The sequence below is a fragment of the Pseudomonadota bacterium genome (genome assembly GCA_023229365.1).
Classification (GTDB): domain Bacteria; phylum Myxococcota_A; class Polyangia; order JAAYKL01; family JAAYKL01; genus JALNZK01.
The window spans coordinates 1-40,968 of the sequence record JALNZK010000045.1; the positions used below are offsets into that span (position 1 = coordinate 1).

The window sequence follows — 40,968 nt, forward strand, 5'->3', positions numbered from 1 at the left end:
TGTCGGTGTCGGTGTCCGTGTCCGTGTCGGTACCACCGTCCGCATCCGTGTCAGTATCCGTGTCGGTGTCGGTGTCCGTGTCGGAATCCGTGTCCGTGTCTGAATCCGTGTCGGTGTCGGAATCGGTGTCCGTGTCGGTGTCGGAATCCGTGTCCGTGTCTGAATCGCTATCGGAGTCGCTGTCGGAGTCCGAATCCGACCCGCCGCCGCCTCCCGAATCGCTGCAGGCGGTCCCGAGCGCGAGAGAGAGCGCGACGAGCATCCAAACCATCAAGTTCCTGTTCATGTCTTCCTCCTGTGTTTTCCACGATCAGCTCAGCGGAAATTGAAAATGGCGAGTTGCCCATATATTATTTCGTCCAACGATTTCAAGTTGTCACGGGCGGTGTCTATCTTTTTTCTAATTGAACGGGATTCCCACCACTTTCTTGCGATCCAAACCCACTTTATATTACAATTACCTACATGGAGGTAATTGTCATGAGAAATGTCTTCCTCGCCATCGTCGTCGGCGCCGTCTTGGCGCTCCCGTCCGTCGGGGCGGCGCGCACCGATCGAGAGCTGACGTACCGGGAGAACGCGATCTGGCACAGCGCGCTCCGGTTCCTCCGCGTCGATTCGGGGTTCAAGATCCTCGAAAAAGACAAGGACGCGGGCTACGTGCTCTTCGAATACAAGGACGGCGAGACCAAGGCCACCGCGTCGCTGGAGATGGTGCTCACGGCGCGCGGCAACAAGCTCTTCGTGCGCGCCCGCCTCCAGATCGAGAACCAGCCGCGCTACGTGGAAGCGGTGCTCATCGACAGGTTTGTCCGGAAGCTGAAGGACGAGTACGGCGAGCCGCCGCCGGCCACGCCCGCGGTCGCCCCCTCCCCCGCGCCCGCCGCGCCGCCGGCCGCCAAGAAGGGCGGGAAGTCCGCGAGCGACGGCGAGGAGGATCCGGAGTCGAAAGAGGAGTCGGAGCTCGAGCCCGAGGACCAGGAGTCCGCCGGCGACCGCGAGGCGGAGTGAGCCATGCCCGAGCGTACCCTGTGCGTGATCAAGCCCAACGCGGTCGAGCGCCGGAAGATCGGCGCGATCGTCGCGCGCTTCGAGGACGCCGACATGCGGATCGCGGCGCTGCGGATGACGACTCTGCGCCGCGACGAGGCCGAGCGGTTCTACGCGGAGCACGCGGGCAAGCCGTTCTTCGCGCGGCTCGTGGCGTTCATGACCTCCGGACCGGTCGTCGCCATGGCGATCGAGGGCGAAGGCGCGGTCGCGCGCTGCCGCGAGATCATGGGCGCCACGGATCCTGCCGCCGCCGCGCCGGGCACGATCCGCGCCCTCTTCGGAGCGAACGTCACCGAGAACGCCGTGCACGGATCCGACTCCCCGGCCTCCGCCGCGCGCGAGATCGCCTTCTACTTCCCGGAAGCCAACTGACCGCACGCCGCGCCGATCCTGCGCCCCTTCGACTCCCGGACGCTCGCCGCGGCGCCCGCCTCGACGAGCCAGCGCGCGAACCGCCGGGCGGCCCTCCAATGAGGCCGCTCGAGGCCCAGGGAGGCGGCCCGCGGCGCCGGGTTGTAGGCGATGACGTTCACGAGCGCGCGGAACGGCGAGAGCCACTCGGCGAGCTCCTGTGCGTGTTCCTGCGCGTCATTGATCCCGCGCAGCAGCACGTACTCGGCGAGGAACACCCGGTTGCGCAGCGGGAACGCGAGGAGCGCCGCGCGCAGCTCGGCCATCGGCCAGCGCCGGTTGACGGGCATCAGGCGCGAGCGGATCGCGTCGTTGGGCGCGTTCACCGACACCGCGACCCCCATGCGGTACGCGCCGCGCCGCGCGAGCTGCTCGAGGCCTGCGACGTGGCCGCACGTGCTCACGGTCATCTGGTGCGTCGAGTAGGCGAGCGGCGGGCGATCCCCCACGCGGCGCGAGTCGATGAGCCGCCGCACGGCCTCGTGCCACGCCTCCAGGTTGTCGAGCGGCTCTCCCATGCCCATGAAAACGAGGTTGTCCGGCCTGCGGAACAGCCGCTCCGCGAGCGCCGCCTGCCCCGCGATCTCCAAAGGCGAGAGATCGCGCACGAAGCCCATCGCCCCGGTGGCGCAGTAGCGGCACCCCATCCGGCACCCGACCTGCGTCGAGACGCAGAGGGTGAGGCGGCTCGCGCCGTCGCGCGCCGAGCCGGGGATGAGCGCGCACTCGACGACCGCGCCGTCGCGCAGCCCGAGCGCGAGCTTGACGACCCCGTCGTCGCGCCGGATCTTCACCACCTCCGGGAGCTGCGCCGCCGTCGACATCGGCCCATTCCTATCAGGAGCGACGCCCACCCTCGACAAGATAAAATGAGATATGGTCTCGAAACTCCTCCGAAAGAGGTCGGAGGAGATCGCCGGGGTCGTCAACGATGCGCTGCTCGTCGTGCGGGAAGAGCGATATCGGCCGGGTGCGGAAGACCAACCAGGACGCCTTCCTGTGCGACGACGACATCGGGCTCTACGTCGTGGCGGACGGCATGGGCGGGCACGCGGCGGGCGAGATCGCCGCGCAGGAGTCGGTCCAGGCGATCCACGACATGATCGTGCGGGGCCGCGACGTCGTCCGCGACTTCCTGAGCGCGCCGGCGACGCGCGAGTCCACGCGGACCATCTGCCGCCTGCTCGAGAGCGCGGTCCAGTCGGCCACGTACATGGTGTTCGGCCTCGCCGAGCAGAAGCCGGGGTGCGAGGGCATGGGCACGACGGTCTCGGCGATCCTCCTGTCCGGCGCGTACGGGATCACCGCCCAGGTCGGCGACACGCGCATCTACTGCATCCGCGGCGACGACGTCATCCAGCTCACCGAGGACCACACCTTGGTCAACTGGCAGATCCGCGAGGGGATGCTCACACCGGAAGAGGGGGCGCGCTCACCGCACCGCAACGTCATCACGCGCGCGGTCGGGAACCACGACTACGTGCAGGTGGACACGCAGGTCGTCTCGGTGCGCCCGGGCGACAAGTTCCTCATCTGCTCGGACGGGCTGCACGGCTACGTCAAGCGCGGCGAGATCGGCGCGATCCTGGCGGGCGAGCTCCCGGCGGCGTGCGACACGCTCTTGAACCTCGCGAACCAGCGCGGCGGCCGCGACAACATCACCGCGGTCGCGATCGAGGTGCTGGGCTGACGGCGAGTCAGTCGAGCGCGGCGAGCGCGGCGATGATCTGCTCCATGGAGTCCGGCCTGCTCCGCGGCGACTTCTCGAGGCACCGCATGACGAGCCGCTCGAGATCGGGCGCGACCGCGACGCCGAGCTCGTGCAGCGGCGTCGGCCGGCTCTTGACGTGCTTGCGCAGGATCGCCTGGGGATCGTCGCCGTCGAACGGCAGCAGGCCGGCGATCATCTCGTACAGGATCACGCCGAGGGCGTAGACGTCGCTGCGGCTGTCGATGGGGCCGCCCATCGCCTGCTCCGGGGAGACGTACTGGGGCGTGCCGAGCACGTGCTGGGTCGTCGTGATCCTGGGCGCGTCCACGATGCGCGCGATGCCGAAGTCGACGAGCTTGACGACGCTCCCGACCTGCGAGCCCCGGGGCAGGAGGACGTTCTCCGGCTTCAGATCCCGGTGGATGACGCCCTTCTCGTGGGCCGCCGCGAGGCCCTCCGCGATGGCGGCGCCTATCAGCACGACGCGCAGCGTGGACATGCGGCCGGCCCGGATGAGCTTGCGGAGCGGCGGGCCGTTCACGTACTCCATGACGATGAACAGCTCGCCCTCGGCGGTCTCCCCCACCTCGTATGTCCGCGCGACCGCCGGGTGCACGATGCGGGAGGCCGCACGCGACTCGTACATGAATCGCTCCCGGACCTGGAGGTCGAGCAGCAGATCATCCCGGAGCACCTTCACCGCGACCGGGGAGCCGTCCTCGGTGCTCCGCGCGAGGTAGACCGTCCCCATGCCGCCGCGCGCGATGCGCTGCGTGATGCGGTAACGGCCCGAGAGGACGCGCCCGCGCATGGCGTCCGGCGCGTTCTTCGCGGCGCGCGCTCTCCCGCGACGCGCCGGCGTCACCTCGATCGGGGTCGGGTTGTCGATCGGCATGAGCCCACGCTATGCCCCGTGCGGCCGATGGGTCAACCGCTTCAGGTAGTCGATCCAGGCCGGCATCCCCTCCCCCGTCCGCGCGCTGAGCTCGAACAGGGCGACGTCCGGCCGGACGCCGCGCAAAGCCGCGCGGCAGCGCGCCATGTCGAACTCGAGGTGCGGCAGGAGATCGATCTTCGTGATCACGCACGCCGGCGCGTCGTGGAACAGCACGGGGTACTTGAGCGGCTTGTCCTCGCCCTCCGTCACGGACAGGAGCGCGATCTTGAGGTGCTCGCCGAGATCGAACGCCGCCGGACACACGAGGTTTCCGACGTTCTCGATGACGAGCAGGCGCACCCCGTCGGTCACGACGCGCTCGAGACTCGCGCCGATCTGCGCCGCGCTGAGGTGGCACGCCGCGCGCGTCTCGATCTGCACGACCGGAGCGCCCTTCCCGGCGAGCCGCCGGGCGTCGTTGTCGGTGCTCTGATCGCCGTTGATGACCGCGCACCCGATCACGCCGCGCAGCGCCTCCAGCGTGCGTTCGAGCAGGAGGGTCTTTCCCGTGCCGGGCGAGGAGATGAGGTTCACCGCGACGACGCCCCGCGCGTCCAGCCACTCGCGGTTCCGCCGGGCCTCCCGATCGTTCCCCGCCAAGACGCGCGACTCGATCTCGATGCGCCGGCGGGTCGCGCCGTCGGCAGCGGGGCGTGAATGACCGCGGTCGTGATCGTGCTCGTGATCGTGGACGTGCTCCGTTCCGTCCTCGTGGTGATGCGTGTGCACGTGCGCCGCCGGCTTGCCGAGCCCGGAGATCTCCACGTGGATGCGGATCGTCCCGTCCTTCGCGGCGTCGACCCGGGTCTCGACATCGGCCCGCTCGCCCTTCCCGTCGAAGAACGCCCGCGCGTTCCCGTCCTCGCACCCGCAATCGCGGCACATCACTCCACCTCCATGGCGACGACGAGCAGATCCCTGCCCGGCACGACCTCTATGGCGAGGGTCGCCCCCTCGGCCGCCGTCCGCTCCGCGGCGAACGGGAACACGAACTCGAGCGCTTCGCGATCGATGCCGCTCAGGTCGCCGACGACGAGCTCGATCCGAACGATGCGCGCGGCGCCTTCGCGCCTGGCGACCTCCTCGACCTGCTCTATCAACGCGGTCGCCATGCCGAGCTCGTGCATCAGCAGATCCTCGGCAGGAGCTCGCCCTGCGGCACGTCGACGAGCCGGCGGCCGCCGATCGATGTCTCGAGCACCACACGGCCGCGATCGCGCGTCACCGAGCCTATCACCCTCGCGCCGCTTCCTTCCGGCAACCGCCTCCAGCGCTCGAGCACCTCGGCGCTGGCCTCGGGCGCGCAGACTATCAACGCGCGGCCCTCGGACGCGACGTGGAGGAGATCCACGCCGAGCACCTCCGCCACGGCGCGCGCGCCGTCCGAGAACGGCATTTCGCGCTCGCGAAGCAGGATGCCGACGTCCGCTCGCCCGCCGAGCATCTCGTTGAGCGTCGACGCGGCCCCGCCGCGCGTCGGATCACGCATGAAGCGGATCATCGGCGCGAGATCCGCGACGGCGAGCACGAGCCCGTGCACCGGCCCGGTGTCGCTCACGAGCCGGCCGCCCACGTCCATGCCGGCGCGCGCCGCCATCACGGCCATCCCGTGATCGCCGAGATCGCCGCTCGCGATGACCGCGTCGCCCGCCGCGAGCCGGTCGGCCCCGAGCTCGAACCCGGGCAGCGCCTCGCCGATCCCCGCCGTGTTGACGTAGAGCCCGTCGCACTGCCCTCGCGCGACCACCTTCGTGTCACCGGTCGCGATCCCGACGCCGCAGCGAGCCGCCGCGCGGGCGACCGAGTCGAGCACCCCGTCGAGCTCCTCGAACGGCAGCCCCTCCTCGCAGATCAGCGCGAGCGAGAGCCAGAGGGGGCGGCCGCCGCCCACCGCGATGTCGTTCACCGTTCCGTAGACGGCGAGATCGCCGATGTCCCCGCCGGGAAACCGCTTCGGCGAGACGACGAAGCTGTCCGTGGTGAACACGAGCGAGGCGCCGCCGATCGCGAGCCGCGCCGCGTCCGGCAGGCCCCGGAGCGGCCCGTCGCCGAAGCGCGGGGCGATGTGCCCCTCGACGAGATCGCGGGACAGGCGCCCGCCGCCGCCGTGCCCGAGCTGAATTCTGCCTCCGTTCGCCACGATCACCTCGAGTACTTGTAATATGCGGCGCAGCTCCCCTCGCCGCTCACCATGCACGGCCCCACCGGGTGGTCGGGCGTGCACGCGCCGCCGAACATCGCGCAGCCGTCCGGGAGGATCTTCCCCTTGAGGACGTCGCCGCACTGGCATCCGGGATCGGGCCCTCGGCCCGCGGTCGTCACGCCGTACACGCGCGCCGCGTCGAACGCCGCGAGCTCCTCCCGGATCGCGAGGCCGCTCCCGGGGATCACGCCTATCCCGCGCCACACGGCGTCTGCCGGCTCGAGCGCCTCGGCGATGGCCCGCCGCGCCTTCGCGTTCCCCTCGTCCTTCACCACGCGCCGGTACTGGTTCACGACCCGCGCCTCGCCGTCCGCGAGCTGCTCGAGCAGGTCCTGGATCCCGAGGAGGATGTCGAGCGGCTCGAAGCCCGCGATGGTGCACGGGATCCCGTAGCGCTCCGCGAATGGGGCGTACGCCCGGGCGCCGATCACCGCGCTCACGTGCGCCGGGCACAGGAACGCGTCGACGGCGACCTCCGGGTCCTCGGCCAGCGCGACGAGCGCGGGGGGCACGGTCTTGAACGCCGTGAGCATCGAAAACCGCGACGCCCCTCCCGCGCGGGCCGTCCCGAGGAGCGCGGCGAGCGGCGCGACGGTCGTCTCGAAGCCGACCGCGAGGAACACGACCTCGGCCGCGCCGTCTCTCCGGGCGAGCGCCAACGCCTCGGCGGGGGAGTAGCACACCACGACGCGGGCGCCCTCGGCGCGGGCCTCGGAGAGGCTGCGCTCGGTGCCGGGGACCCGCAGCATGTCACCGAAGGAGGCGATCGTGACCCCGCGCCCCGCGAGCTCGATCGCCGCGTCGACGTACCCTGCGTCCGTCACGCAGACCGGGCAGCCCGGGCCGCTGCAGAGAACCACGTTCTCCGGCAGGACGTCGCGGATGCCGTGCCGGGCGATCGCCATCGTGTGGGTGCCGCAGATCTCCATCAGGCGCACCGTTCGCCCGACCCGCGCGAGCCTCTCCGCCGCATCCCGAATCCGCTTCGCGATGTAGCGCGCGGCGTCCGGATCGCGGTATCCGTCCAGGTACTTCATGCCAGGCCGCCCCCCGGCTCGTCGCGCTCGAACCGCGCCATCTCGGCGAACAGGGCGAGCCGCGCGTCCGCCTCCGCCTGATCCAGCTTCTCGATGGCGTAGCCGGCGTGAACGATGACGTAGTCGCCCTCGATCACTTCCTCGACGAGACCCAAATCGACCTGGTAGCGCGTCCCGTCGACCTCGGCGACGGCTGAGCCGCCGTCCGAAATCGAGACGATCCGCATCGGAACCGCTACGCACATCCGAAGCCCCCCCCGGCAACAACCGCCTGCCCGAGCGCGATCCCGCCGTCTCCCGGCGGCACCGCGCGGTGCAGGAGTGTCATATACCCCTCGCGGCGCAACCCCGCCACGATCCTGTCGACCACGATCCGGTTCAGCATCACCCCGCCCGAGAGCGCGACGGTCGAAACCCCGGTCTCCGCCGCGCCGCGCCTCGCGAGCGCGACCGCCGCCCCGGTGATCGCCCTGTGGAACCCCGCGGCGAGCTCGCCCGCACGCGCCCTCGGCAGCGCCAACTCGGCGACCTCCGCGAACAATGGCCCGAGGTCGATTATCGCCGTTTCAGGGTCGACGAGGAAGTCGAACGGGAGCTCGGGCGCGGCGCCGCCGCCGCTCTCGAAATCGCGCGCCGCGGCCTCGAGCCATACCGCGGCCTGTCCCTCGTAGGTGACGGCCGCCGGGGCGACTCCGACGAGCGCGGCGAACGCGTCGAAGGCGCGGCCGACGGCGTGGGTGGAAGGCGCGCCGGAGCCCGTCCGGCACTGGTACCGCAGGGCCTCGAGCTCCACTCCGGAGACGCCGAGCCGCTCGAGGAGCGATCCGTCGAGCCGCGCGCCGCAAGCGATGAGGCGGGCGATCGCCTGCCGCGCGGGCCGGCGCACCGCCGCATCGCCGCCCGGGAGCGGCACTCCCGCGAACGTCCCCTTGCGCGTGAACCCCGCCGGCGTGACGTGCAGCAGCTCCCCGCCCCAGATCGCGCCGTCGGTCCCGAGGCCGGTGCCGTCGAAGACGAGCGCCAGCGCCTCCTTCACGCCGTGCTCGGCCATGCACGCCGCCGCGTGCGCGTGGTGGTGCTGCACCGCGACGACCGGCGCGCCGAGCCGCGCGGCGAGCTCGATCCCGACGCGGGTCGCGCGCATGTCCGGGTGGAGATCGACCGCGACGACCTCGGGCTCGCGGGCGAAGTACGCCGGGAAGACGCGCACGACCTCGAGGAGCCCGTCGAGCGCCTCGGGCGTCTCGAGATCGCCGACGTGCGGCGAGAGGACGACCTCGTCCGCGAAGCCGAGCGCGATCGCGTTCTTCAGCTCGGCGCCCATGGCGAGGACGGTCCGCGCGAGCGGCGCCTCGAGCCGAATCGGCGTCGGCGCGTAGCCGCGCGCCCTGCGGAGCACCCTCGGCTCGCCCGAGATCTCGGCGCACAGGGAGTCGTCGTTGCGCAGCGCGATCTCCCGGTCGTGGCACAGGTAGAGATCCGCGATCCCCGAGAGGCGCTCGACCGCCTCGGCGTTCGTGACGCAGATCGGCTCGCCGCGCCGGTTGCCGCTCGTCATCACGAGCAGCTCGAACCGTGCGACGGGATCGCCCGGCAGCGGTTCGGCGAGCAGCAGGTGGAGCGGCGATGTCGGCAGCATCACGCCCAGCGTCGCCGTGCCGGGCGCGAGCAGGTCGAGCGGGAGCCCGGCCGAGGCGCACGCGCCGGGATCCGCGTCGAGGATCGCGATAGGCGCGATCGGGCTCTCGAGGAGGCGCGCCATGGCCTCCGGGACGCGGCAGTAGCGGGCCGCGGCGCGCAGATCCCGCGCCATCACGGCGAAAGGCTTGTGCGGCCGCCGCTTGAGGTCGCGCAGCCGCCCGAGCGCCGCCCGGTCGAAGGGGTTCACCGCGAGCAGGAAGCCGCCCAGCCCGCGCACCGCGACGATCCGCCCGTCCCGGATCGCCTCGCGCGCTACCCGCAGCGGATCGGGCGCGTCCAAGACAGCGCCGTCCGCGTCGAGGAGCCGGAGCCTCGGCCCGCAGATCGGGCACGCGATGCTCTCGGCGTGGTACCGCCGGTTCGCCGGATCCCCGTACTCGGCGCGGCAGGTCGGGCACAGGGGGAACGCCTTGAGCGCGGTCCGCTCGCGGTCGTACGGCATCCCCTCGACCACGGTGTAGCGCGGGCCGCAGCTCGTGCAGGTGGTGAACGGGTAGCCGAAGAAGCGGGTGCCGGGATCGAGCACCTCGCGCGCGCAGTCCTCGCACATCGCGAGATCCGCCGGGATGGAGATCCGCATCGCGCCCGACGCCGCGCTCTCGGCGATCTCGAAGCCGCGAAGCTCCTCCCCGGGCGGGACGACGGCGCGCGAGATCTCCACCAGCTCGTCGAGCCTCGCCTGTCTGGGCAGCCGCTCGGGCAGCCGAGCGACGAACCTTTCGATCTCGGCGCGCGCCCCCTCGACGACGAGGCGCACCGTCCCGGAGCGGTTCTGGACATACCCCGCGAGGCCGTCCGCGGCCGCGATCCGCGCGAGTGTCGGCCGGAAACCGACGCCCTGGACCACGCCGCGCAGATCCAGGGTGAGGCGGATGGTGACTCGAGACATGAGGAATATCAGTATGCTACGGAAGGCCGTCGGGACAAAGCGCTATGGTCAGGCAAGCATATTCGATAGTGAAAACGACCTATCGAAAATCATATTTTTTCGCGCACACACGAGATAGACAACCGCATTGGCCGAAGCGCCAAAACGAATTCCACCGAGGAGGCGATCTTGCGTATTACAATCGACGGGCGCGAGTTCGAGTGCGAAGGAAGTCAGACCGTTCTCGACGTGGCGCGCCAAAACGGCATCAACATCCCCGCCCTGTGCTACCACGCGAAGACCGGCAAGGCCGGCAGGTGCCGTGCGTGCCTCGTCGAGATCGAGGGCGTAAACGGCCTGAAGGAGTCGTGCGCGCTCCCCGTTCGCGACAAGATGGCCGTCCGCACCGCGACCCCGCGCGTCCTCGAGGCGAGGCGGATGGTCGTGGAGCTGCTCCTCGCCGACGGCCACCACAACTGCATCTCGTGCCAGGCGAACGGCGCCTGCGAGCTGCAGAAGATGGCGTACGACCTCGGCATCGAGCGGCCCGGGATCCGCATCGACAGCGCGCCGTCACCCCTCGACGAGTCGTCCCAGGGCATCGTGCGCGAGGCTGACAAGTGCATCGAGTGCGGCCGCTGCGTCAGCGCGTGCCAGAACGGCGTCGTCAACGAGGTGCTCGCCTTCGGCTACAGGGGCAAGCACACCAAGGTCGTGTGCGACGAGGACGTGCCGATGGGCGAGTCGACCTGCGTGCAGTGCGGCGAGTGCGTGCAGATCTGCCCGGTCGGCGCGCTCGTCCTGCGCCAGCCCAAGGACCGGAAGATCCGGCCGATCGAGACGCAGGCGACGAAGGTCACGTGCCCGTACTGCGGCGTCGGCTGCCAGATCGATTTTCACGTCAAGGACAACAAGTACGCGTTCGCCATGGCGCACGAGCAGCGCTGGAACGAGCAGCCGAACAAGGGGATGCTCTGCGTCAAGGGCCGCTTCGGGCTCGACTTCGTCGACGCCCCCGACCGGCTCCGCACTCCGCTCGTCCGCAAGAACGGCGAGCTGCAACCCACGACCTGGGACGAGGCGCTCGCGACCGTCGCGGAGCGGCTTGGGAAGGTCAAGGCCGCCCACGGCGCGGACGCGATCGGCTTCTTCACGTCCGCGAAGGTCACGAACGAGGAGAACTACGCGCTCATGCGCTTCGCGAGGGCGGTCGTCGGCACCAACAACATCGACCACTGCGCACGATTGTGACACAGCTCAACCGTGGCCGGTCTGGCCGCAACCCTCGGCTCGGGCGCCATGACGAACAGCCTCGAGGAGGTCCTCGACGCGAAGGTGATCTTCCTGATTGGATCCAACACGACCGACAACCACCCGGTGTTCGGCGCGCTCATCAAGCGCGCGGTGAAGCAGAACGGCGCGAAGCTGATCGTCTGCGACCCGAGGCGGATCGATCTCGTCAAGTTCTCCGACCTCTGGCTCCAGCAGCGCAACGGGACCGACGTCGCCTTGCTCCAGGGGCTCCAGCACATCATCCTCCGCGACGGGCTGGAGGCCAAGGAATACGTCGCCGAGCGCTGCGAGGGGTTCGACGAGTACAAGAAGTCGCTCGAGCCCTTCACGCCCGAGAAGGTCGAGGAGATCACGGGCGTCCCGCGGGACCTCCTCGAGAAGACCGCGCGGCTCTTCGCGACGGGAGGCCGCGGCGCGCTGTACTACTGCATGGGCATCACGCAGCACAGCCACGGCGTCGACAACGTCAAGGCGTGCGTCAACCTCCAGCTTCTCACGGGCAACATCGGGTTCCTGGGCGGCGGCGTGAACCCGCTGCGCGGCCAGAGCAACGTGCAGGGCGCCTGCGACATGGGCGGGCTGCCGAACGTCTTCACCGGCTACCAGCCGGTGACCGACGAGAACGCGCGCAAGAAGTTCTCCGAGCGATGGAAGGCGCCCGAGCTCTCCGCGAAGCCCGGCCTGACCCTGACGGACATGATCGGCGCCTGCGGCGACAAGATCCGCGCGCTCTACGTGCTCGGGGAGAACCCGCTCATGTCCGATCCCAACCTGCACCACGTGGAGGAGAGCCTCGCGAAGCTCGATCTGCTCGTCGTTCAGGACATCTTCCTCACGGAGACCGCCAAGCGCGCCGACGTGGTGCTCCCGGGCGTCACCTTCGCCGAGAAGACCGGCACCATCTCCAACACGGAGCGGCGCGTGCAGCTCTCGAACCAGGCGATCCGGCCCACGGGCGACGCGCGCCAGGACTACGAGATCGTCGCGGATCTCGCCGCGCGGTTCGGACACGAGTTCCCGCGCAGCCCCGAGGCGCTGTTCGAGGAGATCCGCGCGCTCACGCCGTCGTACGCGGGCATCACCTTCGACAGGATCCGCGAGGTCGGCATCCAGTGGCCGTGCCCGAACGAGGGGCACCCGGGCACCAAGTTCCTGCACCGCGACAAGTTCTCGCGCGGCAAGGGGGTGCTGACGCCGCTCGCGTACAAGCCGCCCGCGGAGGAGCCGGACGCGGAATGGAACATGACGCTCTCGACGGGGCGGCTCCTAGAGCACTTCCACACCGGGAGCATGACCCGGCGCTCCGCCATCCTCGACTTCATCGTGAAGACCGGGCACGTCGAGATCCACCCGTCCGACGCCGCGAAGCACGGCCTCGCGACGGGCGACGAGGTCCGCGTGTCGACCCGCCGCGGCGAGATCACGACCCGGGTGCTCGTCACCGACCGCGTCGCGCCGTCCTCGATCTTCGTGCCGTTCCACTTCGCCGAGGCGGCGGCCAACGTCCTCACGAACGACGCCCTCGACCCGGTGTCCAGGATCCCCGAGTACAAGGTTTGTGCGGCCCGCATCCGACCGGCCGCCAGAGCGTGATCGACGAACGGAGGCAAACGCGATGTTGACCACTGAACTCAAGCTCTCCATCGAGCAGATGGCCGCGAGATATCCGAGCCGCCGATCGGCCCTCATGCCCGCGCTGCACCTGGTCCAGCGCGCGTCGGGCGGGTGGGTCTCCAAGGAGCAGCTGGCGGAGATTGCCGACGCGATCCAGATCCCGCGCTCGGTCGCGTTCGGCGTGCAGAGCTACTACACGATGTACAACCGGCAGCCGGTCGGGCGCTACCACCTGCAGGTCGACGTCAACGTCCCGGCGATGCTCGCGGGCGCGGACGAGACCGTGGCGGCGCTCTCGAAGCTGCTCGGGATCGCCCCGGGCGAGACGACCGGGGACGGCCTCTTCACGCTGTCGCGCGTGCAGGATCTCGGCGCGTGCGGCAGCTGCCCGGTGATCCAGGTCAACGACCGCTACTACACGAAGGTGACGCCGGACCGCGTCGGCGCGCTCATCGACAGCCTGCGCAAGGGCGTGATGCCGGACTGGGACGACACGGCCGCGTTCGGGACCGAGTGCAACCTCCTCCTCAAGCACCGCGGCTCGACGAAGCACCGCGACATCGCCGCCTACCAGGCGGACGGCGGCTACAAGGCGCTCGCGAAGGCGCTGGAGATGGGGCGGGCCGCGGTCGCCCAGGAGGTGAAGGACGCGGCCGTCCGCGGGCGCGGCGGCGCCGGCTTCCCGATGGGCACGAAGTGGAGCTTCGTCCCGAAGGACACCGGCAAGCCGGTCTACCTGATCTGCAACGCGGACGAGGGCGAGCCCGGCACGTACAAGGATCGGCAGATCATGGAGTTCGATCCGCACCTCCTCATCGAGGGGATGGCGATCGCCGGCCTCGCGATCGGCTCGGCGCTCGGGTTCATCTACATCCGCGGCGAGTTCGACTGGATCGCCGACATCCTGGACGCCGCCATCGAGCAGGCCCGGCGCGGGAAGCTCCTCGGCGCGAGCGTCCTCGGCTCCGAGTTCGCGTTCGACATCGTCGTGCACCGTGGAGCGGGCGCCTACGTCTGCGGCGAGGAGACGGCGCTCATCGAGTCGCTCGAGGGCAAGCGCGGGCAGCCGCGCCTGAAGCCGCCCTTCCCCGCCGCCGTGGGCGTCTACGGCTGCCCGACCGTCGTCAACAACGTCGAGTCGCTCGCGCTCGTGCCGTACGTCATCGAGCACGGCGCCGCGGCCTTCAAGGAGATCGGGACGCCGAACAACTTCGGCCCGAGGATCTTCGGCATCTCCGGCCACGTGAAGAGGCCCGGGACCTACGAGTACCCGCTCGGCACGCCGCTCGAGACGCTGCTCGAGGCCGCGGGCGGCGTCGACGGCAAGCTCAAGGCGGTGATCGTCGGCGGCCTCTCGGTCCCGATCCTGACCGCGGAGGAGGCCAAGGGGCTCCGCATGGACTACGACTCGTGCCAGAAGGCCGGCACCATGCTGGGCTCGGGCGGGGTCATCGTGATGAACGACACGACGAGCATCCCGAAGGTCGCCCTGCGCGCCATCGAGTTCTACGCGCACGAGTCGTGCGGGCAGTGCACGCCTTGCCGCAACGGCTCGAACGCCGTCCGCGCGCTGCTGACCCGGCTCGCCGCCGGCCACGGCTCCAGAGAGGACATTGACACCGTCCTCCGCTTGTGCCAGACGATTCGCGGCACGACTCTGTGCCCCACCGGCGAGGCGTTCGCGATGCCGATCCAGGCGATGGTCAAGAAGTTCCGAGGCGAGTTCGAAGCCCTCGTCGGCTGACGGGCGAGCGCTCGATCTCTCAGAAGGACCTCCTCATAGAAGGACACAGGAAGGAGAACAAAAAGATGTCGAACAAGCCGTTTGAAATCGTCCAGACATGCTGCACCGCGGGTGCGTACAAGGCCAAGCTCGCGATCCCGAACCTCCTGGTGAGATCGTTCATGGCGGGCCTCTTCATCGCCGTCGGCGCGGCGCTCGCGACGGTGTGCGGGACCGGGATCGCGACCCCGGGCCTCAAGTCGCTGATCGCCGGCTCGGTCTTCCCGGTCGGCCTCATCGCGATCGTCCTGACGGGCATGGAGCTGTTCACGGGCGACTGCATGCTCATGCCGGTCGCGGTGCTGAACAAGCGGACGACCTGGATGCGCATCCTCCTCGTGTGGGTGTTCGTCTACGTCGGGAACTTCGTCGGCTCGATCTTCTGGGCGTACCTGATGTCCGTGGGCCCGCTGTGCAAGGGCGGCGGGGCCATCCTCACGCCGGCCGGCGAGAACGCGAAGGCGATCGCGGAGAGCAAGGTGCTGCCGTACATCGCCGAGGGCGCGGCCGGCTGGTGGTCGGCGTTCATGAAGGGGATCGCGTGCAACCTGCTCGTCAACGTCGCCATCCTGCTGGCGTTCTCGTCCAAGAGCATGATCGGCAAGTTCTTCGGCATCTGGTTCCCGATCATGGCCTTCGTCGCCTCCGGCTTCGAGCACAGCGTGGCGAACATGTACTTCATCCCGGCGGGCATCTTCATGGGCGCGAACGTCACGTGGGCCCAGTTCGCCGTCTGGAACCTCGCGCCCGTGACGCTGGGCAACATCGTCGGCGGCATGGTGTTCATCGGCTTCGTCTACTACTACGTCTTCTGCAGGGAGATGCCCAAAGAGGCGTGAACCGTCGTGCCCAGCCTCTCGAACGAGCGGACCGAGCCGGCGGGGGCGATCGTCCTCGCCGGCGGCTCGAGCACCAGGTTGGGGTTCGACAAGCGATCGCTCTCCTTTGGGGGCGTGCCGCTCCTGGAGCACCTCTGCGCGGCGCTTCGGCCGCACTTCGATCAGCTCCTCGTCGGGGTCGACGAACCGGAACGGTGGGCGTACCTCGACGCGGAGATCGTCGTGGACGCTCGGCCCGGCGTGGGCCCGCTCATGGGGCTCGCCGGCTGCCTCGCTCGCGCGAGGAACGATCTCAACTTCGTGACCGCGTGCGACATCCCGCGGCCGCCCATGATTCTCGTCGGGCACCTGCTCCGGGCCGCCGCGACGCGTGACGGGGCGATCCCTGTCAACGCCGACGGCTACATCGAGCCGCTCTTCGGCGCGTACCGTCGCCGGCTGCTCCCCACGATCGAGCGCCTGCTCGATCGCGGAGAGCGCCAGGTGCGCAAGCTGTATGATGGGCACGACTTCGCGTTCGTCGAGCTCGCGCCGCTCGGGTTCGGCGCGCTGCCGAACATCAACACGCCCGAAGATCTCGAGCAGCTCAAGGCGCTGCTCGGGCAGACGGGGTGACGCCGACATGAGCCGAGCACCCATAGATACGGTCACGGTGACGCGGCTGTCGACCGCGGGCGTGCCCGAACCGCCGCGCGAGGAGCGGTGCGGCGTCGCCGTGGAGGGGATCGTCACCATCGACGTGAGCGGGATCGGCGCGTACACGATCATGTGCACGCCGCTCGACGCCCGGCCGCTCGCGGTCGGGTTCCTCTTCTGCGAGGGGATCATCTCGTCGCTCGACGAGATCGACGCGCTGGCCGAGTGCCCGGACGCGCCCGACGTCCTGCGCGTGACGCTCGCCCCTCGAGCCTCGGCGCGGGCCTCGGGAAAGGGCGGTCGCCTCGTCGTCTCCTCCTGCGGCGTCTGCGGGAGCGAGAACCTCGACGAGACGCTGGGCGCCCTCCCCCGGGTCGGCGACTCGCTCCGCGTCGGGGCCCGGGTCCTGCGCGCCGCGAACCGCGCCATGGTCGACCGACAGGTCGCCTACAAGGGTTGCGGCGGCACGCACGCGGCGATGATCTTCGATGCACGCGGGGAGCCCGTCTCCTTCGCCGAGGACGTGGGCCGCCACAACGCGCTCGACAAGGCGATCGGGAAGATCCTGCTCGCCGGGGGCTCGACCGCGGGTCGCGGCGTCGCGCTCTCCGGCCGGGTCAGCCTGGAGATGATCACGAAGTGCGCGCGCGCCGGGATCGAGCTCGTCGGCGCGGTCTCCGCCCCGACCTCGCTCGCGATCGAGGCCGCCACGCGTTGCGGGATCACCCTGTGCGCGTTCGTCCGCGAGGATCGCGCGACCGCCTTCACGCGCGCCGACAGGATCCTCTCCTAGCTTCCAGCGCTCAGCCGCCCGCGGTCTGCGGGAACGCGGTGTTCGAGTAGAGGTACTCGACCTTCTCCTTGTGCCGCTTCTCCTCGGTGGCCATGCGCAGCAGCATCTCCTTCGCCGGACCGTCCGGGTGCACGGCGGCGAGCCCCGAGTAGAACGCCCAGGAGCTCTGCTCCCGGTGGGCGGCCACGAGGTAGACGTCCTTGCTCTCCAGGTTCTTCGCCGGGTCCGGCCTCTCGAGGTGCTCGGCGATCTTGTAGTCGATCACCTGCGTGAGTCGGAGGGCGTCCGCGCCGAGCTTGCCCGCCTTGTACTCCTCCAGGAACGTCCGGTGCCTCTTCTCCTCCTTGGCCAGGGAGTCGAGCGCGTCCTTGGCGGCGGCGTCCTGCACCTTGTCGTGGAGCCCCACGTAGAAATCGTGCGCCTCGATCTCGCGCTGGATCGCGATGTCGACGAGCTCTGCCAGCTTGCGGTCCTCCATGCGTCCTCCTTGTCCGACGCCGTGGCGTGTCGCCACGGTGCGTTCGCCTCGACCGGCAACCTTGCTTCTACCACCGCACCGGGCCCGGGCAAACCCCATGCGGAAAGTCGACCGTTGCGCGGGTGAAAACGGATGGCGCCCAGCGTTATGTATTTCTGGACATAGCGATTACCATCCGTATAATCCGCTCGTCGCCTCGCGCGCTGGAGCTTGCCACTCATGACACAGGAGAATCGCATGGAAATCCTCATTGACGGACGACGGATCAGCGCCCAGGAAGGTCAAACGATACTTCAAGCCGCCCGCGCCAACGGCATCTACATCCCGTCGCTCTGCTACCACGACAAGGTGGGCGTCGCGGGCAAGTGCCGCGCCTGCCTGGTGGAGATCGATGGCGTCCGGGGCCTCCAGACGTCGTGCTCGGTCGCGGCCAAGGACGGCATGACGGTTCGCACGAACACTCCGATCGCCCGCGAGGCGCAGAGGCTGGTCGTCGATCTCCTCCTCTCCACCGGCACCCACGACTGCCTCGCCTGCGAGAAGAACGGGTTCTGCGAGCTCCAGAACGCCGCGTACCATCTCGGCGTCGAGCGGCCGTCGATCAGCCTCCCGGCACCCGCGCCGAGGCTCGACCAGAGCTCGGCGTTCATCCAGGTGGACCGCAACAAGTGCATCCAGTGCGGCAGGTGCATCCGCGGCTGCCAGAACGGCGTCGTCAACGGCGTTCTGGATTTCGGCTACCGCGGTTGCCGCGCGGAGATCATCTTCGACGAGGACGCGCCGATGGGCGCCTCGACCTGCGTGCAGTGCGGCGAGTGCGTGCAGATGTGCCCGGTCGGCGCGCTCACGGAGAAGAAGGCGCTCGGAATGGCCCGGCGATGGGAGACCCGCGTCGTGCGCACGACGTGCCCGTACTGCGGGGTCGGCTGCCAGCTGGACGTCCACGTCAAGGGCGAGCGGGTCGTCCGAGTGACCGGCACCGAGGACGGCAATCCCAACCGCGGATTCCTGTGCGTCAAGGGGCGGTTCGGCTACGACTTCATGTACTCCGAAGATCGTCTCACGACGCCGCTCATCCGGGAGAACGGCGAGCTGCGAAAGGCGACCTGGGACGAGGCGCTCGATCTCGTCGCCGCCAGGTTCAAGCAGATCATCGCCGAGTCGGGTTCGGACGCGCTCGGCGGCGTCGCCTGCGCGCGGAGCACGAACGAGGACTGCTATTCCATGCAGAAGCTGTTCCGGGCGACGCTCAAGACCAACAACATAGATCACTGCGCACGAACGTGACACGCCCCCACCGTCGCCGGTCTGGCGACCTCCTTCGGCTCGGGCGCGATGACCAACTCGTTCAACGAATACGCGCGGGCGAAGCTGCTCTTCTGCATCGGGACGAACATGACCGAGGCGCACCCGGTCGCCTCCTACTACGTCAAGCAGGCGGTCGCGAAGGGCGCGACCTTGATCGTCGTGGACCCGCGCCGGCACGCGCTCGCGGATCACGCCCAGATCTTCGCGCAGATCAAGGTCGGCTCGGACATCGCGTTCCTCGGCGGCCTCATGCGCGTCCTCATCGAGGAGGATTTATACGACAAAAGCTACGTCACCGAATGCTGCGAGGACTTCGATTCCCTGAAGGCGAAGGTGCTCGAGACGCCTCTCGAGGAGGCCGCGCGCTTGAGCGGCGTCGAGGTCGAGCTGATCCAACACATCGCCCGCACCATGGCCGAGATCCGGCCGGGCATGGCCTGCTACACGCTCGGGATCACCGAGCACACCTGCGGCAAGAACAACGTCATGTCGGTCGCGAACCTGCAGATGCTCCTCGGGAACGTCGGCAAGGAGTGCGGCGGCGTGAACCCGATGCGCGGGCAGAACAACGTGCAGGGCGCGTGCGACGTGGGCGCGCTGCCGAACGTGTTCCCGGGCTACCAGCCGGTCACGGTCCCCGCGAACCGGGAGAAGTTCGAGAAGCTGTGGGGCGTCACGGGGCTGCCGGATAAGGTCGGCATGATGATGCCGGACATGATGGACGGGCTCGCGAGCAAGAGGATCCGCGGCTTCTACATCTACGGGGAGAACCTCGCGAACACCGAGCCGAACATCACGCACGTCGAGAAGAGCCTGGCCGCCGCCGAGTTCATCGTCGTCCAGGACATCTTCCTGAACGAGACGACGAGGTTCGCGCACGTCGTGCTCCCGGCCGCGGCCTGGGGCGAGGACGAGGGCGTATTCTCGAGCAGCGAGCGCCGCGTGAGCATGGTCAGGAAGTGGAAGAACCCGCCGGGGGAGGCCAAGCCGAGCTGGTGGATCTTCAAGGAGCTCGCGAAGCGGTTCGGCCAGGAGTGGAAGTCGAACAGCGGCCGGGAGATCTGGGACGACGAGATGACGATGCTCGCGCCGGCGTTCGGCGGGATCAAGTACGACCGCATCCAGAAAGACGGCTTGCAGTGGCCGTGCCCCAACGTCGAGCACCCCGGCACGGCGTTCCTCCACCGCGACGGCAAGTTCACGCGCGGCAAGGGGCTCTTCAAGGCGGTGAGCTGGACCCCGCCCGCCGAGGTGCCGGACGACGAATACCCGCTGGTGCTCTCGACCGGGCGCCGGCTGTACCACTACCACACGCGCACGCAGACCGGCCGCGCGGGCATGAACCAGCTGCTGCCCGAGGAGCTCGCGGACATCTCGCCGGCCGACGCGCGAGAGCACGGCGTCGCGGACGGGGACATGATCATTCTGAGGACGAGGCGCGGCCAGGTGAACATACGCGCCCGCGTCAGCGACCGCATCCCGCGGGGACTGGTCTGGGCGTCGTTCCACTTCCGCGAGGGGAACGCGAACTGGCTCACGAACAACGCGTTCGATCCCGAGACGAAGACCGCCGAGTACAAGGCATGCGCGGTGAGGATCGAGAGAATCGGCTGATGCAGACTATTTGCGGTCACACGCGCGAACAGTTCCTGGAGATGGCGAGGCGGTTTCACGGCTACCCGGCGCCGGGCCTGATCGCGGGCGGCTTCATGGTCGATCTGGCGCTGAGCCGCCTGCCCCCGGGCATCCTGTTCGACGCCATCGCGGAGAGCCCCGCGTGCCTGCCCGACGCGATCCAGATGCTGACGCCGTGCACGGCCGGGAACGGTTGGCTCAAGATCGTCGACACCGGACGCTTCGCGATCTGTCTCTACGACAAGCGCTCGGGGGACGGCTTCCGGGTGTTCGTCGAGCCTTCGCGGCTCGAGCCGTGGACGGAGATGAGATGCTGGCTCATGAAGCTCAAGCCCAAGGCCGAACAGGACACGCCGGCGCTCGTCGACCAGATCTTCGATGCGGGGAGGCGCCCTTACGGCGTTCGGGCCGTGAGGCTTCCCGCCGAGCTTCGCAGGAAGCAGAGCAAAGGCCCCATCGCCGTCTGTCGTGTGTGCGGAGAGCCGTACCCGCAGCGGCACGGGGCGACCTGTCGTGGTTGCCAGTGCAGCACCATCTATGAGGGGCCGGCGTCTCATCAGAGGCGAAACGCTCACGGCCTGTGTCTCGAGCCGCGGGAATCAGCAATCCAAGGAGGAACACGATGACCAATAAGGAATCGATCAAGGAGATCGGTGCCTCGAAATGGAGACGGATCGCCATCGCCGTGCTCGTGCTCGGCTCCCTGTGGGGCGTCGCTGAGGTCGTGCTCAACGACGTCGTCAAGGCCGCGGACGTTCCGTTCCGGGCCGGCATCCTGACCGGGTTCGGCATGCTCGCCATGGGGATCCTGCTCGGGTACGGGCGCAGGCCGCTCGCGATTCTCGGCGTCCCGGTGGTCGCGGTGCTCGTCAAGCAGATGGTCGTCCCGCTCTTGGGCGCGTCCGTGCTGTGCAAGGCGAACTCGTGCATCGCGGTGCTGCTCGAGGCGGCGCTCCTCGCGGGCGTCGCCGCCGTCGCGATGCGCGGGATCGGGAAGAGCGCGATCGCGCGCGCCGGGGCCGGCGCCGGGGCGGGGCTCGCCTCCGCCGTTCCCTTCTACTTCGTCGGGCTCGCGGTCGCGCCTTGCGCCTACCTCATGTCGTTCGACCGCGCGGGCGGGTTCGCGGCGTTCATGGTGCAGGAGGGGCTCGTCTGGGCGGCGTTCTCGGCGGTGCTTTTCCCCTTCGGCTTCGCGCTCGGCGCCCGGGTCCGCGAGCCGCTCTTCGCCCTCGCGGAGCGCCGGCCTATCGCCTGCCGCGGCTTCGCGCTCGGCGTCGCGCTGTCCTGCTGGATCGCCGCTGCGCTGACCATCTCCCTCGGCGCCTGAGTCGGGAAATGCTCCGCCGCTTTGCGCCCTCCCCGCACCGTCAACGCACACGCCTCCGCACGGTCGTTCCGATCGCGTCCCCGAGCTCGCTCACGTTCATGCGGGTCAAGAGGTCCGTCAGTGCCCGGTTTCCCGGGCGCGCGAGTCGGGCGACCTTCTGATAGATGCAGAAGGTATCCTCGAGCAGGCGCAGGCGCGGGAAGAGCACGGTCAGCGCGCCACGCTCGAGCTCGGGCAGGAGCGCATACTTGGGCAGCAAGCCGACTCCGTAACCGGCCAGCGTCGCGTTTACCATGCCGCGAACGTGGTCAATAGCCAACATCCGCCCGAACGTGGGCCGCCGGCCGGCAGGCAGGGTGCTGAGCAGGGTCGTCCACCACCGCCCCTGGGTATCGAGCGAAATCACCGGCACGCTCTGCAGATCGAGCGGTTTCCGCACGGCGTGGCGCTCGAGGAACTCCGGCGCCGCCACAACCACGTACTTCTCGCGGAACATTTCGGTCCGGTGCACCGCCGGATGGCCGTGCGGCCTACAATCCACGACCAAGTCCACCTCGTCCCGGAGCAGCGGACCGTCGAGGCTGTTGCTGAACTGGAAGTCCACGTGCAACTCCGGATGCTCTGCCAGCAGAGGCTTGAGCTTGTACAGCAGCACGGTGGTTCCGAACTCGATGGTCGAGCCGAGCACGACGCGTAGCGCGCCCTCCTTGCCTCCCGCGCAAAGGCGACGCTCGGCCTCGTCGATTTCGTCGAAGACCTGCTGACAGGTGTGGAACAAGTCTTCTCCCGCAGCGGTCAGGGCGAAGCGCCTACCCCGCCAGTCCACCAGCTCGCAACCCAGATCGTCCTGTAGCTTGCGCAGCGCGTGACTGATTGCGGAGGGTGTGACGTGCAAGCGGAGCGCGGCCACCTGGTAGCTGCCGACCCGCGCGACTTCGAGGAAGGCGCGCAGCCGGCCGAGATCCATCGCCATGGTTCCCTCCCCTTCTTTTTGGGTGAGTATCGTTCATTCTAACGGAGAATTCATTTCATTTTCTTCATCCACGAGATCCTGCCATGATCGCAGCAGGCGGCCCGTGCGGGCTCGAGGGGGGTGATCATGAACAACAGCGTCTTTCATTTCGATGTCCCGCAGAACGAGCCGATCCTCGAGTACGCCCCCGCCTCGCTCGAGCGCCAGCACCTACAGGCCGAGCTCGCTCGCCAGGCCGCGATCGAGGTCGAGATCCCCCTCGTCATCGGCGGCGAGGAGGTGCGGACCGGGCGTACGCGCGGTGTCGTCATGCCATGTGAGCACGGGCACGTGTTGGCCCAGTGCCACTTGGCCGGGAAGAACGAGGTGGGTCGCGCCGTGAAGGCGGCCTTGGCAGCGCACGAGGCGTGGTCGGCGCTGTCGTGGATCGAGCGCGCGTCGATCATGCTCAAGGCGGCCGAGTTGCTGTCGAAGGATCACCGCCTGCGGATCACGGCGGCGACGATGCTGGGGCAGGGAAAGAGCGTCCACCAGGCCGAGATCGACGCCGCATGCGAGACGATCGACTATCAGCGCTACAATGTGTACTTCGCCTCGCAGATCTACGCGGGGCAACCGCGCTCGACGATCGAGCAGCTCAATCGGATGGAGTACCGGCCGCTCGAAGGGTTCGTGTTCGCGGTCAGCCCTTTCAACTTCACGGCGATCGCCTCCAACTTGAACATGGCGGTCGCCCTGATGGGCAACACGACCGTGTGGAAACCGGCCAGCACGGCGGTGCTCTCGAACTACTACCTCATGCGCCTGCTGATGGAGGCCGGTCTACCGCCGGGCGTCGTCAACTTCGTCCCGGGCGCGGGCGAGCTCGTGGGGCGGACCGTGCTCGAGCACCCTCGTCTTTCCGGTATCCACTTCACGGGGTCCAACGCCACGTTCAACCACCTGTGGCGGTCGATCGCGGAAAACCTGCCCACCTACCGCTCGTATCCGCGCATCGTGGGCGAGACCGGCGGGAAAGACTTCATCTTCGCCCACGCGTCGGCGGACCCGTTGGCAGCAGCCACGGCCATGGTCCGCGGCGCGTTCGAATACCAAGGCCAGAAGTGCTCGGCCGCGTCGCGCGCGTACGTACCCGCGTCGCTCTGGCCGGCGATCCGCGACGCTGTGGTCGACATGGTCTCCAGCATCCGCGTCGGAGATGTTCGCGACTTCGGCAACTTCGTCAACGCCGTCATCGACGAAGCCTCCTTCGACAACACCATGCGCTACATTGCTTTGGCCCGGTCGTCGGAAGACGCCCGAATACTGTGCGGCGGCGACGGCGACAAGGCGGTGGGCTACTTCGTGCAGCCTACGGTCATCGAGGTTCGGAACCCGCGCTTCGTCACCATGGAGGAGGAGATCTTCGGGCCGGTGCTCAGCGTCTTCGTGTACGACGACGCTCGCTGGACCGAGACCCTACATCTCTGTGACGCCACATCGCCGTACGCGCTGACCGGTGCCATCTTCTGCCGGGACAGGTACGCGTTCATCGAAGCGTGTCGGATCCTCCGCTACGCGGCCGGCAACTTCTACATCAACGACAAGCCGACGGGCGCCATGGTCGGCCTGCAGCCGTTCGGCGGCGCGCGTTGCTCGGGAACGAACGACAAGGCGGGCGGACCCCTCAACCTGTTGCGCTGGATCAGCCCGAGGACCATCAAGGAAACGTTCCTGCCGCCCACGTCGTACGAGTACCCTTTCATGGGATAGCCCTCCCTCCTCTTACACCCGCGCAACCTGGTGAGCCGGATCTCATCCGGCGCGCCCTTGGACCGTCGTCGGTGTCGGCCCTCGCTCCTTTGAATCGCCGCTGCGCCGACCACCTCCCTCTGCGCCATGCGAGAAGCCCTCGAACCCCCGCGCGGCGTTGTGGTACCCTGTCCCTACAAGCAGTCGAAGAAAGGTGAGACCATGAAGAGACCCATCGCCTGGCTCGTCGCCACGTCGTGCGCGGCGGCGGTCACGACTGCGGGAGTGGCGTCGTCCGCCCAGGACGAGGCGGATCCGGCCAAGGCGGCCTTCGGCCTCGGCGGAGAGCTTTTCGACAAGGGCGACTACGCCGCCGCGGCGGACGCGTTCCGCGAGGCGAACCGGCTCAAGCCCTCGTGGAAGCTCTTCTACAACATCGGGCAGGCCGAGGCGGCCGGCAGACGTTACGGCCTCGCGCTCGAGGCGTTCGAACGGTACCTCATCGAGGGCGGCGACGAGATCGCCGCGGACAGGAACGACGAGGTCATCAAGATTCCGGGGACGGTCCTTAATAGTTTACTAATTCTTCGGTTCTCGCAATATCGACGTGCGCCACCACCGGTCTCGCTCCCGCTGGACAGCTGGGAATCGGCTCTCCCCGCGCCTTGAGCCGATGCGCAGGGCGCGGTAGGATGTGCGACCATGACCGACAACAAAGTCGAACACGCGATCCACGATCTCGAGGCGAAGCTCGCGGAGGCGACGGACCACGCCGTCCCGGAGCAGGTCGCGAAGCGGCACGCGGAGGGAAAGCTCACGGCCCGGGAGCGGATCCACAAGCTCCTCGATCCCGGCTCGTTCCACGAGACCGACGCGTTCGCCGTGCACCGCTGCACGGACTTCGGGATCGACAAGAAGCGGATCCCGGGCGACGGCGTGATCACGGGGTGGGGGACGATCGACGGCCGCAGGGTGTTCGTCTTCTCGCAGGAGTTCATGGACTTCGGCGGCGCGCTCGGCGAGGTGTTCGCCAAGAAGGTCGTCAAGATCATGGACCTCGCGATGAGCAACCGCTGCCCGATCATCGGCCTGAACGACTCGGGCGGGGCGCGGATCCAGGAGGGCGTGATGTCGCTCGGCGGCTACGGCGACATCTTCTTCCGCAACCCGCAGGCCTCGGGCTACATCCCGCAGATCTCGGCGATCCTGGGGCCCTGCGCGGGCGGCGCGGTCTACTCGCCGGCGATCACGGACTTCATCTTCATGGTGCGCGACACGAGCCACATGTTCATCACCGGCCCGGCGGTGATCAAGACGGTCACGGGCGAGGAGATCTCGTTCGAGGCGCTCGGCGGCGCGAGGACCCACGGCCAGAAGTCCGGGGTGTGCCACTTCGAGTGCAAGGACGAGGCGTCGTGCCTCGCGGAGATCCGCGCGCTGCTCGGCTACCTGCCGCAGAGCTGCGCGGACAAGCCGCCGCGGTCCGACTGGGATCGCGAGCAGGCGCTCACCAACGACGAGATCCTGGCGGTCATCCCGGACCACCACCGCAAGGTCTACGACATGCGCCGGATCATGAAGCTCGTCGCGGACCGCGACTCGTGGCTCGAGGTCGCGAAGAACTTCGGCTCGAACTTCGTGACGGCGTTCGCGCGCGTCGCGGGCCGCCCGGTCGGCGTCCTCGGCAACAACCCGATGAACCTCGCCGGCTGCCTGAACATCAACGCCTCGGACAAGGCCGCGCGGTTCGTCCGCTTCTGCGACTGCTTCAACATCCCGATGATCACGTTCGTCGACGTGCCGGGGTTCCTGCCCGGCGCGGATCAGGAGCACAACGGCATCATCCGGCACGGCGCGAAGCTGCTCTACGCGTACTCCGAGGCGACGGTGCCCATGGTCACCGTGATCGTGCGCAAGGCGTACGGCGGCGCCTACGACGCCATGTGCTCCAAGCACATCGGCGCCGACATCAACCTCGCCTGGCCGTTCGCGGAGATCGCGGTCATGGGGGCCGAGGGCGCGGCGAGCATCATCTTCAAGAAGGAGATCGAGTCCGCCGAGGATCCTATCGCGACGCGCAAGGCGCGCGTCAAGGAGTACGTGGCGCGCTTCTCCAACCCGTACAAGGCCGCCGAGCTCGGCTACGTCGACGCGGTGATCAACCCGGCCGAGACCCGCGCCAGGGTGATCGACGCGCTGGACACCCTCGAGAACAAGCGGATCGACAGACCCAGCAAGAAGCACGGTAACATCCCGCTCTAGCAGAGGCATGCATGACGACACAGCCGAAACACCGCGGACGCGTCCTCGTCGGGAAGCCCGGCCTCGACGGCCACGATCGCGGCGCGAAGTACATCGCCCGGGCGCTCCGGGACGACGGGTTCGAGGTCGTCTACACCGGCATCCGGAGATCGCCCGAGGAGATCGCCGCGGCCGCGGTGCAGGAGGACGTCGACGTCATCGGCCTGAGCCTCCTCTCTGGCGCGCACAACGAGCTGTTCGCGGCGGTGCTCGAGGCGCTGCGCAGGTCCGACGCGGGCGACATCCCGGTGATAGGCGGCGGCGTGATCCCGAAGGAGGACGTCCCCGGGCTCGTCGGCCTCGGCATCCGCGCGGTGTACACGCCCGGGACACCGGTCGGGGAGATCCTGGCGGCGTTCCGGGAGGCGGCCGAAGAGCACCGCAAGGGGCGTCCGGCGTGACGCGGGAGATCCAGACGCTGCTCGCCGAGCTCCGCGCCAGGAGCCCGCGGGCGATCGGCCGCGCCATCTCGATCGTCGAGGACGGCGCACCGGCCGCGGCCGAGATCCTCGCCGCGCTCGAGGACCCGGTGGTGGACTCCGCGCTCGTCGTGGGAGTGACAGGGCCCGGCGGCGCCGGGAAGTCCACACTGACGCAGGCGCTCATCACCTGCTACCGCGCCCAGGGGCGTCGGGTCGGCGTGGTCGCGATCGATCCGTCGTCCACCATCACCGGCGGGGCGCTGCTCGGCGATCGCATCCGGATGATGCGCCACGCGGTCGACGAGGACGTGGTGATCCGCTCGATGGCGACGCGCGGCCGCAGAGGCGGCCTGTGCGCCGCGGCGGGCGCGGCGGTGCGGGTGATGGCGTACTCGGGCTGCGGGATCGTCGTGCTGGAGACGGTCGGCGTCGGCCAGGCCGAGCTCGACGTCGTCGGGCTCGCGGATCTCACCGCGCTCGTGCTCGCGCCCGGGCTCGGCGACGACGTGCAGGCGATGAAGGCCGGCCTCATCGAGCTGGTCGACGCCATCGTCGTCAACAAGGCGGACCAGCCCGCGGCCGAGGCGCTCGCGGCCGAGATGGAGGCGATCGCCGCGGCGACCGGCCGGGCGGTGTACCGAACCTGCGCGGTCGACGGCCGGGGCGTGACGGAGCTGGCGGATGGGTTCGAGGCGCTGGCGGCGGCGCTGCGCGAGAGCGGGCAGATCGCGGAGCGGCGGCGGCGGGCGCGCGGCGCCGAGGTGACGGACTGGGCGCTCGAGATGCTCAGGCCGAAGGTGGCCGAGGGGGTCGAGGCGCTCGGGTCGCTGCGCGGCGATCCGAGGGCGCTGGCGCGGGAGCTGATCGCACGGCTGCTCGCGCGAAAGGACGAGCCATGACGAAGCACCCCAAGGTCGCGGAGTGGGAGGCGAGGATCCTCGGGAAGGCGCTCGAGAAGGCGCCCGAGCGCAGGCCCGAGTTCCGGACCGGCTCCGGCCTCCCGGTCGAGCGCGTGGCGCTCCCCGAGGCGGTCACCGACGCGTACGTCGAGAGCGTCGGCCTGCCCGGCGCGTACCCGTTCACCCGGGGCGTGCAGCCGACGATGTACCGCGGCCGCTTCTGGACGATGCGCCAGTACGCGGGCTTCTCGACCGCCGAGGAGTCGAACGAGCGGTACAGGTACCTGCTCCAGCAGGGGCAGACCGGCCTCTCGGTGGCGTTCGATCTGCCGACGCAGATCGGCTACGACTCCGACGACCCGATGGCCCGCGGCGAGGTCGGCAAGGTCGGCGTCGCGATCGACTCGCTCGCGGACATGGAGGCGCTGCTCGACGGCATCCCGCTCGACAAGGTCTCCACGTCGATGACCATCAACTCGCCGGCGGCCGTGCTGCTCGCCATGTACGTCGCGGTCGGCGAGAAGCAGGGGGTCGCGCCCGCCGCGCTCGAGGGCACGATCCAGAACGACATCCTCAAGGAATACTTCGCGCGCGGGACCTACATCTTCCCGCCGCGCCCGAGCCTGCGGATCGTGACGGACATCTTCGCGTGGTGCAGCGCGAGCACGCCGAAGTTCAACACGATCTCCATCTCCGGCTACCACGTGCGCGAGGCGGGCTCGACCGCCGTGCAGGAGGTGGCGTTCACGCTCGCGGACGCCGTGACCTACGTGAAGACCGCGCTCGACGCCGGTCTCGACGTCGACGTGTTCGCCCCGCGGATCGCCTTCTTCTTCAACGCCTCCTCGGATCTCCTCGAGGAGGTCGCGAAGTTCCGCGCGGCGCGCCGCATGTGGGCCCGCATCATGAAGGAGCGCTTCGGCGCGAAGAAGCCGCAGAGCCAGATGATGCGGTTCCACACGCAGACCGCCGGGTACGCGCTCACGGCGCAGCAGATCGACAACAACGTCGTGCGCGTCGCGCTGCAGGCGCTCGCCGCGGTGCTCGGCGGCACGCAGTCGCTGCACACGAACTCGCGCGACGAGGCGCTCTCGCTGCCCACCGAGGGCGCCGCGCTCCTCGCCCTGCGCACGCAGCAGGTGATCGCGTACGAGTCCGGGGTCTGCAACACGGTCGATCCGCTCGCGGGGTCGTACTACGTCGAGGGGCTCACGGATCGCATCGAGCGCGAGGCGCTCGGCCTGATGCGGAAGATCGAGGAGATGGGCGGGATGGTCGCGGCGATCGAGACCGGCTTCCCGCAGCGGCAGATCGAGGACGCGTCGTACGAGTACCAGAGCCAGATCGAGACAGGCGATCGAGGCATCGTGGGCGTGAACAAGTTCCAGGCCAAGGAGGGCCCGAGCCCGGCCGTGTTCCGCGTGCCGCCCGAGATCGAGCGGGCGCAGGTCGGGCGCGTGCGGGCGGTGAGAGAGGGGCGCGACGCCGCGGCCGCGGATCGCGCGCTCGCGGCGCTCGGCGAGGCGGCGCGGGGGACCTCGAACCTCATGCCGCCGATCCTCGGCGCGGTCCGCGCGTACGCGACGCTCGGCGAGATCTGCGGCGTCCTGCGCGGGGTGTTCGGCACGTACACGGACGTCGGCGCCCACCGCTAGCGGGCGGCGCTCGGAGGAAAGGGCAGGGCAGGAGATGATCGACAGGATCGACCACCTGGGGATCGCGGTGCACAAGCTCGAGGACGCGATCCCGCTCTACGAAAAGGCGCTCGGGCTCACGTGCGAGAGGATCGAGGAGATCCCGAGCCAGAAGGTGCGCACGGCGTTCTTCAAGGTGGGGGAGACGCACGTCGAGCTGCTCGAGCCGACGGCCGACGACAGCCCGGTCGCGAAGTTCCTCGCGAGCCGCGGCGAAGGCGTCCACCACGTCGCCTTCCACTCGAGCGATCTTCCGGCGCAGCTCAGGCAGGCGGCGGACGCGGGCGTGCGGCTCGTCAACGAGACGCCCACGATCGGCGCGGGCGGCAAGCGGATCGCGTTCCTGCACCCCAAGAGCACCCGCGGCGTCATGGTGGAGCTGTGCAGGGAGGGGGACTGAGCACGGCGTGGCAGTCGGCGAGGCGTGCGGCAAGGAGCGTACCGAAACGACCCGCGCGGGATCCGCGCGGGCTGGGAACGGGACGGCTCGGGCTCTGCGAAAACCCGCGCAGGATCTGCGCGGGCTGGAATCAGTCCTCGGGTTCCACTTCCGGCCAGATGGTTCCGCGGGAGTGGTGGCGTTTTTGGTTCGATAGGTACAGCAAGACGTGCGAGTGCTTCGTGGCGAACAGCTTCACGGCGCGTTCTCTTCCACCAGCCCGCGGAGATCCTCCGCGGGTGCGTTCGAGCGGATCGGGAGGGCGGAGAGGCCCGGGGACCGGCGTCACTTCACCGGCAGCTGCATCTCGGAGACCTGCTTCTCGGGCGGCGTGGTCGCGAGGTCCGAGTAGAAGATCTGCCGCATCTGGCCCGCGGGCTTGAGCTTGCGCGTCTTCGCCTCCGCCACGGCGCGCTTCGCGAGATCGGGCGACTTCTTCTCGCACGGCCCGACGCCGTACACGGACAAAGCCTTCGCGGCCGGGAGCGTCTTCACCAGGAGCTCGCCGGGCGGCTTCCCGGGCGTCGGGGGCGCTGCGACCCCGACCGGGATGCACACCTCAGTGACGTACTTCTCCGGCTTCTTGGTCTCGGCCGGGCCCACGACGTAGACGGCCATCGCGTGCCCCGCGGGCGCGAGCCCCGCCGCGCCGAGGAGCCCCTCGAGCTTCCCGAACGCCGCTCCCATGCCGTCGTACGGGCCCTGCATCACCACGCACCCCAATACGGCGACCGGCGCGTCGCGCACGACGACCGTCCCGTCGGCCACCTGGGGCGGCTCGGCGAACGCCGCGTCGTCGACCGGCCCGCACTCGAGCTCGAGCATCTCCTCCTCCACCCACGGCGTCCCGCCGAAGGTCGTGACGATCTTGGACGGCATCTGGACGCCGCACAGCTCCTTGTTCTCCGAGGGCACGACGACGACTTCGGCCTCGCGGCCGTGCATCGTCGCCATGTACATGCTCTGGACGACGACGTGCGTCTCGGCGTCGAGGATCAGGACGCCCTCGGCGCCGGCCGCGGCGTTCCGCACGTCGAACACGTCGCACGACCTGCCGCCCACGTCCGTGCGGCGCGCGGTCATCTCCCAGCTGGGGCGCTTGAGCGGCGCGAGCCGGGTCGCCTCGCCCATGGCGCTCATGGCGCGGTTGATCGCGCGGTCCTCGGCGGAGCACGGCAGGACGACGGGCCCGCTCGTCATCCAGCAGGGATCGTCGCCCATCACCATCGTCATCCGCTCGCCGGCCATCGTGATCTCCATGCGCACGAGGCCGTCCTTGTAGGTGTTCCTGGACTCGTACGGCAAGCCCATGTACACGCCCTTGCTCCGGCTCACCCAGGACGACGCCGCCTCGATCTTCTCGAGCCCGCCCGCCGCCTCGATGGCGGCGTCCAGGATCTCGGCCGCGGTCGGCGGGGCGATGGCGTCCACGGCCGGCGGCTCGGGCGGTTCCGGCGCGGGGACCTCGGCCTCGGGCTTCCCGCCGGCGCACGCGAGCAGCGCGCACGCGGCGCAGGGGAGGAGAAAACGTGTCGTCGTCTTCATGGCCGTCTCCTTTTCATGCGGATCGCTCCGTTGTGATACCCTGGAGCCCATGAAACGGTACACCATTTTCGCGATGGCCGCGCTGGTCGCGGCGGGGCTCGGCGCGTGCTCCGAGGACGCGGGATCGGGCGGTGACGCGGACACCGACACGGACACCGACGCGGACACCGACGCGGACACCGACGCCGACACGGACACGGACACCGACTCGGACACCGACGCCGACGCCGGGCTGCCGTGGCTAGAGCCGGACGACATCGGCTTCGAGGAGGTCGATCCGCCGCTCCCGGGCGAGTGCATCTACTACGGCGTGTGGGGCTCGACCGGCACCGACAGCGTGGAGATGATCTCGCCGGACGGGCTCGCGGCCGGCACGCGCTTCCGCGTCGATAGGCTCTGGTCGTTCGGCGTGGCCCACGACGGCGCCACGATCGCGTTCTCCTCCGCGGATCCGTACCAGGAGGAGCACTTCGGCGTGACGATCGGCGACGCGATCCAGTTCACGTGGCTCCTCGCGCCCGACGCCGCGCCGGTCCAGATCACCTCCGGCAGCATCAACGACGAGTGCCACCTGTTCTCGGACGACGATCAGACCCTCTACCTCTGCCGCCGCGCGAGCTTCTGGCAGGAGGTCGTGGACGACACGTTCGAGTTCGGCAACGACCCGTACCGCATCCTGACCCACGCGCTCGGCAGCGGCGAGGAGACGTGGCTCACGCCGCTCGTCGAGAACACGTCCGACATCGGGCCGGCGGTGCTCCCGGGGGGCGACATCCTGTTCTGGCGCCAGGAGCCGGATCTCGATCAGGGGCTCTGGCGCATGCACGGCGACGGGAGCTCCATCGAGGAGGTGCGCGGCGGCGCGACCAACCCCGTGGTGTCACCGAGCGGCGATCTCGTCGCGTTCCGGCAGGAGTGGTCGATGCTCGTCGTCGCGCCGGCGGACGATCTCCAGGGCGGGACCGTGATCCTCGACGCCGAAGATCAGTTCTTCTACGGCTTCTCGTTCTCGCCGGACGAGGCGCGCATCGCGTACCTCCTCGGCCACGGCGGCGCGAGCTGCTCGGACCTCTGGGTCGCGGACGTCGACGGCTCCGATCCGGTGATGCTGATCGACTGCGTCGCCGAGGGCGTCTTCACGAGCGGGGTGGAGTGGGCGGTGACGGAATGAGGAAGAAGTGCTTCGCGCGCACCCTTACTCGCAGATGAGGGTGCGGACCACCACTCCCGAGAGATCGCAATAGTAGCAGCAGTCCGGGCAGTACTGCTGGCAGCCGCTGCCGCAGCCCCACGTCATGCCGGAGTCGGCCCAGGCGCCCCAGCAGGTGTACTCGCCCGGCGTGCAGTCGGTCTCGAGCTCGTACGCCTCGCCGAGCTCCTCGAGGGTGAGCCCCTCCCACTTCGGCTCGTCGGCGGTCTCGTCGTAGTACCCGTCCGCGCCGACCTGGTAGACGCCGACGTCGATGGCGTACCCGTCGTCGCAGGCGTCCGTGAACGTCCAGAGCATCGTGCAGTCGTCCCGATCCCAGCCGCAGCCGCTGCACTGGCAGCCGAGATCATCCCCGAGATCGCAGGGGTCGTCCTCGGCGCAGCACTCGTCGTCGCCCTTGTAGCCGCCGCAGAAGTCCACGTCGACCTTGTCGTGATCGTCGAGCAGCGCCCCGCACGCGGCGAGCGCGAGGAGCGGCGCCATGAGGAGCGACGGTGCGAGCCTCGTGCCCATGCTCAGAACCTCACCGTGAGGCGCGCGCCCACCGCATTCGGACCGGCGACCGGCGCGAGCTCGACGTCCGCGGTCTCGCGATCCGGCGCCACGGCCAGCAACACGATCCCGGCCACCGCGAGGACGCCGCCGCCGATGAGCAGGACGTCCGACGACCGTGCGAGATCGTTCCGCGCGTCCAGGTCGTCGTGCTGGCTCGTCCCGCAGTCCCCGTTCGACTGGCAATCGTCCTCGAGCTGCTTGTCCTTCACGAGCGCCCCGATGCCCGTGCCCGCGCCGGCCGCCGCCGCGGCGAGGCCCACGACCAGCGCCGTGATCCCGACGGCGCGCAGCGGCTTCCCGACCCGCTGCGCATCGGCGATCTCCTCCCGCGCGGCCGCGACGATCCGCTCCGCCTCGGGCCGGTGCGCGCTCCCGGGGTAGGCGGCGAGGAACGCCTCGCCGGAGCGCAGGCGATCGACGGGGCGAACCGCGGCGGTCAGGGCGGCGAGATCCGCGGCCTCCTGCGCCCGGCGCGCCTGCTCCTGCTCCGCGTCCGCGGCGATCCGCTCCACCTGCGCCCGCCGAAACCCCTGCTCGAAGGCGCCGAGGTACGCCAGGCACAGCGTGAGGCGCGCGTCCAGGGCCGGCTCCTGCTCGATCTTGGCGTAGAGCGCGCGCTCGGCCTCCTCCATCGCCGCGGTCAGCGGCGGGATCCGCGCCTCGGCCTCCGCGATCCTCGGGCTGTCCGAGAAGCGCGCCACGAAGCCCTGGTACGCGGCGAGCGCGCCCGATACGTTCCCCTGCCTATCGAGCGCCTGCGCCGCGGCCCACTCCCGCTCCTCGAGGTTGACGAGCGTCCCCTCCACGGAGTTGAGGTTTCCCTCCTCGACGTCCTTGGCGCCCTCCCACTCCCAGCGCCCGTCGAGGGTCACGAGCCTCACCCAGTACTTGCCGACGCGGAGCTCGGGCGAGACGAACGGTTGGAGCGGATCGTCCGGCGTCGCGCCCATCCGCGCGCCGTTGATGTAGACGATCGTCCGCGGGTGGTCGGAGAACACCCGGAACGTCGCGGTGGGGACCGGCGGCGGCGCCACGATCGGCGCCGGACCGGCCGGCCCGGGCTCGGGCGGGCACTCGGCGACGCAGTTGGTCAGGATCTGACGGCACGGGAGGAGGTTCTGCTCGCACGCCTCCTTCGTCATCTGCTTGGTGAAGCCGCCGAAGAGCGCCCCGAACCCCGGGACCACCTGGTCGGCGAGCTCGGACGCGGCGTCCGCGGCGAGATCCGAGCCGAGCTCACAGCCCGCCGCCTCCACCGCCGCGCAGCTCTGGTACGACTCGTCGCAGCGATCGCGGCAGGCGTCGGCCGCGGCGGCGCCGGACCAGAGGAGCCCCGCGGCGAGCGCGAGGGCGCACGGCAGAAGCGAGAGCGGCGCGCAGACCGGGCTTTCGAGCATGGAGACAGTGTGGTTCCGGTTGCGCCGGCGGTCAAATGTTCATAGCGCCGCGAAGCTGCCTTCCTTGCGGGGGGCGCCGCGGGGCGGTAGTCTTAAGCGAGGAGGAATCGCCATGAAATCCCTTGCCAGTCTCCTTCTCGTTCTGGTTGCTCTCGGAACCGCGTGCGCGACGACGGAGATCAGCGGGGTCGGAGAGTCCGACGGCGATTCCGACTCGGACTCGGATTCGGACTCGGATTCGGACTCGGATTCGGACTCGGATTCGGACTCGGATTCGGATTCGGATTCGGACAGCGACTCGGACAGCGACACCGACACCGACACCGACACGGACACGGACACGGATAGCGACACCGACACCGACACCGACACGGACACCGACACCGACACGGACACGGACACCGATACAGACACGGACACCGACACCGACACGGATACCGATACCGACACGGATACCGATACCGACACCGACACCGAAGTGGTGTGCCTGAGCTTCGATGAGACGACACGGCCGACGGTCTTCGCGGACACGACCGCGGCCAGGACCGAATACACCGCGCAGGGCGTCACCTTCGCCGGGCCCGACGCGGACGACGGCTGCGGGCTGCTCGACTCGTCCAGCTTCACGCCGGACGCCCACAGCTCCCCGAACTTCTGCGCGTTCAACTCGAGCTCGTCGTTTTCGGGCGGAGGCACGCCGCAGGGGCCGGAGACGCTCACCTTCGCGCCTCCGGCGTCCGACGTGTCCCTGTGGACCAGCTCGAGCGGGAGCTCTTCCTTCTCCATGACGGCCTACAACTCCTCGATGTCGGTGGTCGACTCGACGAGCCTCACCTCGTCCTCCACGCCCTCGATGGCGCAGGTGTCGGGCGCCGGCATCACCACGGTCGTGGTGAGCTCCTCGGCTTCGGTCTGGGCGTTCGACGATCTCTGTTTCACTCACTGAAGACCCGGCTTACAATCCAGGTGTAATTCCGACAGGGAGGGGACTCTCATGACGACTCCGGGACGTTCTAGGCGCGGCGCGATCTTGGCGTGTGCGGCGGCGTGCGCCGCGGCGCTGTCGATTGGCGGCTGCAAGGGCGACGCGAAGGTTTTCAACCAGACGTGCGAGGACGTGGGCGGCGGCACCTCGGTCGCCGCGCCCGAGCACCTGTTCAACGTGAGCATCGGCAACACGGGGTGGTTCTCGAGCCCGGCGGTGTACGATCTCGACGGCGACGGCGACAAGGAGATCATCGCGCCTTTCTACGACATCGCGGTCTGGGATCACACGGGGAGCCTCCTCTGTCAGGTGCCGCACGACGTGAGCCACACCGGGCGCGTCTACGCCCCGGGCGTCGTCGCGGATCTCGAGGGCGACGGCACGGTCGAGGTCGTCGTCGCGGCCGGGGAGGGGAGCGTCGCGGCGTACGAGTGGGTCGGCGGCGCGCTCGCGATCAAGGCGGGCTGGCCGGCGACGACCTGCATCGAGGGGAGCTGCTTCGAGGTGCGGTCGATAGGCGCCGACGACCTCGACGGCGACGGCACGATCGAGATCGCCGTGTCGGACACGCGCAGCGAGCAGCCGCCCGGTTACGAGAGCACGAACCCCCACGTCTTCGTGTTCGAGCCGGACGGGTCGATCCGCGACGGCTGGCCCCGCTACGACACGCGCACCGGCGTGGGCGCCGATCTGCCGGGCGGCGTGGACTCGAACTGCTACGGGCACAGCGGCTACGGGTCGTACGGCCTGAACGTCGGTTTGGGCGACGTCGACGACGACGCGGATGTCGAGATCCTGGTGACGTACGACAACCACCACATCCAGGCGTTCAACCCGGACGGCACGGCGGTGCTCGCGGACACGTCGTACTTCACCCGGCGCGGCGACGACGCGTGCGAGGGCTCCCCCATGAGCTGGGGGCAGTTCATCCGCTGGCTGGACCCGCAGGTCGAGGAGGATCACTACCACCTCCACACCGGCGACTGGCCGGACATCAACCAGACGATGTGGCTCCAGTGGACGAACTCGCCGCCGAGCGTCGGCGACATCGACGGCGACGGCCGGAACGAGGTGGTCGGCGTGCCGAACGTCGAGATGGACGAGCCGTACGTCACGTACCACCACGCCGTGATGGTGCTGCAGGGCGACTACGAGGTCACCGGGCACGCCTCCGCGCGCCGCCTGCCGGGGTGGGAGGAGCTCCCGCTCACCGAGGCGCCGCTCCCCAACGACGACTGGTACCCGCCGGGGGTGGTGCCGTCGCCGGCGATCGTGAACATCGAGGGCGACGCGCGCAACGAGATCGTCACGCCCGCCGGGGACGGGTACATGTACGCGTTCGGGCCCGAGCCGACGCTCCTGTGGCGGACCGACTACGCGCAGGGCAGGCCGCTCGTGAACGCGAGCGAGGCCGCGGTCGCCGACCTGAGCGGGGACGGCCGGCCGGAGATCGTGTTCGGCACGTTCGGGGAGCCCGGCGGCGAGGACGGCCGGCTCGTGATCCTCTCGAGCGCCGGGGAGCGGCTGCACGACATCAAGCTCCCGAACCAGGACCCCTCGAGCGGCAACGGCGTCGGCGCCGCGGCGACCCCGACGATCGCGGACCTCGACGGCGACGGGGATCTCGAGATCCTCGTGCTGACGATCGACCACGGCCTGGACGTGTTCACGGTCGAGGGCTCGGCGTGCAACTGCGTCCCGGCGGGCGCCGATCCCGAGCTCTACTGCGGGCCCTGGCCGACGGGCCGCGGCAACTACCTGCGCAACGGGCGCGCGCCAGGGAACTGATCCCGATGTCGCCGCGAAGGATGCCCGTCGCGCTGCTCGCGCTGTCCGCGGCGCTCGCCTCGCCCGCCTTCGCCGGGGAGCTCGAGCCCGAGCTCGACGCGTTCGTGGATCCGGTCCGCGCCGAGGCCGGTCCGATCCTCTCGCCCGCGGTGGGGCCGATCCCTCGGGACGGGATCTGGGCGACCGAGGGGGTGCGCTACGCCTCCTGCGAGCTCGGCCGGACGACCTACACGGTCGTGCAGACCGCGCTCGTGCTCGGGGGAGAGTGGGTCCCGAGGGGATGGCGGGTCGGGCTCGGCGGGGAGCTCGTCGCGTTCCAGACCACGACGCTTTTGACCGAGGTCCCGCCGCTCATCGACGAGAAGGAGACGAAGCTCGACATCGGCGTGCTGCGGCTGCGCGCCAGGGTCCGGGCGCTCGAGCTCGCGCGCTCGACGCCGAAGGAGGGGTACCGGTTCGAGCTCGCGCTCACGCCGTTCTTCTCGCTCGGGCTGCCGACCGACACCTCGCGCATCCGGTGGAGCCGGCGCATGCCGATCCGCGGCGCGCTCGACGACCGGGTGTTCGATGGCCCGTACCTCCTCATCGAGCCGGGCGCGGCGATCGGCGCGACCCTCGGCGTGTTCTCGTTCTACGCGCACCAGGGGTTCGTTTTCGCGCCGATCGTCGGAGAGGACACGACCCACTTCGTCTGGTCCATGCACTACGGTCTCGCGGCGCGGATCGCGGACGTCGTGGAGCTCTCGACCGAGCTCGACGGCCTCCTGCGGTTCACGCGGGACTACGGCGGGGATCGCCTCTTTCCTTGGGCGTTCTCGCCCGGCGTGCGCGTCCTCGGCGGCGAGATGGCGTACGAGCTCTCCGCGCGCATCGGCCTCGATCGCGACGCGCGGCACCCCTACGGCGACTTCACGCTCGCGCTCGGCGTCGCTTGGCGGCCGGGGCAGGGCGGGTAGCTCGGTCGGGGCTAGAACTCCCAGTGCAGCGCGAGGCCGCGCACGTCGCTCCGCGCGTCGGTGAGCAGCGCGACGCCCGCGAGCTCCATGCGGGGACGGCGCAGCGCCGTCGCCCCCATCCCCGCCGCCTCCAGCTTCAGCATGTTCTTCTTGGCGTTGTGGGCCACGATCGGGCCGATGATGATCGACCCCAGGAAGAAGGCCCCCGTCACGCCGATGATGACGCCGCCGATGATGACGTACTGCTCGTCCTTTTCCTCCTGGCCCTTGGGTATCAGCACCGCCCCGGCGATGGCGCCGCCGACGGCCAGCACGCTGTACGTGACCATGAAGACGATCGCGGTCGTCCGGCGATTCTTGTAGTAGTAGTGCATGTAGTCGCTGTACTTCGGAAACCTCGCCGTCCACCGCTTCTGCCATTCGGCGTAGGGGGCGCCGAGATCCTCCCCGATCGCCGCCTCGACCTGCGCCCTGTCGTCGACGGCGGGCCCGGCCGGCTCGCCCGGTTGCCGCGGACGCGGAAACGCGTTCTCGGCTTCCGCGAGCGCCGCCTCGACCTTCGTCCGGAACGCGCCGCCGGCGAACTCGTCCAGGTAGACGCGGCAGAGCGTGGCGCGCGTCCGCGGCTCCTGCTCCGCCTCGATCCTGCGGAACATCTCCTCGTCCGCGGCCCGGAACTCCGGGAGGAGGGCCGTCAGCCGCTCCTCGGCCTCGGGCTTGATCTCGACGTCGTTCGGGAACGCGATCAGGAGCTCCCGGTACGCGGCGGCGGCGCGGACCGTCTCGCCCGCGGCGTCGAGGGTGTGCGCCTTCTCGAGCAGCGCGACCCGCCTGTCGCAGAGCCGGCCCTCGACCGCGTTGAGGTTTCCCTCCTCAACGGTCTTCTCGCCGCGCCACTCCCACTCGCCGTCCGGCGACAAGAGGCGCACCCAGTACCTCCCGACCGGCAGCTCCGGCGAGACGAACGGCTCGAGCGCGTCCACGGGCGTGGCGCCCATGCGCTGCTCGTTGATGTACACGATGGTGCGCGGGCGGTCGGAGAAGACGCGCAGCGTGCTGGTCCGGATCGCGGGAGCCGGCGCGGTCCCGGCCTCCGCCTGGCCCTCGCCCTGCGGGCAGCCGGTGAGGCAGGTCGTGCGGATCTGCCGGCACGGCCCGAGGAGCGCGACGCACTGCTTCGCCGTGGTGTCGTGTGCCAGCGCGCCGAAGAGGGCGCCCATCCCGGGGATCGGGATTTCGTTCCCCAGCTGCTCCGCCGCCTCGCCGGCCAGCTGGCCGCCGATCTCGCAGCCCGCCGCCTCGAGCGCCGCGCAGCTCGCGTACGCCGCGTCGCACCGCTCCCCGCAGCTCTGCGCCGCCGCGCCGGAAGGGAAGGCGCTCGAGACCGCGAAGAGCGCAGCCGTAACGATGAGTGTCCGCATCAGGATGCCGCCTTCCGTGTGTGTGACGATCAGTACCCGAGGTAGTACCCGACCGAGCAGGAGTTCGCGATGAGCCGCGCCCAGTCACCGGCGGGTGCCCACCCGGTGCTGGCGTTGGAGTAGCCGTTGCTGAAGACGACCTTGTAGTCCGGCGAACGGTAGGCGTGCGCGATCACGCCGTTCGTGTAGTGGCCGTCCGCCACGCCGGAGCCCCACACCGCGACGTCGTTCTGGAAGGAGCTGCCGTAGGACGAGACCGCGTAATGGATCATCGACGCGCCGTCCCCAGCGTAGTTGTAGTACGTGGTGGAGTAGCCTCCCGACGGGCTGTAGACCGGGCAGTAGCCCGAGCCCATGATCGCGCCGAGGAGCGGCCAGCCCGACGAGAGGGAGAAGACGCCGATGACGGTCGTGCCGCCCCAGTCGACGTAGCTCGCGAGGTTGTTGCCCATGGTCGTGGCGTCCAAGTACTGGTAGTCCGAGTGCGTGAAGACGCAGTCGTACGCCTGCATCTCGCCGACGGACGGGGTGGCGGAGACCGCGTCGTAGAAGTTCACGGCGCCGCCGGTGATCGCGGCGACGCTGGCGCGGTACGCCGGATCGTCGGTGTCCGCGATCGCGAACAGGATGTTGACGCGGTGGCAGCTGCTCGGCTCGCCGTCGCACACCCAGTACAGCTCGATCTGGCAGCTCGCGTCGCAGCCGTCGCCGCCCGCGGCCGGGTAGTCGCCGTCGTCGCACTTCTCGCCCGCGTCGATGTTCCCGTCGCCGCAGTACGACGCGATGCCGGCGCAGGTCCCGTTCGACTGGCAGGTGTCGTTGATGGTCAGCGGGTTGCCGTCGTTGCAGGCGCCGCCGACGTTGATGGGCGTCCCGCCGCACGTCGAGTCGCCGTCGCACCAGGTGTCCATGCAGGTCGTGTCGGTGCAGGTGACCGTCGAGCCCAGGCACGATCCCGCCCCGTTGCACGTCGTCGAGTAGGTGCACGGGTTGCCGTCGTCGCACGCGTTCCCGCTCGGGTAGCC

At 69.5% G+C, this 40,968-nt stretch carries 38 protein-coding genes; 22 read left to right on the forward strand and 16 right to left on the reverse strand.

Translation table 11 applies throughout. The features are described from left to right. Positions 1–286 (reverse strand): hypothetical protein (locus M0R80_17225; GenBank protein MCK9461374.1); only part of this gene is annotated, 286 nt, incomplete at its 3' end. Between the two features lie 194 nt (positions 287–480). Here M0R80_17225 and M0R80_17230 point away from each other — a divergent pair. Beyond that, on the forward strand, positions 481–1,011 hold the full coding sequence (locus tag M0R80_17230; protein ID MCK9461375.1) for a hypothetical protein: 531 nt from the start codon (positions 481–483) through the stop codon (positions 1,009–1,011). Between the two features lie 3 nt (positions 1,012–1,014). Further along, positions 1,015–1,425: a nucleoside-diphosphate kinase gene (gene ndk, locus M0R80_17235; GenBank protein ID MCK9461376.1), complete on the forward strand. Its 411-nt coding sequence runs from the start codon at positions 1,015–1,017 to the stop codon at positions 1,423–1,425. On the opposite strand, the gene M0R80_17240 is transcribed toward ndk, so the two are convergent. Then, entirely contained in the window at positions 1,404–2,288 is an 885-nt protein-coding gene (locus tag M0R80_17240) for a 23S rRNA (adenine(2503)-C(2))-methyltransferase RlmN (protein MCK9461377.1), read from the reverse strand. The genes ndk and M0R80_17240 overlap by 22 nt on opposite strands. Before the next feature lie 146 nt (positions 2,289–2,434). Between M0R80_17240 and M0R80_17245 the strand changes: the two genes are divergently transcribed. Beyond that, positions 2,435–3,154: a protein phosphatase 2C domain-containing protein gene (locus M0R80_17245; protein ID MCK9461378.1), complete on the forward strand. Its 720-nt coding sequence runs from the start codon at positions 2,435–2,437 to the stop codon at positions 3,152–3,154. Between the two features lie 7 nt (positions 3,155–3,161). On the opposite strand, the gene M0R80_17250 is transcribed toward M0R80_17245, so the two are convergent. Genes M0R80_17250 through hypF form a run of 7 tightly spaced genes read right to left on the reverse strand, consistent with a single transcriptional unit; the run spans position 3,162 to position 9,942 of the window. Continuing rightward, the gene (locus tag M0R80_17250; protein MCK9461379.1) at positions 3,162–4,070 is read right to left on the reverse strand and encodes a serine/threonine protein kinase; all 909 of its coding nucleotides are present in this window, start codon (positions 4,068–4,070) and stop codon (positions 3,162–3,164) included. A gap of 9 nt (positions 4,071–4,079) precedes the next feature. Further along, positions 4,080–4,997, reverse strand: coding sequence for a hydrogenase nickel incorporation protein HypB (gene hypB / locus M0R80_17255; protein MCK9461380.1), 918 nt, complete (start codon positions 4,995–4,997; stop codon positions 4,080–4,082). Continuing rightward, positions 4,997–5,239: a hydrogenase maturation nickel metallochaperone HypA gene (locus M0R80_17260; GenBank protein MCK9461381.1), complete on the reverse strand. Its 243-nt coding sequence runs from the start codon at positions 5,237–5,239 to the stop codon at positions 4,997–4,999. The genes hypB and M0R80_17260 overlap by 1 nt, the downstream gene beginning before the upstream one ends. Beyond that, complete coding sequence (hypE, locus tag M0R80_17265) at positions 5,239–6,252, reverse strand: hydrogenase expression/formation protein HypE (GenBank protein MCK9461382.1); 1,014 nt, start codon at positions 6,250–6,252, stop codon at positions 5,239–5,241. Before hypE ends, M0R80_17260 begins: the two co-directional genes overlap by 1 nt. Positions 6,253–6,254: 2 nt before the next feature. Beyond that, positions 6,255–7,352, reverse strand: coding sequence for a hydrogenase formation protein HypD (gene hypD / locus M0R80_17270; protein MCK9461383.1), 1,098 nt, complete (start codon positions 7,350–7,352; stop codon positions 6,255–6,257). Next, positions 7,349–7,597: a HypC/HybG/HupF family hydrogenase formation chaperone gene (locus tag M0R80_17275; GenBank protein MCK9461384.1), complete on the reverse strand. Its 249-nt coding sequence runs from the start codon at positions 7,595–7,597 to the stop codon at positions 7,349–7,351. The genes hypD and M0R80_17275 overlap by 4 nt, the downstream gene beginning before the upstream one ends. Then, positions 7,588–9,942, reverse strand: a complete 2,355-nt coding sequence (gene hypF, locus M0R80_17280; protein MCK9461385.1) for a carbamoyltransferase HypF — start codon at positions 9,940–9,942, stop codon at positions 7,588–7,590. The genes M0R80_17275 and hypF overlap by 10 nt, the downstream gene beginning before the upstream one ends. A 165-nt stretch (positions 9,943–10,107) precedes the next feature. Here hypF and fdhF (M0R80_17285) point away from each other — a divergent pair, with 165 nt between their 5' ends. The 5 genes from fdhF (M0R80_17285) (at position 10,108) to fdhD (ending at position 16,879) form a co-directional block, all read left to right on the forward strand. Continuing rightward, on the forward strand, positions 10,108–12,807 hold the full coding sequence (gene fdhF / locus M0R80_17285) for a formate dehydrogenase subunit alpha (GenBank protein ID MCK9461386.1): 2,700 nt from the start codon (positions 10,108–10,110) through the stop codon (positions 12,805–12,807). Positions 12,808–12,829: 22 nt separating this feature from the next. Beyond that, on the forward strand, positions 12,830–14,572 hold the full coding sequence (nuoF, locus tag M0R80_17290) for an NADH-quinone oxidoreductase subunit NuoF (protein ID MCK9461387.1): 1,743 nt from the start codon (positions 12,830–12,832) through the stop codon (positions 14,570–14,572). A gap of 65 nt (positions 14,573–14,637) precedes the next feature. Beyond that, positions 14,638–15,450, forward strand: coding sequence for a formate/nitrite transporter family protein (locus tag M0R80_17295; GenBank protein ID MCK9461388.1), 813 nt, complete (start codon positions 14,638–14,640; stop codon positions 15,448–15,450). A 6-nt stretch (positions 15,451–15,456) separates the two neighbouring features. Next, on the forward strand, positions 15,457–16,065 hold the full coding sequence (locus M0R80_17300) for a molybdenum cofactor guanylyltransferase (GenBank protein ID MCK9461389.1): 609 nt from the start codon (positions 15,457–15,459) through the stop codon (positions 16,063–16,065). Positions 16,066–16,072: 7 nt separating this feature from the next. Then, on the forward strand, positions 16,073–16,879 hold the full coding sequence (fdhD, locus tag M0R80_17305; GenBank protein MCK9461390.1) for a formate dehydrogenase accessory sulfurtransferase FdhD: 807 nt from the start codon (positions 16,073–16,075) through the stop codon (positions 16,877–16,879). A 10-nt stretch (positions 16,880–16,889) separates the two neighbouring features. On the opposite strand, the gene M0R80_17310 is transcribed toward fdhD, so the two are convergent. Then, positions 16,890–17,357 carry a ferritin family protein gene (locus tag M0R80_17310; protein ID MCK9461391.1) on the reverse strand — a complete coding sequence of 156 codons (468 nt, stop codon included), beginning with the start codon at positions 17,355–17,357 and terminating at the stop codon, positions 16,890–16,892. A gap of 219 nt (positions 17,358–17,576) precedes the next feature. Here M0R80_17310 and fdhF (M0R80_17315) point away from each other — a divergent pair, with 219 nt between their 5' ends. From fdhF (M0R80_17315) to M0R80_17325, 3 genes are read left to right on the forward strand one after another with little or no spacing between them, the layout of a single operon-like run. After that, positions 17,577–20,279 (forward strand): formate dehydrogenase subunit alpha, encoded by a 2,703-nt coding sequence (gene fdhF, locus M0R80_17315; GenBank protein MCK9461392.1) that lies wholly within the window; start codon positions 17,577–17,579, stop codon positions 20,277–20,279. Continuing rightward, on the forward strand, positions 20,279–20,926 hold the full coding sequence (locus M0R80_17320; GenBank protein MCK9461393.1) for a formylmethanofuran dehydrogenase subunit E family protein: 648 nt from the start codon (positions 20,279–20,281) through the stop codon (positions 20,924–20,926). The genes fdhF (M0R80_17315) and M0R80_17320 overlap by 1 nt, the downstream gene beginning before the upstream one ends. Then, complete coding sequence (locus M0R80_17325; protein ID MCK9461394.1) at positions 20,923–21,627, forward strand: hypothetical protein; 705 nt, start codon at positions 20,923–20,925, stop codon at positions 21,625–21,627. Before M0R80_17320 ends, M0R80_17325 begins: the two co-directional genes overlap by 4 nt. A 40-nt stretch (positions 21,628–21,667) precedes the next feature. On the opposite strand, the gene M0R80_17330 is transcribed toward M0R80_17325, so the two are convergent. After that, positions 21,668–22,600, reverse strand: a complete 933-nt coding sequence (locus M0R80_17330) for a LysR family transcriptional regulator (GenBank protein MCK9461395.1) — start codon at positions 22,598–22,600, stop codon at positions 21,668–21,670. A gap of 126 nt (positions 22,601–22,726) precedes the next feature. Between M0R80_17330 and pruA the strand changes: the two genes are divergently transcribed. The 7 genes from pruA to mce all read left to right on the forward strand — a co-directional run bounded on the left by pruA (position 22,727) and on the right by mce (position 30,047). After that, complete coding sequence (gene pruA / locus M0R80_17335; GenBank protein MCK9461396.1) at positions 22,727–24,352, forward strand: L-glutamate gamma-semialdehyde dehydrogenase; 1,626 nt, start codon at positions 22,727–22,729, stop codon at positions 24,350–24,352. Positions 24,353–24,553: 201 nt separating this feature from the next. After that, a complete protein-coding gene (locus M0R80_17340; GenBank protein MCK9461397.1) occupies positions 24,554–25,000 on the forward strand; it encodes a hypothetical protein in 447 nt (148 codons plus the stop codon). 33 nt (positions 25,001–25,033) lie between these two features. Continuing rightward, complete coding sequence (locus M0R80_17345; GenBank protein ID MCK9461398.1) at positions 25,034–26,593, forward strand: acyl-CoA carboxylase subunit beta; 1,560 nt, start codon at positions 25,034–25,036, stop codon at positions 26,591–26,593. Positions 26,594–26,604: 11 nt separating this feature from the next. Further along, entirely contained in the window at positions 26,605–27,033 is a 429-nt protein-coding gene (locus M0R80_17350; GenBank protein ID MCK9461399.1) for a cobalamin B12-binding domain-containing protein, read from the forward strand. Beyond that, entirely contained in the window at positions 27,030–27,953 is a 924-nt protein-coding gene (gene meaB, locus M0R80_17355; GenBank protein MCK9461400.1) for a methylmalonyl Co-A mutase-associated GTPase MeaB, read from the forward strand. Before M0R80_17350 ends, meaB begins: the two co-directional genes overlap by 4 nt. Then, a complete protein-coding gene (locus M0R80_17360; GenBank protein ID MCK9461401.1) occupies positions 27,950–29,608 on the forward strand; it encodes a methylmalonyl-CoA mutase family protein in 1,659 nt (552 codons plus the stop codon). The genes meaB and M0R80_17360 overlap by 4 nt, the downstream gene beginning before the upstream one ends. A 34-nt stretch (positions 29,609–29,642) precedes the next feature. Next, on the forward strand, positions 29,643–30,047 hold the full coding sequence (gene mce, locus M0R80_17365) for a methylmalonyl-CoA epimerase (protein ID MCK9461402.1): 405 nt from the start codon (positions 29,643–29,645) through the stop codon (positions 30,045–30,047). A gap of 324 nt (positions 30,048–30,371) precedes the next feature. On the opposite strand, the gene M0R80_17370 is transcribed toward mce, so the two are convergent. Further along, a complete protein-coding gene (locus M0R80_17370) occupies positions 30,372–31,631 on the reverse strand; it encodes a hypothetical protein (protein MCK9461403.1) in 1,260 nt (419 codons plus the stop codon). A gap of 49 nt (positions 31,632–31,680) precedes the next feature. On the opposite strand from M0R80_17370, the gene M0R80_17375 reads away from it, so the two are divergent. Then, the gene (locus tag M0R80_17375) at positions 31,681–32,802 is read left to right on the forward strand and encodes a hypothetical protein (GenBank protein ID MCK9461404.1); all 1,122 of its coding nucleotides are present in this window, start codon (positions 31,681–31,683) and stop codon (positions 32,800–32,802) included. A 24-nt stretch (positions 32,803–32,826) separates the two neighbouring features. Here M0R80_17375 and M0R80_17380 read toward each other — a convergent pair whose 3' ends face one another. Together M0R80_17380 and M0R80_17385 are read right to left on the reverse strand one after the other, a co-directional pair. Further along, on the reverse strand, positions 32,827–33,354 hold the full coding sequence (locus M0R80_17380; protein MCK9461405.1) for a hypothetical protein: 528 nt from the start codon (positions 33,352–33,354) through the stop codon (positions 32,827–32,829). Positions 33,355–33,356: 2 nt separating this feature from the next. Next, positions 33,357–34,793 carry a hypothetical protein gene (locus M0R80_17385; protein MCK9461406.1) on the reverse strand — a complete coding sequence of 479 codons (1,437 nt, stop codon included), beginning with the start codon at positions 34,791–34,793 and terminating at the stop codon, positions 33,357–33,359. Positions 34,794–34,905: 112 nt separating this feature from the next. Here M0R80_17385 and M0R80_17390 point away from each other — a divergent pair, with 112 nt between their 5' ends. From M0R80_17390 to M0R80_17400, 3 genes are read left to right on the forward strand one after another with little or no spacing between them, the layout of a single operon-like run. After that, positions 34,906–35,739, forward strand: a complete 834-nt coding sequence (locus tag M0R80_17390; GenBank protein ID MCK9461407.1) for a hypothetical protein — start codon at positions 34,906–34,908, stop codon at positions 35,737–35,739. A 48-nt stretch (positions 35,740–35,787) separates the two neighbouring features. After that, the gene (locus tag M0R80_17395; GenBank protein ID MCK9461408.1) at positions 35,788–37,566 is read left to right on the forward strand and encodes an FG-GAP-like repeat-containing protein; all 1,779 of its coding nucleotides are present in this window, start codon (positions 35,788–35,790) and stop codon (positions 37,564–37,566) included. 5 nt (positions 37,567–37,571) lie between these two features. Beyond that, complete coding sequence (locus M0R80_17400) at positions 37,572–38,522, forward strand: hypothetical protein (protein MCK9461409.1); 951 nt, start codon at positions 37,572–37,574, stop codon at positions 38,520–38,522. An 11-nt stretch (positions 38,523–38,533) separates the two neighbouring features. Here the strand turns inward: M0R80_17400 and M0R80_17405 are convergent, their stop codons facing one another. Both M0R80_17405 and M0R80_17410 read right to left on the reverse strand, forming a co-directional pair. After that, on the reverse strand, positions 38,534–39,943 hold the full coding sequence (locus tag M0R80_17405) for a hypothetical protein (GenBank protein MCK9461410.1): 1,410 nt from the start codon (positions 39,941–39,943) through the stop codon (positions 38,534–38,536). A gap of 29 nt (positions 39,944–39,972) precedes the next feature. Further along, the coding region (locus M0R80_17410) for a hypothetical protein (GenBank protein MCK9461411.1) at positions 39,973–40,968 on the reverse strand (996 nt) is incomplete at its 5' end.

Bases quoted from the DNA above. Each gene is read 5' to 3' on its own strand.
- M0R80_17320 (MCK9461393.1), top strand. From the start codon at position 20,279: ATGCAGACTATTTGCGGTCACACGCGCGAACAGTTCCTGGAGATGGCG.
- M0R80_17390 (MCK9461407.1), top strand. From the start codon at position 34,906: ATGAAATCCCTTGCCAGTCTCCTTCTCGTTCTGGTTGCTCTCGGAACC.
- ndk (MCK9461376.1), top strand. From the start codon at position 1,015: ATGCCCGAGCGTACCCTGTGCGTGATCAAGCCCAACGCGGTCGAGCGC.
- M0R80_17400 (MCK9461409.1), top strand. From the start codon at position 37,572: ATGTCGCCGCGAAGGATGCCCGTCGCGCTGCTCGCGCTGTCCGCGGCG.
- M0R80_17395 (MCK9461408.1), top strand. From the start codon at position 35,788: ATGACGACTCCGGGACGTTCTAGGCGCGGCGCGATCTTGGCGTGTGCG.
- pruA (MCK9461396.1), top strand. From the start codon at position 22,727: ATGAACAACAGCGTCTTTCATTTCGATGTCCCGCAGAACGAGCCGATC.
- hypF (MCK9461385.1), bottom strand. From the start codon at position 9,942: ATGTCTCGAGTCACCATCCGCCTCACCCTGGATCTGCGCGGCGTGGTC.
- M0R80_17345 (MCK9461398.1), top strand. From the start codon at position 25,034: ATGACCGACAACAAAGTCGAACACGCGATCCACGATCTCGAGGCGAAG.
- M0R80_17375 (MCK9461404.1), top strand. From the start codon at position 31,681: ATGAAACGGTACACCATTTTCGCGATGGCCGCGCTGGTCGCGGCGGGG.
- M0R80_17295 (MCK9461388.1), top strand. From the start codon at position 14,638: ATGTCGAACAAGCCGTTTGAAATCGTCCAGACATGCTGCACCGCGGGT.
- mce (MCK9461402.1), top strand. From the start codon at position 29,643: ATGATCGACAGGATCGACCACCTGGGGATCGCGGTGCACAAGCTCGAG.
- M0R80_17385 (MCK9461406.1), bottom strand. From the start codon at position 34,793: ATGCTCGAAAGCCCGGTCTGCGCGCCGCTCTCGCTTCTGCCGTGCGCC.
- M0R80_17260 (MCK9461381.1), bottom strand. From the start codon at position 5,239: ATGCACGAGCTCGGCATGGCGACCGCGTTGATAGAGCAGGTCGAGGAG.
- M0R80_17230 (MCK9461375.1), top strand. From the start codon at position 481: ATGAGAAATGTCTTCCTCGCCATCGTCGTCGGCGCCGTCTTGGCGCTC.
- M0R80_17310 (MCK9461391.1), bottom strand. From the start codon at position 17,357: ATGGAGGACCGCAAGCTGGCAGAGCTCGTCGACATCGCGATCCAGCGC.
- M0R80_17350 (MCK9461399.1), top strand. From the start codon at position 26,605: ATGACGACACAGCCGAAACACCGCGGACGCGTCCTCGTCGGGAAGCCC.
- M0R80_17380 (MCK9461405.1), bottom strand. From the start codon at position 33,354: ATGGGCACGAGGCTCGCACCGTCGCTCCTCATGGCGCCGCTCCTCGCG.
- hypB (MCK9461380.1), bottom strand. From the start codon at position 4,997: ATGTGCCGCGATTGCGGGTGCGAGGACGGGAACGCGCGGGCGTTCTTC.
- M0R80_17340 (MCK9461397.1), top strand. From the start codon at position 24,554: ATGAAGAGACCCATCGCCTGGCTCGTCGCCACGTCGTGCGCGGCGGCG.
- M0R80_17405 (MCK9461410.1), bottom strand. From the start codon at position 39,943: ATGCGGACACTCATCGTTACGGCTGCGCTCTTCGCGGTCTCGAGCGCC.
- M0R80_17240 (MCK9461377.1), bottom strand. From the start codon at position 2,288: ATGTCGACGGCGGCGCAGCTCCCGGAGGTGGTGAAGATCCGGCGCGAC.
- M0R80_17325 (MCK9461394.1), top strand. From the start codon at position 20,923: ATGACCAATAAGGAATCGATCAAGGAGATCGGTGCCTCGAAATGGAGA.
- M0R80_17370 (MCK9461403.1), bottom strand. From the start codon at position 31,631: ATGAAGACGACGACACGTTTTCTCCTCCCCTGCGCCGCGTGCGCGCTG.
- nuoF (MCK9461387.1), top strand. From the start codon at position 12,830: ATGTTGACCACTGAACTCAAGCTCTCCATCGAGCAGATGGCCGCGAGA.
- fdhD (MCK9461390.1), top strand. From the start codon at position 16,073: ATGAGCCGAGCACCCATAGATACGGTCACGGTGACGCGGCTGTCGACC.
- M0R80_17275 (MCK9461384.1), bottom strand. From the start codon at position 7,597: ATGTGCGTAGCGGTTCCGATGCGGATCGTCTCGATTTCGGACGGCGGC.
- M0R80_17360 (MCK9461401.1), top strand. From the start codon at position 27,950: ATGACGAAGCACCCCAAGGTCGCGGAGTGGGAGGCGAGGATCCTCGGG.
- M0R80_17330 (MCK9461395.1), bottom strand. From the start codon at position 22,600: ATGGCGATGGATCTCGGCCGGCTGCGCGCCTTCCTCGAAGTCGCGCGG.
- M0R80_17250 (MCK9461379.1), bottom strand. From the start codon at position 4,070: ATGCCGATCGACAACCCGACCCCGATCGAGGTGACGCCGGCGCGTCGC.
- hypD (MCK9461383.1), bottom strand. From the start codon at position 7,352: ATGAAGTACCTGGACGGATACCGCGATCCGGACGCCGCGCGCTACATC.